Genomic DNA, 53,111 nt, shown 5'->3' with positions numbered 1-53,111 from the left:
CTCGAAACTTCCTATAAAAAACAAATTGTATTTCAGCAGGAAATGAAAGGAAGCGCCGAAATTGTAACCGAAGATTTACGATTGATAGAGAGAATTTTGTATCAGTTTAAGAATATTTTTGAACAAGTCTAGTGTTTTTATTTTCAATACTCTGGGATTTCAACAAATATATTATTAAAAAAGTAGCCCTAACGAGACAATTCTCGAACCATTGTCAAGATGATTTGAAGAAATTGAATCTAATACATTAACTAGTGAAATTAAAAAATTAGCTTAACCTTTAATGCACTTTTAGTTTGCATATCCAGAGTATAAAAGATTTTTTTACCTAAATTTATGGTATGGGAATAATTGACAAGAATATAGATAACTTAAAAAAGCTTTGCATAATATACAATGTGGAGAAAATGTATCTATTTGGTTCGGCAGTAAATTCTAATTTTAATGACAAAAGTGATATTGATTTACTAGTTAAATTCAAACCAATTGAATTATCACTCTATTTTGACAATTATATAAATTTTAAAGAGAAACTCAAATCTTTGTTTGGTCGTGAAGTAGATTTACTGGAAGAACAAACTTTGAAAAATCCAATCTTGATTAAATCAATCGATAACTCAAAAGAACTAATTTATGGATGAAAGAATTTTCAAATGGTTATTTGATATAAAAATGTCCATTGATGAAATAAATGAATTCTTCCACAACGAAGAAAAAGATTTTTTTAAATATAAAAATAACATAATGCTCAAAAGAGCTGTTGAAAGAAATCTTGAAATTATTGGTGAAGCAATTAACCCAATAGTTACTCGTGAGAACGCTTACAATGATAAAATCACAAACGCAAAATCCATAATTGGCCTCAGAAATCACGTAATTCATGCTTATGATAATATTTCTGATGAAAACATTTGGTACATTTTGACTAATCATTTGCCAAAATTGAAAATCGAAATTGAAAATTTAATTCAAGAAGCTGAATAAGTACTGCTAACAACTACAATAGATTTTGACAATTGGCGTAATGGGAAGTTGGTTTTATATTTGAAATGATTTGCTTCGCCTTTCGCTATCGCTTGGGTGACAATTTGAAAATAGGACTATTTTTTTTACACCCGCTTTAGTATCAGAAACTTAGTCTGCACAATCGCACTACAAAAAAACTTAACGGGACTCGAACTAATTTTCCTTGAAAAACACTGATAGTTTGTGTTCTTTTTAAAATTAAACAAAATTTATCGAACCAAAAAAAGTCTGAAAAATCTAGATTTCTCAGGTTTTAGTTTTTTATAGTAGCCTAACAGGACAATTTTCGAATCATTTTGTGGATGACTTAAAAAAAAATAAATATTATTTTATATTGATTTCCATGTTTAAATTTGATCTTAGTCATTTATAATATTGAATCAATAGAATAAAAGTCTGCTTATTTAGTTCTTATTTTATTCTCAGAAAGTAGAACTAATTAGAGTTTAAACAAGAATTAGCTTGACATAAAGTTTTATACTATTGAAATTGCACTCATATATGTACTAAAGGATTCAACAAATATAAGTTCGTTTGAATATTGTTAAGTAAATATCCTATTTTTGAAAACAAATAAACACTGACATTTGTCAGACATAGCAACCCACTTTAGGGTAGATAAGTCGGATTTTATCAGACATATATACAAGTTAGCAGACATTAACAACAACTATGGGATTTCAATCAATTGTACACGGAAGAATCATCATCAATAATAATCTTATAGATGCCAGAAAAGTGATTCAGTCATTAGGAAATGACGAATGGATGTTTAGAACTGAAATGTTTGGACAAGGCATTTCGAAGGCTACTTATTATGAGGATCCAGTAATATCATTTGGTGCGACTTACAAACAAATTGAATATCATTATAAAGTTTGAAGATATATTAAGACAACTAGATTTTGAAACCGCAAAAATTCAATTAGAAACTGAAATTATGGGGACTTACAATTTCTTTTGGAAGTCAAAAAAATCAGCGAAAGATAGCTTTGAAGATAACGATAAGCTGATTGAAGTTGATGAATGGTTTTTTGGATTTGGAAATAGAAGTAGATGGGGGACTTTAGAAACCGATTTACTTGAAGAAGATATTTTCAGTTTAGAAGATTTTAAATATCCTGTAAATAAGTAAATAACGTCTGCTAACAGCTACTACAACGGATTTGGGCAATTGTCTTAATGTAAAGTTAGTTTTGTATTTGGAAGATTTGGCAAATCCGAAGATAAGGCTTAATTTAATTCCAAACCCGTTGTAGTGCCAGAACGTTATGCGATATTTTACCACAAAACACAATTTATTTAAACTTAAAATTAAATGATAGAAATTATTAGTGGGAATTTTTACAAAAAAATAAGCGATAAACTCTCAACTGAGATAGATATATCTAAGCTTCCTTTATACGGAGAAAAAGAGATTTTTAAACCAAACTCGGATCGATATGGCAAAATTAAAATAAAGCTAGAAATTGAAAACGATTTAGAAACGTTAAATTCAATAGAAAGTTTTAATGTTGCACTTAACCCAATAAATACAAACTATCATACCTATAAATGGGATGTTGATGAAAAGAAATTGCCAAAAGGATTCGAACAATATGTCAAACCAGAAATAATAAAATTTATTGAAATTTTTACAATTTTCAACAAAAACAATAATGATATATTTAGATTTTCAGTTATTGATGGAAGTTATAGAGATACCGAAAGACCAGCACATATGTTAGCCGTAAAATATGCTTTAATAGAAATATTCAACCAAATATAAAAACACCGTATAACAGCTACTCCTATGTAAAGCATCATAAAGTTATTCACAACTTTTGAGAGGGTTATTATAGTATTATTGAATGCGCATCTTAAATTTAATTTTGAAATAATCCGATAATTTTTTTTAAAGAATAATAAGAAGCCCCTCTATTTGAAATAAAACTATTGAATTTTTAAAAAAACACACACTAATTACAAAAATGTAATTTATCTTTTTCCTTTTTTGTTTGCATATCTACATTCATGTAAATGTCAAAAACATCTATCATAATAAGAGTCCTCTTGATGATTTATAATGAAAAACTTTTATTTTTGAAAATAAATAATGTATAATACTTATCGTACATGTCTACTTCAATTTGGGTTGCTTTGTGTAGTTTTGTCACATATTTAAATAAGTTGGCAGTAATTGTAAAACCAATATGAATCTATTTTTAAGACAAGCGGAACTAAAGGATGTTGAATTTATAACGGAACTATCTAATCAATTAGGTTATAAAACAACAATTGAAAAAATTCAGAATCGGATTTCTGAAATTTTAAACAATATCGATAATTGCGTTTATGTAATTATCGATAATGAAAATATTGTAGGTTGGATTCATGGCTTTTATTCCCTTAGAGTTGAGTCCGATTCTTTTGTGGAGATTGGAGGTCTAGTAGTAGATGAAAACTACCGAAGAAAAGGGGTTGGAAAAATATTAGTTACGAAAGTAATCGAATGGGCTCGTTCAAAAAAGAGCAATAAAATTAGAGTAAGATGTAATACACTTCGCAAAGAAACTCATGTGTTTTATGATAGAATTGGTTTTATTGAAACAAAAGAACAAAAAATATTTGACATGGAATTAGCTTGACAAAACAACTACCGCTAACAGCTAAAATGTAATAAGCATAATGAAATGCTGGTTTTGCGGTTGAAATGATCAAATCCTTAACAGGACTCGAACCAAGTTCCCTTGCAAATGCAGGAGTTTAAATTTTTAAGAAATTCAAACAAGACATTTCGAACCACAAAAAAAGCCGAGAAATCTATATTTCTCGGCTTTTAATTTTTTCCTAGTAGCGGGAAACATTCAAATATCTAACCAATTTATTAAAGACTATTATCTTCTAATTGCATCTTAAATTATTAATAATTATTTGTTTTTTATCATAGAATTAGCAGCTTTTCATGAGAAGACATCGGAGGGGGGGGAGTATAAGCTCCATAAGTATAATTTTCAACTCTTGTTTCCTGCACACCTTGCAAATATATCTTTAATTACCAGCCTTTGTCTTTCCATATTTTATCATGTTTTGAATGTTACAACCACATCTGCAACACTTAGTCTGGTTTGACCCCATTTTTTTCGATTTAAGACAATTTAAAATAAAAAAACAACCCGAAGGTTGTTTTAATTTTTACGTGATTTTACCATTATTGTACCGTCATAATAAATAGAAATCTCAACATTTATTGCATGAGTCTTCGTAATCCGTCAAAATAGACTACATTTTACGTAGTCTGTACAGCTGTTGTATTCACTATCTTTACCGTTGCAGAAATTTTACAAGTAGTGCACTTTATGTAATTCTCGATTTGCATTTGGCTAATTGCCTTAAGTGGAATAAAACCAAGATAATGGTTAATTATTTTTCATGTTCCTTTTGGCTTTATGGTTTATAGTTGTATTGGTTCTCCGAAAGGATTTTGCCTGCATTGTCTTTTACAAATTCAAGCCTTCCAAAAGAATCATAGGTATAGGTTGTTTTATCTCCTTTAGGATCAGTAATAGTACTAATGCCGATAAGGGGTTGATAGGTGATGGTTGTAACCATAATGTTATTAGTAAATCTAGGATCATTCCGCATGGTATTTAATGCTGTAATTAAATTGGCTTCATTTCCTGAGTCCGAAGCTGTTTGCACTATATCAATAGAAGGAATATTATCGTAGGTGGTATTCTCAAATTTAGCGATCGGCAACGTTTTGTTATATCCCCATAGATAAGCAATATGAGTGCCGTCAGTTTTATAAAGCTCAATAGGATTACCTTTATCATCATAAAGTAGAAAGGTGACGCGATCTTCTAGAGCGCCATTTCCTTTTGAGGTTTGGATTTTGGCAGGCAAATAGCGTGTGCCAAAATCACTATAAATTGTTTTTTTTGTTGATAACAATGTAGTGTTATTATAAGTAGATGTTGTGGCTATTTCAGAGAGTTGGTGTCTACTAACATGTCCTAAAGCAGTTGAATATTGATTTTCTGTTTTTAGAACATCCCCGGTACTAGAAGTAGTTTTTATAATAACAGGTAATCCAACCAGGCCTGTCTGATACGAATAATCAGTGGTAGTACTTACTTGTTTATAGGAAGCAGCATTGGCCAAATTGGTTACAGGCACAGCGTCTATATAATCAATATTTACTTGACTTTGCAATTGTTTTTTATTGACAAAAGTTTTATACAAACCAAAATATAAATGATAAATTCGTTGAAGAGCTTCTGTAGGTGTTTGAGAAGTAAGACCAACTACATTGTCGAATATTTTTTTTATATTTAAATTCATTATAAAATCCGGGCTTTCTTCAAGAAAAGAAGAAGAAGATTTTTTATTCATTTTTAATACGCCGTTGTCTTTCACAAAAGTCAATTCTTCTACTACTTCCCCATTGTACATATCCTTGTTTTCTGTACTGCTGCCAGAAAACTTAATTACATTATTTTGCTGATCGGGTGGATAGAAGTTGAAGGCATTGGTAGGGTTTTGGGCAGATATTGATCGATACGTTTTTTGTAAACCGCCATTTTCAAAATTATCTCCTCCAAAACTGGTAGTTACATATTGATACGTTTTTTGATTGTCAGGTAAAATATCCCTAACGGATTCAGAAAACAAAGTATACTCTCTAGTAAGAATAGGGTATGGCCATGCTCCAACACCTCCAGGGCTTCTCACTTCATACTTTGTGTATTCTAAAGATTCTATATTAGGACCGTAAAAATCATTTATAAATGGAATATCATCTGTTTTGTTAATATCATTTACTTTATTATAATAATATCTTTTGATCATACCTGGGCCTGTAATAGGGTCGTTTTTAATTCTCTTCACACGAACCCCTACACCCTCCACAACTTTAATATCAGATATGTATTTATAGTCAACATCCACATCTACAGGTGCAGAAGTTGACCCGTACGGAACCACTAATTCAACTTTAATATTATAAGTACCGTACTTTAAAAAATTAAAGGTAAATTCTTTGTCATAACTATAGACCTGGTATGCTAAATCGAAAGACTGGGTCTGCTCAGGAGCCATATCCTCAGCTTCTTTTACTGTAATACGTACCTTATATTGATTATTTAAAGAACCCTGAGCTGTTGCGTGTATTTTAAAAACCACATTCTGATCTAAATTTATTGTTTCATTGGCTCCGGATCCTGCGTAATGCGAAGCTATTAATTGTGTATCGGGAACAGGGTAAGCACTGGGATATAAAGTAGAAAGATCATTGTAAACACTTATAGATTTAACAGTATAATTATATTCTTTGGCCGGAATCCCCTCATAATCAAAAGTAGTAGTACCACTTGTTGGATATTTAATTTTAGCTAAGGAACCAGTGACAGCCTTTAAAAAGTTGGGGCTTCTATCCGCTAAATTTATACCGCCCACATTCTGAAAGGTTTCATGATTTGTTATTGGCAAACCAGAACTATTTGATTTACCATTAAAATAACCTAAATTGTCTTTTGAAAAAGACAAACGATCTGGCATATCATTAGGGTTGTTGTATTCAAAAGAATGCTGTTGGTCTTTTATATTATTACCATTTAAAGAAGTTAAGGTCTGCAGAAAAAAACGGGTTGAGTTTGCTGCTCCATTTTTAAAAAGGTATTGCAGAGAGTAATTTTTAAAATCAGCATAAACGTTATTACCTTTATTTTGGGTAATTTTAATATTATTTAAAATACGATGATAGTCCTCATTTCCATATTCTGTAGATAAAAAATGAATTTCTTCATTAGATCGATTACAGGTAATTTTTGATAAATATTTTCCGTTGTATGTTTTAGTTCTTGAAGTAGATAATCCAGAGTAAAATTCTAAAAAAGTAGGATATCCAGGAAGGTCGTCTTTATATATTTTTTTATAGGATTCATTGGTACCAATCTTGACATTATAATCACTAGTCTCTTGCAGGTATGTCAAATTTATTTCGTCCAACAAGGGATTGACTATTTTTACTAAATAATAAGCTGTAATTGGATTTTGCAAAGTATTAAAGCTTGTACCGCTTAAATCTAATCGGGTTCTTTCTGTACCTGCAGTACCTCCAAAATAATATTTGACTCCATTGGGATCTGTAATTAAAATTTGCTGACTGTCAACATCTTGAATAGGACTTGTGATAAATTCTATTTTTAACTCCTGATTATAGTTAGCCAGCTTAGGCAGTAAATTTTGATCTAAATAAAAACTTCCTGAATAACCAGCAAAATTAAAACTAAAAATATCAACCTCTGTGTCATAACCATCATTAGGCATAGTAGTTAAATTTTCTATTCCGGCTGTGGTAGTTGATAAATTAACTAGCTGTGCTTGAGTATAAAACCTACGAGTAGAAGACTCATCAGTTCTATCTCTCACTGTCCTTGAAATAACACCGCCCGCTCTTAGGTTCCAATTAATACCTGTCCAACTGCAGAGTTGATCTACTTTTACACCAGCTCCCGCATAACTCATGCTAATAGGCAATGTAAGTCGTCCTGCTTTGTAATTGTACAAATCAATAGAAGCAGCTATTTCTCCGCTCGACTCATTCAGTTCAATATTTCCGTACTTTGTAAGCTCAAATGGTGTTGGAGATGGAGGGATTACATTGGGTAATTGAACTTCATTAGCGGATTGTGAAAAAACATTTAAACTCAATAATCCACATAACGTTAAAATATATAATCTCATCTATTTTAGTATTTATATTTATTTCCTTTTTTTACTATTAACCAAATCTGTATGCACAATTGTAATGTATACAAACTGCGTCACGTGTTTGAAAGTTACATAACAATACATCCCGATCATTGCTTTGAAGATTTATTATGTTTTTTTTACTTTTCATATTTCATTTTTATTAATTGTTTGATATCTAGTTACTTGATAAATACAGGAACTCCAATTAGATAAATGCAAACCTATCATTTCTTCATTCCTATTTTATCAGATACAGTGCTTCCGGCAAGAACAAGTCCATATTGTATTGCGGAGTTACAGAAAGATCGTAAGCAGGAATACTCGATATAATTTTCGTAAAGCCTCTCTTTCAGGCTAAATAAACATTGAGCAGAAGAGAGTAAATAATAGGTCAAATTCTTGATAAGTAATATTTGATTAGTGTCTGGTATAATTTATTTACGTGCAAATCTAAGTCAGACATTTGTTTAAAGTTTACGGCTTTCCACATTTTTACTTTAACTTTTTAAAAATACCAAAAACATGTGTTTTGGGGCTAGAAATAATTTTAATAGCTGGCTTAACCAGGGAGAGCTTTAAATCTTGGCATAATCCATAATCCCCTTATTCTTCACTATTTCTTCTACGTCACAGTAATTACTACTTCTGAATCCTAATTTAAAATACACTACCTGAAGAATTATGTAACTTGATAATAACCTTAAGTATCATATCCCCTGCTCCGAAAAGTGTTTCCTAATTCACACTGCAAATGTCTCTGCCTTTGCTCATTTTTTTACGTATTAGAAATTGCAAACCTGATAAAAGTCTCCCGACTTTTCACGTTTTTAACTTAAAACACAAAAGCTTCAGAGAAATCTGAAGCTTTTGTCTTAATATCCTAACGGGACAATTCTTGAACCATTTAATAAATGATATGAAAATTTTGAGTGTATAAATAGTATCTGAATTTCACTTTTAACAACTAAAAAACCCATCAATATCATTTAGATTTTGATGGTTATATTTCTATAGATTTCTATCAATTTTTAGCATATTTATTGGTAAAAATTCGAATGTTAATACCTAAATGTGGTTTTACGTAAATTTTTAACAAATGTCTGGCTTAGATTTGCGTACAAATTATATTTTACCAAATCATAACCAAAATTTCGCATGAAAAAACTTTACTTACTATTTCCCTTTTTCTTACCACTATTTACTTATCCCCAAGACATCCTTTGGGAAAAATCATATGGCGGAATACATGCAGATTATCTTTATGATGCCCTACCTACAGCCGATTATGGATTTATTCTGGCTGGAAGTTCCGTATCTGATAAAACCGGAAATAAAGAAGATGATAATCATGGAGATTTGGATTATTGGATTTGGAAAATGAATGAAAAAGGAGAACTCGACTGGCAAAAAAGCATTGGTGGAAATGGGTTTGATTTACTCCAAAGTATTAAAGGAACTAAAGATGGCGGATTTATTTTGGCGGGTACTTCAAGTTCTGGAAATGGTTTTCAAAAAGGCGAAGCCTGTAAAGGAATTACTGATTTTTGGGTCATAAAATTAGATGCCGCTGGAGAGGAGCAGTGGCAACGAACTATTGGAGGGAATGGTCAGGATGAATTATTATGTGCTTTTCAAACCAAAGACGGAGGTTATATATTAGGAGGTTCTTCAAATTCCAACCCTCCACCGATTTCAAACACAAAACCAGAAGGGAAATCAACTACCACTACTAAGGCTGATTTATTCAATAAATCAGAAAAAAGTAGAGGAAACATGGATTATTGGGTTGTAAAGCTCAGTAAGGAAGGAAGTATTGAATGGCAAAAAACATATGGAGGAGAATATGCCGACTTGTTAAGAAGCATGGAACAGACTATTGATAATGGATATATTTTGGCAGGATATTCAAACTCTCCAATTTCAGGCGATAAAACAGATAATGATACAGGTGCCGGAGACTATTGGATTATTAAAATAAATAATCTTGGTGAAATTCAATGGCAGAATACTTATGGCGCAGATGGAGACGATCAGCCTTATGTAATTCATCAAACTTTTGATGGAGGCTATATTGTAGGAGGAAATTCTAGTAGTACCAATGCACTTACTCCGCAAGGTGGTATAGTTGCAAATGGAACTGATTTCTGGATTTTAAAATTAGATAACGAAGGAAGCGTGGACTGGAGTAAAACCTATGATTTTGGTAACGTAGATATTTTAACTTCATTGGTAGAAAATACAGACCATACGTATTTAATAGGCGGTTATGCGAAATCAGAAACCACACAATCTTTAGTTGGTAATCTGGCTAAAAAAGCTGGCGTTGCCAAAGAGAAGGATGGTATTAATGATTACATAGCACTTAAAATAGACGAAAAAGGAGAACAGCTTTGGAATAAAACAGTTGGCAGCAGTGGAGAGGATATTCTAAGAAAGTTAATCGAAACCCGAGATGGTGGTTACTTAATGGCTGGTACTTCAAACTCAGGCTCTTCAAAAGATAAAAACTCCAATATAGGCAGTAATGATTTTTGGGTGGTTAAATTAAAAGACAAAACAAAAGTTGAGAAAGTTAAATCTAGTATTGAAGCTGTTCCTAACCCGGTATCGACATATACCAATGTCATTATTGGCTATGATTTTACTGAAGGAACCGCCACTTTGGTTGATATGACTGGTCGTGTCTTGCAAGAATTTGCGATTTCTAACAGAACGGTGCCTGTAGATTTAAGCCGTTATTCAGATGGAATTTACATTGTTAATATCAAAACAAATGTAAAAAAGGAATCAGTAAAAGTGATAAAGAGAAATACAAGTAAATAAGCAAAAATAGCAATAGAAAATGTATAAAAAAACTATAAAAAATTTCGCTCATATCTTTTGTTTGTCAATACTATTTGTTCTAGTACCAGTTTTCATGACAGCTCAGACCCAAACCGAAAATTACATTAAAACAGTTACTTACAAAGTACCAAGTGCGACAAAAATAACAGCGCCAACAATTTCTCAGGCAGCTCAAAATACCACTTATTTTGACGGTCTTGGAAGACCAAAACAACAAGTAAGTTATCAGCAGTCTGCCTCAGGTAAAGACCTTGTAACACCAATTGAGTACGATGGTTTCGGCAGACAGACCAAAGAGTATCTCCCATATGCTTCGAGTCAGACTAGCGGTGCTTACATTGACCCGACAACATTGCTTACAAACGTAATAGCACAATATCAAACTAAGTATGGGGCTGTAAATACAAATCCGTTTAGTGAGAAAAATATAGAATCCTCCCCGCTCAATAGAGTATTGCAGCAGGGAGCACCAGGCAACGACTGGACATTAGCAAGTGGTCATACGATAAAATTAGGCTATAATACAAATGTTGCCAGCGAAGTAAAATTGTATTATGTGACTACGACCTGGACAGTGGCATCGGGGCAATATGAAATTGCACTTGGTAATGGCGCAGGAACTACTTTCTATACTGCAGGGCAACTGTATAAAAACATAACTTATGATGAAAATACAGCTGCTAGTCCTACAGAGACGGCTGGTTCAACTGTAGAATTCAAGAACAAAGAAGGACAAGTCGTTTTAAAAAGAACCTACGATGCAGGAGTAAAACATGATACCTATTATGTATATGATAATTACGGAAACCTCACCTATGTAATTCCGCCAAAAGCTGATGCAGCAATTGATGTAAATGTTCTGAACAGTTTATGTTACCAATACAAATACGATAACCGTAATCGACTAGTTGAGAAAAAATTGCCCGGTAAACAATGGGAGTTTATAGTCTACGATAAATTAGACCGCCCAGTGGCGACTGGCCCCGCATTCTCACCATTTAAAGATGATGCCGCAATAGGCTGGCTGATTACAAAATACGATGCTTTGGGCCGTCCCATTTACACAGGCTGGAATAATCAGGCTGCGAGTTCTGCATCACGAAAAACGCTGCAGGATGCTCAAAATTTGGCCACGGTTTTATATGAAACTAAAATCGCAAAGACTATTGATGGTATTGCTACTAATTATAATAATAGTATTGCACCAACCAGTTTTAAACTCTTAACGGTTAATTATTATGATGATTATGTTTTTCCGGGTGCTCAGCCTACTCCGACAACGATAGAAGGACAAACAGTTTTAACAAACGTTAAAACTTTAGCCACAGGCAGCTGGACCAGAGCAGTTTCTACAGCAGCTTCAATAGCAGGAGAAACAAGTACAACCTTCTATGGTGATAATGCAAGGCCAGTTCGAACCTATACCCAAAATCATTTGGGGGGCTATACTTTTACAGACAGTAAACTTGACTTTACGGGTAAGGCTTTATACACTATTTCTAAACATAAACGAACCTCAGGGAGCACAGAGATGACGATAAGGGAAGATTTTACCTATTCGCCTCAGGATCGTTTATTGACCCATACCCATCAAATTAACGGGGGAGCTATACAACTAATGGCTGCTAACACTTATGATGAATTAGGACAATTGATAAGCAAAAATGTAGGTAATACTACAGGAGCTCCCCTGCAGAAAGTAGATTTTAATTATAATATAAGAGGCTGGTTAACTGAAATTAATAAAACAGCCAATCTGCAGCAGGGTTCTGAAATAAAAGATTTATTTGCTTTCAAGATCAATTATAATACGATTCAGGCAGGAATTACGGGAGTTACTGCGCTTTATAACGGTAATATTTCTGAAACATTCTGGAGAACCGGAGCAGACAATATTGAGAGGGCTTATGGATACAAATACGACAACCTAAACCGATTAAAAAATGCTATTTACGAAAAGAGTGGGTTAACTACAAATGCCTATGACGAAAACCTGACCTATGACAAAAACGGTAATATCATGTCTTTGGTCAGAAAAGGAGATACTGATCCTCAGGTAGGAATCATAGAAATAGATAATCTCGCTTATACTTATCCCGCCAATTCAAACCAATTAGGAAAAGTAACAGACAATACCAATAATACGAGCGGTTTTAACGACTTCAATAAAACAGGCGACGATTATACTTATGATGCCAATGGTAATATGATTACCGATAAAAACAAAAACATTACCGCCATTACCTATAACCAGTTGAATTTACCAAAGAAAATTACATTTGGAACAACAGGAAGCATTGAGTATATTTACAACGCAGCAGGGCAGAAATTAGAGAAAATTGTAACTGAAGGAACCGTTACAACTAATACTAATTATCTAGATGGATTTCAGTATAAGAATACCGTATTGGAGTTTTTCCCGACAGCAGAAGGTTATGTTAAAAATACAGCCGGCGCGCTTTCATACGTGTTTCAGTACAAAGATCATTTGGGTAACATACGTTTGAGTTATGCCAAAAACCCAACGACACAAGTTCTTGAAATTATTGAAGAGAATAATTATTATCCTTTTGGTTTAAAACACAAAGGGTATAATGATAATGTACCGACAGGTAATAAGTATAAGTACAATGGTAAAGAGCTTCAGGATGAGCTGTCACTGAACCTTTACGACTATGGGGCAAGGAATTATGACCCTGCCATTGGCAGGTGGATGAATATTGACCCGCTGGCGGAGAATTATTTTGAAAAAACACCTTATATGTATGCGGGAAATAATCCTTTGATGTTTGTTGATTATGATGGTATGGATTTTGGGATTTATATTAATCATGATACAAAAACTATATCAATAAAGTCGCACTATATTGTTAATAGTAATGATAGCAATTTGATGAATGATATAGCAAGCTACTGGAATGAACAAAGTGGTAATTTTGCTTACGCTATTGGAGAAGGAGTTGATGCAGAATCTTATTCGATTAATTTTGATGTAACCGTTGAGGTAGATGATAGTGCTGTTGCAACTGAAGGTTCAGACTTTTTAACAGCTGGTTACCAAAGAGCACAAGAAGGAAGAGATAAAAATCCCAATAATAATGAAATTAATTCACTTGTAACAAGTAGTGATCATATCTCTCTAAAAAGAGATGATAAAAAGCAAGGTTTGACAGGTGGTAATGATGCAGTTGTTAGGAGTGATGCCGAAAGAAAGACTGATACTGGAAAGCATGAAGTAGGACATAATTTTGGAATGTCACATGCTTCTGGTTTAATGAGTAGAACAGGAGGTAGCAGTGCTACCACAAGAAGTGTTGGAGAGACTTTGAGTAGAGTTGGTTTAGGGGCATCTCAGTATGGTGATAATACAGGAAATGGTGCAATAGGGTCTATAAATGGTATTTCAGGTACAGCTCCTGCGAATTTTACAGCTGGAAGTGTAGTGACTCAAAAAAGTTTTGATAGAAAGAAAAATGAAGCAATTAAAAGAGCTAAATAACAATTACATGAAAAGTACATATTTAATATTGACATTTTTTTTCACAATAAGTGTTAATGCACAGATTGAAATAATACCATACGAGCAAATAGCGGTAAATTATTTTGCTGAAGAATTATCTGAATCATATAATCAATTGAAGTACTTGGTTTTTGATGGTAATTTAGAAATGACTTCACCTCTGCCTTATAGTTTTTGTATGGTTTTAAAAAAGGTTGATAATTATGAAGAAACGGAAAATGTAAAAGTAAATATTCCTTATCCTATTTTAAAAAAAATAGGATTCTTAAAAAAATTATTTATTTCAAATAGAAAAATAGGTAATGTATATGTTTTTAAACATTATCCAAAAGAGGATGATATAGTGGTAGTGATAAATGTGACAAATAAAAATATAGATGATTATTATAGTATTTTAATAGATAAGAAAACTAAAAAAGCTATTAATTCTTGCAAGAAAACGTATTATCAGTAGATAGGGGAATGTATCAATAGTGTATTTTTTGGTAGTGTTGCAGATTAGGTGTTTTTATAATGTAACCACCTAACTAACTGAAAAAGAACATATAATTTTAATTAGTGAATAGAGAAAAGAGACGACCGACAGGTCGTCTCTTTCTTTTTTGTCTTTTAATAAGCCTTAAAATGCTTTTGCCTTACCTTAGTGTTTCAAATTAGGTCATGAAAATAAAATGTAATTTTTGCAATGGTAAATGCATAAAAAATGGATTTCAATCTAACGGAAATCAGCGTTATAAATGTTGTGTTTGTCAAAAAAGACAACAGATTGACTATAGGTATAATGCTTACAAAAGGGATGTCAATCAGGAGATAGTGTTGTTTACAAAAGAAGGGTTAGGAATAAGAAGCACAGCAAGAATATTAAAAATATCAGCCACAACATTATTGAAAAGAATTGTTTCAATTGCCGGAAGTATTATCAAACCCATTATCAGCAAAGGCAAGACTTATGAAGTCGATGAACTGTGCACTTATATCAGACACAAGAAAAATTATATCTGGCTGGTTTATGCATTGGAAAGGAATACTAAAACAGTTGTCAGTTTTAATGTTGGGAAACGAACCAATAAAACGCTGAGTCGTGTTTTGGAAACTCTAAAATTATCAGAAGCTAAAGAGATATTTACGGACAGATTGAAAAACTATCGATATTTGATCGAAGAGAAACTACATTCAGTAAAACGTTTCGGGACAAACCATATTGAAAGAAAGAATTTGACACTCAGAACTCATCTGAAAAGACTTAACCGCAGAACAATCTGCTTCAGTAAAAGTTTAGTGATTTTTACTGCTGTTTTGAAAATTTATTTTTGGACTTGATTTTTTAAATAGATAAATATCTTGTTGAATAATTAGCGGGAAGCATTCAATTATCTAACCAGTTTTTTGAAGATTATTACAATATTTTAGAGTGCGCATCATAATTTTTTCTTCTTTTGTTTTTATAGAAGGTAATATTGATGCCAAAGCATCAATCAAATAAAAGGTGTTTAATAATTTATAGTGAAAAAAAAAGATATATTTGAAAAGATATAATGTGAAATTTATCACACATATCTACCCAATTTGGATGGCTTTGTGTGGTTTTGTCAGATATATAAATGAATTGGTAGTAATTATCGGGCAGAACAGAAATAAGGTACTCAAAATGGAAAATGTTAAAAATAAATTTTAAATTTACAATCAACTATTTCCGAGTAAGTTTAAATGAAAATTTATTCGGAGATGGCAGAGTGGTTTATTGCGCTTGTCTGAAACACAAGTGAACGTTTATTCTTTCCACGGGTTCGAATCCCGTTCTCTCCGCTAATTTTAGTTATGGCTCCTTCGGGAGCCATTTGGGATTATAAAACATCATAATTTAATTTTTAAAACAATATTATGGGAATTTGCAAACTTTGTAAGAAAGATAAAAAGTTAATTGAGGCACATATAATCCCAAAATTTATGTACAAAAAAATGAAAGACGAAAATCACTCTTTTTTTGACATAACTTATAATTTGAATACAAAAGAAACTAAAAGTAAAAAAATTCAAAAAGAAGATTACGATAAAAACATTCTTTGCGGTGATTGTGATAACGGAATTTTAGGAGGGATTTACGAAGACTATGCAAAAGATACTCTGTATGGAGAAAACTTAAATCCAGAGATTGCACCAAAATGCGAAAACTTCATAAATCCAGATGATGGTGCAGAATATTCAATTTGTAACAACATTGATTATACAAAAATGAAATTATTTTTCCTTTCACTATTATGGAGAGCAAGTATAACTGATAGACCAACTTTTAATGAAGTTAGTATTGGAAGTAAACACGAAGAAATTATTAGAAAAATGATTTATGAAAAGATAACACCTTTAGAAGAGGAATATCCAATAGTCATAACTTCATTTATGAGAACCGAAAATAAATTTGAGAACTTAATAGCTCAACCTAAAAGAATAAGAACAAAAGGTGGTTTAAATGGATATATCTTTTTAATTGATAGTTTACAATTTATGTTTTTTGTAAATTCTAATGATCATAAAATTCCAGAATATATATTAAAAAGTACCATAAAAGAATCTGGGGAATTAACAACTTTACATTTACCAAATGGAAGTGAATTAGAATTTTTTAAACAGATATTAGGAAAATAATTACTGCCAACACACGCTACACGCAGTTTGGCGATTTGGCTTAATTTAAATATTGATTTGTATTTGGAAGATTAGGCAAATTCGAATAATGAGCTTAATTTAGTCCCAAACTGCGTGTAGCACGGCAATGTTACAAGGAATGTTAAAAAACCAGAAGAGAATTCAATAACTAGTCGCAACAAATGACAACGAAAATTATTTCTAAAATTACTCAAAAGCAAATCAATCAAATTATAAATCTTGTTGAAAAAGATGCTGACTTAATAAGCATAAATGTTTTTGAAAAACAAAGTCCAATCTACGAATATCTGAAAGTTAGAGAAAGTGAAAAATGTAAAATATATTTATCACGAGTTGGCACTTTTGACTCCAAATCAACTAATTTAATAATTACAGAAGATTTGAATGGAGATTTGCTAGGATTTATATTATTTCAGAATGTAATAAATCAGCAGAAAGATATTGCAATTATTTCTACAATAGTTTCTAGTTCTCACCGTAACAAAGGTATTTTAAAAAACATGATGAATAACCTAAAACAGTCTTATGACAGTATATCTTTAAGTTGTTTTACAGATATTGTACATGTTTACAGTAAGCTAGGTTTTAAGCCAGCTGGTCAATGGCAAACTCAAATAGGTTTGTACTTTGGGTATATGGATGATGGACAAATTATATCTGTAGACGATAATGATTTAAATAATCTTCCTGCTATCAAGTATGCGTTTCAGAATTTTAAAAATAAGAATATTAATACATGGCAAAATCTAATTGACAAATTAAATGAAGACAATAATAAAGAACAATTAAAGGCTTCACAGTTTATAAAACACTGCTTTTAGCAAGACGATAAGCAATTTGGGTATTAGGCTTAATTTAAATTGGTTTTATATTTGGAAGATTTTACAAATCCGAATTATGGGCTTAATTTAGTCGCAAAAAGCTTGTAGCGTAAGAACGTTAGGTGCAATTCTAATTAAAAGATGAACATAAATAAATTTTCAAATATAATAAAAGATAATAATTTAAATGAAGAAGAAAAACTTCAAGCATTTGGTGATTTTTATATTTATTATTCAAACTTGCTTAAAAAAGTATTAAAAAATAGAACTTTCACTGAAAGACAACTTTCAGTAGATATTTTTCTTAAAAAGTGGCCAGATAAAAAATCTGAAACTGTATTTAAAAAACAATTTTATTCATCTTTCAAAACATTAGAAAGAATAAAAATAGGAATAGAAACAGGTATAGTTAATAAATTTAATATAGGAATTAGTAAGAGTTCGATAAATAACTTTGCTGACATATTATTTATTTTTTCATATGATGTTTATGAATTGGTTAAATATGCTGAATCAAAATATAATAATCATATATTGAATTATAGAATGGGTTCAGCGATTGGCTCTTCTTCAAGAGATATATTTGAGAACGGAACAATAATACTTCACATTAAACATTTTGGAACCAACTCAATTCATTACAGAGACTTCTTTTCGTATACAGTATTTACCATTAGACTAATGATTGAAGTCGCTGGAAAGAAAATAATGGGATTTAATTCTATCACGGACGATAAAGGAGAAAGATTAAAGAAGATAAAGACGCAAATAGCTTGGGAATTTATTAAAAACGATCAACTAAATAATAAAAGAATTCAACTTCCAATGGAAATAGATACAATATTAGAGATAGAAAAATGGACGAATCAGTTTGTTCACACTGGATACATTCAACCAATATTTTTAGTAGAAAATGCATTGGTGTTTTTAGATAAATTAATTATTCCTAAATCCACGAAAATTTCTAATTATAACGATTTGAAATTAGAATTTGAAAATTATGTAAAAAGTAAAGTAAACGAAGGACAAATTATACAAGTTAATTGGATGAATGAAAAACATCTCGAATCAGAGATAATTTCAAAATAAAAAGACTTGCGACTAAGTTCAAGGACGGATTTAGGCAATACGCTTAATGGAAAGATGGTTTTGTATTTGGGATGATTTGCAAATCAAAGAATGGATTGAATTTAGTCGAAAACCAGCTGTAGCACCAAAACGTTAGCAGTAAGCTATCCCTACTTCTTTTAATGACACCTAATTTAAAGCATGAATATTTGTTTCTGTGGCTAATGTTATTAAATTTACTACAAACAATTAACTTATGAGCGAGTCGAACCGACAACTAAATATTAAATTTTACGACGAGCTAAATCGTATTTTTAAAATTAAGAAATATAAGACATGGCAAGAATTAGCTAAAGAAGTAACAATTGAAAAAATAGCCGAAACCTATAATGTATTTGGGCAAATCTTTTCTACAAATTTAAATAGATACGAATTGTTGCCAAAAAACAATCCTTCTCAGAAGCTTACTTCAATTTTTCATGGCTATTCAGACGGCAATTCGATTATTAATAATGTTGCACGGTATTCATTATACTCAGATGAAATTTTGATATTTCATCCGCTTCAAAATCCAAATATTACTTCCCCTGATTATAATCCAATCTATAAACCACACTTGTGGAGGCTTGAGTTCGTAGATGCTTTATATTTTTATATAGTTCTCCAAAAATGGGTTCGCTCTGGGATCGTTCATTTAATTGAGAACCCCTTCAATTTTGATTCTGAAGCTTACTCGACTTTAAAAGAGGAGGCTCGCAGACGTGTTGAATTAAATCCAGAAATTATGACGGATCCTGAGTTTAAAATGGATATAAATAAAATGAACGATGAAAAATTGCGCCGGTCATTTTTTGGATTACCTCTAAAAGCTATAGAGGTAACAATTTCCAAAGCATTTCCCAGCTACTCAACTAACGAAGTTACCAACTTAGCTTTATCATTTAAAAGAAGGGAAAAGGAACATCCGATGTATGTAGATTTTGGCGAAGATCAAATGGAATCCGTTTCTTTAAATGACAGTGGAGGAAGCATTGAAATGATTGACGCCATTTGCAAATTAACAGGAGCAATTTCCTATACAAGCCAAGTTAGTATAAAACGTCAACTTGAATTTAGGGGGACAAATCCATTTTGGACTAAGTTTGGCTCACTATACTCGGGGCTTGACCTAACTTATTTAGATAATGTTGATACTTCCTTTGCCTTACATATTAGAGAAGAAAACAGAATTTCAGGAATGAGAAAAGCATTGAGAGAAGTCAGTTCTTTCATAGAGCAAACAGAACTTGACAAATTATCAGATGATAAAATTCTTCATTTTAATGACAAAATAAAAGAAGAGGTGAAACGATCGGAAGTTGAGTGGATGAAAATAATTGATGATGCAAAGAAGTTTAATATAACGACAATTGCTAGCGCAAGTACGATAGGTGCACTTTTAGATCCAACAAAAATAATTGTTCCCGCAGTAGGAATTCCTTCAGGAATTATTATAAGTGAATATTTTAAAAATCGAGGATTAAAAAGCTATCGAAATAAAGACGCATATTCCGTATTTGTCGACCTCAAAAATAAGAGACCTTCTTTTTATACTGAATTTAAGAACTGTATATTTTAAGGTCTACTGATAATTGCTACTACAACGGATTTAGGAAATAGGCTTAATGTAAAGATGGTTTGTATTTGGAATGATTTGGCAAATTTAAAATAGGGTCAAATTTGATTCCCAAACGTTATATTTTCAGAACATTAGTGTAATTTAAAGAAACAGAATGGATATAATACTTGATTCAAATATTTTTAGGAGCGATATAACTTTAAGATCAAAAGAATTTGATGTTATTTTAGATTATTTAGATAAAACTCATTCATCAATCGTAATTCCACAAATTATTTTAGATGAAATTAAAGGACTTTATGGAAGGACTTTACAAGAGAGAAAAAGTGAAGTTGCGAAAAACATTAACAATCTTAATTTATTAATTATTGATAATAATAAGCATATAAAAAGTGAAAGCTTTAATGTTGTAAATGAGACTGACAACTATGAAAAATATATAATTGAAAAACTCAAAATTAGGGGGCGAAATATTATTCCTTATAATAATGACTTTTTACCGTTAATATCTGAAAGAGCTATAAAAAGAATAAAACCTGCTGGAGAAAAAGGCCAAGGTTTTCGCGATACATTAATTTGGCTCACAATGAAAGATTATTGTCAATCATGTCACGAAAAACAAATAACATTTATTAGTAATAATACGGATGATTTTGCTTCAGCCGACAAAACAAACCTAAACGAATCTTTAAAAGAAGAGTGTGATATTTTAGGCATAAAAATAAATTATTTTAAAACTGTAAAAGAGTTTATAGAAAATCATTCTACTAAAATTGACCTTATAAGTTATGACTGGATTGCAGACAATTTGGACTATGATTACTTACGTGATTTAGTTGTTGATTACTTAAACAGTAATCAAAAAAGAATTTTTATTTCTACAATTCAGAATAAAATTGGCGAAGAATGTGAAAGTTACAAAGCATTGAGATTTGACCCGGACAATGATGATGATTTATCCGTTTATGAAATGTTGGATAATCAATTAATTGTAAATTTCTTAGTAAGCGGATATGTTGATTTAGAACTAAACATCGTAACTTATGAGAGTTGGGGTGATAATCCCAGATATTATATTAATACAATTAATCGTTATGAAAGAGTGAAAGCTTCTGTCACGTTGACACTTATAGAAAATGAAATAATTGAAACCGAAATTAACGATGTTTATATCTAAATTTATCATTAATTCTTAATAAAATAGGTACTATTTTCTATAATAAATATGGGTATTTTTCTTAATAAAAATTAATATTGAGCACTAGTATAAATGTCTTTTTAAAGACCATTATTGTTTGAATGAATTAATATCCTGTTTATGAAGGCACTTATAAAGCGCCTTCATCAGCAAAGGAATAGTAAGATTCGTTAGTTATAATAAGTGAGTCTAGTAATGAAATATCAAGAAGTTTTCCGGCTTCTTTTACTCTTCTAGTTATATGTTTATCGGCTTCGGAGGCGGTAAGGTTTCCTGAAGGATGATTGTGAATCATCATAAGTGATGTAGCATTTGCCTTGAGAGCTGCGGAGAATATCAATCTAATGTCTACAACAGTGCCTGCAATTCCTCCAGAAGAGATTTCATAAATTCCAAGTGCTTTATGAGCGTTATTCATTAGCAATACCTTAAATTGCTCAAAAAATTCTATTTTATTACAATCCCAGGCTGAGAGAGCAAGTTGGTATGCATCTCTGGAAGATTTGATTTGTGGTCTTTCAGAGGATCTTACTTTTGTTCTGTAGATCAGTTCAATTTCAGATACATTCTGCCAGTTTTGATTTAAAGTCTCCATAATTTCTATATTTTAAATTAATTATGGAACATCTACCGGGAATCGCTTAGCAAGCGCAAAAAGCAACGCAATAAAGCAGGAATTTTTTCCTGCATTTATGGGGGAATTTTTTGCCAGCGCCCGCAAGCGATTCCTGAACTTTGTGACGAAATTAAATAATATATTTAAGGACTTGTTGATTAAGTTCAACTTTCCATAAAGCGTATTGCAAATCTATTATGATATTAATAAATCAGTGACTATTCTTCGCATAGATTATCAAATTTTCTAATAAACGCTTCTTTTCTTTCGGTTGAGGAGAGCAGTTCAGATTTGTAATCAACGTTAATAAGTTTAAGTAAAGCTTCAAGAAAGTCGTCTCTATAAATAATTGTTACTGTGGATGTTTTCTTTATTAAGATACTATTACCTGAATTACCCCATATTGTCCAATTACCATTTGTCCTTGCTTCGTGTAATAATCCACATCTTATATTTTTATAAAAATCATCAGCATTTTGTCTATTAAACTGCATATTAAATGGAGTTCTATTAATCAGAAAATCAATAAAAATTTGAGTACTTGCTCCATATTCATATTGTCCTAGAGGTGGGTCTCCAGTACGCCTATATCTATAATTTTTTCCTTGATATGTTGTTTCTAAAAATTCAATAAGTGAGCAGATAATTGTCATTATGGAAAATCCCTCACCTGTATAACATCCATCTTGTTTTATTGATCTGATCGGGCTTAAATAACGGTCATCAAGCCTTCTAATAAAATAGTCATTGTAGACAGTTGTCCACAAACTTATATTATTGAAGTCAGTCAGAGATGCTCTTATCGTATTCCAATCAGCTACTGTTTTCCGCCCTGAAATATATGTTGATAATGGTAGTTGCATATTATTAAATGAAGAGATTAATTCTTGTTTTGAAAAAAAATAAATTATATAAACGAAAAATTCTGCTTTAAATCGTTTGATGTTTAATTACAAAATATTAAAGTGGTAATTCATTCAAAATTTTCTTCTGTGTGCGCCAGTTAGGCAAATATTTGTCCATCATTAAAATAAAATTTTTGTTGTGATTTCTCTCAAGAATATGAACCATTTCATGTACAACAATGTATTCAATACAATCTATAGGTTTCTTAGCTAGCTCAATATTAAACCACAATTTTTTATTTTCAGTAATACAGCTTCCCCATTTGGTTTTCATAGTACGTATTCCGAATTCAGGAGTATTTAAATTCATTATTGATGCATATAGATCAATAAGAGTCGAGAGTTGAAGTCTTAACTCTTTTCGGTACCAGTTGTATAGTATTTTCTTTTTAGCATCAGTAGTTGCAACTTGTTTTGTATATAAATCAATTACACTATGTCTTAAAACAATTTTATTTTTTTCAGACTCTTTTATTTTCAGCAAATAACGTTTGCCTAAAAACTGATGGCTTTCCCTTGTAATGAATAATTTTTCAGCTTCTCTTTCTTGGCTTGAAATTTTCCTTTGTTCTTGTTTTATCCAACCTATTTTTGTTGTAAGATAGACTCTAACTTTTTCCAATTCAAAAAAATCAGGAGAAGACACAGTTACTTTTCCATACGGCGGATGAACACTTAAATGCAAATTTTTGATTGGTTTGAATTTCACCTCAATCTCTAAAGTTCCTATTTTCAAAATCTGTGTATTCAACTTAATAATCCTCTTTATGTTGTTCAATAATTTTGTATACTTTTTCAGCTAAAGTATCATCTTCAACAACACGTTTTATTGCATTTTTGACTTTACGCTGTTTCATTACATTATCTCGAAACCCTTCCTGTTTAGCATTTTGTACAGCGTCTTCACAAGCTAAGGCTAATCGTTCATTCCCATCTAAAGTATGGTACAATGCTACTTTTCCTTTAGTGTTAAGGGACTTTGGAGCATCATCTTTCTTGCCTCTATTAACCATTCGAACCAAACTGGCCATTTTCCCTAAATATTCCTGATACATAATAGACGCACGTTTTCTAGCTTCAATTAACTCAGTCAAAAGTATGGACATTTCGTCAAAATATTTAGGATCCAATAAATGTTCTTCAACAATTTTGCTTCGAACATTATTTTCAATCACTTCGGCAACAGCTTCTTGATTACCTTTTATGGATGCAGGCAAATTATCAATAGCCTTAGTCATTTCAGTTTCCATCAAATCCAACAAGGAAATATCCTCAAACGGAGAAATTAGTATAGATTCTTCTGCGCGGATATAAGTATCCAACAAAAAACGCATATCGGCTTCATAAACTTTTAAATCGATTGTTTCATTACTTGCTATACGAATAACTTCACGCACATTTAAATAGAAATCCAAACGGTCTTTAAAGTGTTTGATAGATTTTTCATTGTATCCTGCCAGCTCAAAATCGGTGGTCATATTAGTATAAGCCCTAATGTATTCTACAATGGCTTTGTACAAAGCCATTCTTTTATATTCGTTGGCTTTTAAATCTTGCTCTTTTTCGGTATTACCGCAGAAATATTGAATAAAGTTTAAATCTCCTTTCGGTGATGGAACATTTTCGCACAATGCTTCAAGTGTTTCCAAGGCAATTTCTAAGCGGTGAGATGCTACCTTCAAGCGGTCTTTTAATTGTATAGAAACATCTTCGTTTGTAAATCCTTCGCTTTCTAACTCAGATGTATAAACATCAATAGCATCGGTGACATTACCAAATAATTCCATGTAATCTACAATGTAACCGTAATCTTTATCATCTGTATCTAAGCGATTAACCCTACAAATAGCTTGGAACAAGGTATGATCCTGCATTTTTTTGTCAATGTAAATATAACTGCAAGGCGGGGCATCAAAACCGGTCAACAATTTTGAGACTACAATAAGCAGTTTCATTCTTGCGGGTTGCTTGCGAAATAATTCTTTAACATCACTTTCGTATGTTTCTGTTTTAGATTTATTGCCTTTAGGGCTTACATCTTTTAGCAGTTCAATATAAACCTTGTAGATGAATTCTTTATCAGTATCTGTTTGCGCACCTGTATCTTCCAGCGACATTTCACTTATATTCGGATTGTATGAAGTTACAATGGCGCATTTTCCTTTAAATTCATTATTCTGAAAAAGAGAATAATATTTCGTGGCTTCGTAAATGCTTCCCGCTACTAAAATAGCATTTCCTGACTGACTTGCCAAACGAGGTTTGGTACTAAAATCAACCACAATATCGGCAACTATTTTTTCCATTCGTCCTTTAGAACTCAATACATTTTGCATTGTGCCCCATTTTTTTTTCAGCTCATTACGCTGAAAATCATTTAGGCCTCTTGTTTTAGCATCAAACCATTGATCTACTTTTGTTTGTGAGGTCAAATTTTGCTCAATGCTTCTTCCTTCATACATTAAATCTTTTACCACGCCATCATCTACAGCCTCATTAAATTTATAGGTGTGGATATACCGTCCAAAAACATCCATCGTAGTTTTTTTATCTACTTTCAATAATGGCGTTCCAGTAAAACCAATGAATACTGCAGTGTTTAAAATAGCTTTCATTGCATCATTTAGCTTACCGCTTTGTGTTCGGTGACATTCGTCTACAAATACAAATATTTCGCCTTGTGTTTGTATAGGATTTTCTCTTAATTCTTTAATAAATGAATCAAAATCTCCATCACCTCTGTTACCAAATTTGTGTATTAAAGAACAAATTAAACGCGGTTTAGGAGCCTGTAAATATTGCATCAGTTCCTTGCCTGATTTAGTTTTGGCTATATCGCTTTCACCTACATCATTAAAAACTCGTTCTATCTGATCATCTAGTTCTGTGCGGTCGGTTAAAATGACAATACGCGAATTTGGTATATTTTCCAAAATCCATTTACCCAGCATTACCATCATAAGCGATTTGCCTGAACCTTGTGTATGCCATATAATACCGCCTTCTCTTCGTTTCACAAAATCCTGTGCTTCTTTCAAAGCAAAATATTGATGAGGCCGAGGTAATTTTTTTACACCGGCATCGTAGATGACTCCATTGTAAAGTAAATCTATGACACGGGATTTTTCACAAAGCTTTAATATATATTTGTCCAGTTTATATCCTTCATTATCATGCTCATCCTCTTTCCAACTTAAATAGTATTTTTCGGGTGTTTCAATTGTTCCGTACCGAAGACCTTGTGTGTTGTTTCCAGCCAAAATAACTTGAATAGTAGTGAAGAATCCCTGCGAAAAAATTTCCCTCTGATTGGATATATTCTGGCGAATACTTTCAGCCAAATCTACTGTTCCTCGCTTTAGTTCTAAAATACCGATAGCAATACCGTTGATGTACAAAACAATGTCAGGTCGGCGGTTGTGCTGTTTGTTATTCAACGTAACTTCTTCGGCAATGGCAAATTCATTTTGTTGCCAGTTTTTCCAATCGATTACGAAAAGGGTTTCAAATTGCTCGCCTAATTCGGGCCTTGCTTTCACGCCATATCGTAGTAGATTATACATTTTTTGATTACGATCGTACAAATTGCCTGCATTTGAACTTGCCAAATGATACACCTCGTTAATTGCTTTTTCAACGAGTATTTCTGTGTAACCTTGCTTCCGTAAAAAGCGATGTAAATATTGAGTTTCGACATTGCTGTTATTGGTTCTGTCTTCCCAATTGCCGTAATATTCATAACTCAATTGATTTTGAAACAATTGGACTATACGATTCTGTGTTATTCGTTCAATAGGGTTAATCATACAAGTTCTTCTTTAGCAATTAATTACACTTTGTTTGTTTTCTTATCTTTTACTATATCATTTATCCTATTTCAATACCTTCATTAATTTTATACTATTATTTGAATTAAGATAATGTTCTTTTTTGGCGTGAGGCAAGTAGTCATTTAAATAGATTTATCACCATATGATATAAATATATATTACAATGTAATTTTAAAATTTTCATCAGCAATTCTACCTCGTTATAAGATTTGGCTATAGTTCATGTGCTTAAGAGAATTCTATCTTTGGTCTTATCTTCTATAACAGTCTTACTCTTCCAGTCAGTAATTCTTGCATCATTCCTTGTTTAATTTGACGTGCTTTGTTTAATTTTTTTTCTAAGGCATCGATTTCTGCATCCATATCCGATAAAATTGTGGCTATGCGGGTTTGTTCGGTGGGCAACGGAAATTCAAAATTTAAATTAGACAGTTCACTTCCGTATAGATGATAAACCGTAGAGCCACTAACAAATTTTAAAACCTCTTCTTTATTATTACTGATGAAATATGAAAAATATAATCCATCGATTTCCATAAAGAATCTTATAATTAAAATATCCCCCCCTAAAATAACTCCATCTTTTTTAATACAGCTTGCTGTTGCAAGTCCTCTTGGTGTAACATCAGATGTAGGCATTAAAACATCATTATGTTTTGACATAATAGCATTAATATTCGAATTAGTTCGACTAAAAACATCTCCGATCAATTCTTTGTATCTTGTAAACAACTCTCCATAATGAATACAATCATACTCAAAACTGCTATCTAACTCTGATTTTGGCAAACCTTTTCCTTTGAGAAATTGCGCAACCTCACCTAACTTCTTTACTTCCCAATTTTCTTTAGGCGTTAGCAATTCCTGCATTGCGCCTTGTTTAATAAGACGTTTTTTTGAAATTATTTTTTCTAAACTTTCTACCCATGCATCACAATCACTTAATACTTCAGCTATTGCTTCTTGCTCGGGAAGTGGTGGACATACAAAATTAAAGTTGACAAAATCTTTCTGATAAAGATGTATTATCGTAGAACCAGCTGTAATTTTTAATAGAAAATCATCAAAATAAAATGACATTAATATATAATAGAAAAATCTATTATTGATATTATTAGATTTGGGTCTGACTACAAAGACTCCACTATTTAAAGTTGTTGGTTTAGGCAGAAAATCTATGAAAGCTATTTTTCCGATTGTACCATCTTTTGTAACAAGTACATCATTTTTTTTTAACTGAATATTTCTATCTTGGTCAAATCGCATTTTTTCTACAAAAACACAATTGTCCCAATCTATATATCCGTTCTTAAAATCAGTTCCTGTTACTAATCCATAATCTCCATCATTAAGATACTCAGCTGTTGTAAGTCCTTGCCAGCCTATTCTCGCTTTTAAAGTGAAGTTTGCCTCTAAGTTTAACAACTCCCAATCTTCTGGAAGTAATCTCATCTCCGTTTGCTTTTTTAAATCTTCCTTTACCATACTAATCCCATTTTTTGTAGGTGCTCTAGTACCTTGGCTTCAGATTGTGTCAATTCAATTTGTGAGGTCGCTAATGTGTTTTCATACCGTTCTGCCAAACTATTGATACGTTGGGTTAATCCTTGGCTAATCTTATTTTGTTCCTGTCGCATAGTACCCAATAAATACGTTTTCCATTTGTGATGAATCACAGTGTTTTTAATTTCGTTTTCAGTCAGGGCTGGATATTTTTCGATGACTTTATCTTCTAAATTGTCTTTTGCAATTTTAATTAGTTTTCCAATTCCGGCTAAAGCCTCCTGCGATTCTATATAATTCTTAATGTAGTTTAGTTCTTCTTTTGGTGCGTGGATAGCTTTTCGTTCTTTGTAAAGATTTTTTACATTTTTTAGGTTAATTTTATCCAGTTCTCCAAAGATGCTATCTTCTTCCATATTCTCTTCTTCAATTTCATTCAAAGCTTCCTGCGTTAGGGTGTATTGGTTTTCTAGATCAGCAAGTGAGTTATTTAGTTCTTTAAAATAAACTTCAATTATTAATTCTGGTGAAATCAACCTGCCTTCTATACCACTCAATCCTGTTATTTCTTTATCTTTTCCCGGTTTTCCGTCTTTATCTTTTTTACCTTTTATTACACGACGTGTCCATTCATTTCCGGCTTTCCAACCGTCCATGGATACAGAATACACATCATCCTGCATAGTTTCTTGCCAATATACCATAAGGTATTGGTACAAATCGTAAGCTTGTACCAGAGCATTGCTTTCAAAAGCCTGCAACAAACTTTCGCTCATTTTGCCAATCAGCTCTTTACCAATACAATGTTTGTCTAATTTTTCCCACGCTTTAATTTGGTGATTTAGCCAGTTATTATAAGTTATATCTAAAGTGGTATTAAATGCCTTAAATTCTTCATGACCAAAAATGGTTGTTTTAATATTTGCTGTTGCCACGTTGAGCCGTACATAGCCATCACGTAAATGGGAAAATAATATGTTTTTCAAATTCGGATAAGCTTTCCAATAGGTTTGCATTGCTTCCAAATCCCGCACTGGAATTCCACCCTTTAAATGTGCCAGTAAATCCTGAATGTCTTCATTTTCCTGCGTATCAATATATCGCGGAATATTGAGGTTGTAATCGTTTTTTTTATCTGCAATTTCACTCATAGGTACCATACGGCTGTACTTTGGTACTTCTATCATTTGAGTAAATACATCTGTAATTTTTCGCAAATCCTGCTCACGCAGTCTGTTTTTGTTGCCGTCTTTGATCAATCCTTTGCTCGCATCCATCATAAAAATACCTTTACGATGTGTGGAGTTTTCTTTATCCAACACAATAATACAAGCGGGAATACCGGTGCCGTAAAATAAGTTGGCAGGAAGACCTATGATACCTTTAATAAAACCTTTCTTTAAGATATTCTTACGAATTTCACCTTCGGCATTTCCTCGAAACAAGACACCGTGTGGTAAAACCACAGCTGCTTTTCCATTAGCTTTCAAGGATTGTACTATGTGTAATAAAAAAGCATAATCACCATTCTTTTCGGGAGGTACACCGAGCTCGAAACGATTGTATTCATCACTTTCAATATTTACACCATTGCTCCAACTTTTCAAGGAAAACGGAGGATTAGCTACGACGTAGTCGAAACGCTTTAAACTGCCATCCGCTTCTTTGTAGGCAGGTCTGCTTAGTGTATTGTCAGCAACTATTTCGGCGGTTTCAGCGCCGTGAAGTATCATATTCATCGTCGCCAGATTGGCAGTAGTCGTTTCCTTTTCTTGTCCATATAAAGTAATCGATTTCCCCGCTTCATTAGCAACTTTCAATAACAATGAACCCGATCCGCATGTTGGATCATATGCAGTAGTTTGAGTAGTAGCATTTTTAAAGTTAATACCAATGACTTTCGCTAAAATACGGGAAACTTCGGCAGGGGTGTAAAATTGTCCTTTACTTTTACCACTTTCCGTAGCAAAATGACGCATCAGATATTCATAAGCATCTCCTAGAATATCGTCTCCTTCAGCAGAATTTTTGGAAAAATCTAAACTATTGTCGTTAAAAATACGAACTAAGTTTGAAACAGTTTCTACCAAATCTTTTCCTTTGCCTAGTTTGGTTTCATCGTTAAAATCGGGAAAATCATTTAAGCCATTAGATTCTTTTATTTTATTTAGGACTTCTTTGTTGATGCGGTCTCCAATTTCAGGATTCCCAATTAAATTAACCATATCATCAAAAGATGCACCTTGTGGTATTTCAATTGCAAAATCATGATCTTTCTTTGATTTATCTGAAATATATTTCACAAATAACATTGTGAGTACATAATCTTTATATTGGGATGCATCCATCCCTCCACGTAATTCATCACAACTCGCCCATAATGAACGATATAATTCGGTTTTTTTGATTGCCATTAAGTCTCTTATAATTTGCTGAAAAGTATTGAATTTATTTGATTTTTCAATAAAAAGCTAGCTAAAAACAATGTTCTTTTTAATTATCTCTTCTTATTTTTGTTTTCTTACTTCGTTTAAACTGTTTAAGTAATAATCAATGAATTTTCCAGGGCGCAATAAGATTAGAGTTTAATTTGTATTTTACTTTTCTGCTAAAGGGCAATTTTGATTATTCTGAAAAGAAATCAATAATATTTTTGGAAAGTTTTGCAAAATACTGTTGTTCTAGATTCCTTTTATGATTTATTTATTTAATACGTTCAGCTATGAAATCTTCAGCGATTACATATGGCTGTTTCAGATAAAAATCGTTTGGACTTACATCTTCGTTTCCAAATATTAAAATTTTACTTTTTTGCTTGTGTGCGTAGCGTTTGTCTTCTCCAGTTACTTCATAGGTAACTTTAAATGTAAGGTTGTGTTTTACGCAAACTTCTTTGATAGGCTTGCCTATCGATTTGGGTATACTTATATTTCTTTTGTTGAAAAGCTTATAATGCTCTTCACTATTCCATAAGATGTCTGTGACAGTAATCCAATTTCCGGTTTTTCTTTCAAGTATCATTGAAATATCAGCAATAAATTGATTAATATCTTTAGGTACTCCAATTATTTCGCATTCCAATTCATTATGATTGTAGAGGAGTAATGCTGGATGTTTATCTAAAATTTTTAATTTAGTATATGGCAGGAGAATATTCCAAAAGAAACCATAATATTTTTCAGTGTTTCTGCAAGTTATTTTCCACTCTTCATGTTCGATTGGAATATCATAACTGGTTTGATTAATTGAAAAAATCATCTCCACAGTATTATCCGATGTTTTGAAGTTGAATGATTCAAGTTTAAAATCGCAGTTTTGATAAAAATCATCTGTATGTGTTCTTTTAATTAAATCTTCTATCATTGAGCCTTTATTTATAATTATTATATCAAGATTGCTATATGTAAATTAATTAGTAATAAGTCAAAAAAAATTTCATTTCTATCTCTATCAATTGAAGTTTTAAAAAAAAAAACACTATTTAACAGTGCTGAGTAATGTAATAATATCATTTACATTATGAGAAGAAATATAATCTAATATATAATTTTCTGCTTCTTTTTTTAGGTCTGTAGAAGTTGAAAAAGTGTGCACATAGAAATCTTCATTTTCATCTTCAATATGAATAATTTCTGTATAACCTTTAGTAATTAATGCCCCTTTTAGTTTTAATACTTTAAGCTCACTTTCCCTGTCAATTTCTTTCTTTACTCTAAGCTTTATAGTTTTATTCATGGTGTTTTATTTTATAATGTATGCAAATATTTGACAACAAAAAAGAGACTCGAAAGTCTCTTTTTGGAATTAATATATCTTTTATAAAAGCTTATTTCGCTTTTAGTAGTTTTTCCAAATATTCAACTTTATCTTGCTCGGCTTTCAATAATCTTTCGTAAAGTTTTTTATTTTCGTCTACGGACTCCATTAATTTATCTAATGGATTAAAATTACATGTATTGTTGCTTCCAAAATTAGCACCTTGGCTATTATCGTAAAAATTATTAAAGTAATTAAATACCCCTTCTTCTGAAAAATTCTTTATTGCTTCCACACTCACTCCTAGCGCCTTAGCTACTTCAATAAGTTTTTCTTCTTCTATTGTTTCGCTGTTTTCCATTATAGAAATAGCCTGCTGATTTGTTCCCATAGCCTGGGCTAAAGCTTCTTGTTTCATGTCTTTTAGTTCACGAATACGGCTGATTTTTCGCCCTATGTGATTTGGTTTTGTTACTGTACTCATAGCTCAAAGATAATAATTAAGAATAAAAAAGTAAGTCTCCTGTATGATATAGGAATAGCCTTGTACGGTACAATACAAATTGATACGGTACAGTACGACTAATCACTTACTTGCCTGTGTGTTAAACAAAAATACAATTTTTCACACAAGTATTAATTAAAAAAATTAAAATTATGAGTAGTGCAATTCAATTTCAAGATCAGAAAGAATTGGAGAATGCCGTTAGAGAGCTCCAATCATTTATGGACATTACAGCGGTCACCCTGCATGAGGCAGAGACCGCAGGTAAAAGAGGTTATATACTTACTATAATCTTAAGGGAAGATTCACAGCAGATTGCATCGGAAATGTATGAATGGGCAGATAAGGTTTTGAAAAAATATCCATCCATTCCTTATGTGATTATAAATCTCTGGGATGTACTGCATCGCTTAAAGAATGGGAGCCTGTATTATTTAAAGTGGTATTTATCAAACATAAGTCTGTTTAAAAACGAGGAGTTTGATTTTAAGATTAAAAATGATATTCCGGCCGTATCTGTTCTGCTTAAAAAAGCAGTAAAGAAAAACATCGGGCTTTTAGCCAAAGCAGAATCATTAAGAAGAGGTTCCCAGCATTATGAAGGAACAAATAACCATTATATGGCACTCTATACAATCCATCAGGCGGTAAACCTTCTTTTTGGCATCATAGGAGAACTGGTCATGGGAAAATCTCATTCGAATCATTATACACTAGAGCACTTAAATACGATAAAGGAGTATGCACCGGTTTTGAAGCAGGTGTTCAATATTGATCTTGATAAGGATAAAGAAATTGCTGATTTGCTTGATAGAGCAAGGATTGAATTTCCTTATGGAGGCAAAACAAAGATTAAGAAAGAAAGGGTTAAAGAAACACAGAAGAAACTTTACCGCATCTTGAAAGAAACTAAAAAGATCTTCCAAGACCAGCTTTCTTACTGCGAGGAAAAATCCATTTTTTTTATTGAACCAAAACTGAATAAAGATACTTTAAACGATGGAGTAATCGACTATGAAAAGATTGTCAGTGATACCGTTACGTCTTATCTTAAGACTGAGGCGGTTTATTGTTTTGGAACAGCGGAAAAAAGGGTTAAACACCTTTATCTATTAGTATTGGTTAAAGAAAGTAAAGTAAATGCAGTGCATGATCTGGCTGATATTATTAAAAGCAGAGCCAAAGAGCAGTGCACCGCAACACTTTTGATTCACCATATTTCAGAGCTTAAGAGTGCAACAGGCGATCAGAAGTATTTCTTTTTGAATGTTGTAAAAAATGGAAAGGCTTTGTTTAAAAAAGAATCTGCTGTTCTTGAATCTGCTGATCTTCCAGTTCGCAGTATAACATCAGCAAAAGAATACCTGTGCTACAGAAATATTGTGGTAAACAATATGGAAAAATGGCAGGAAGATTATGAATGGGCATGTTACGCTCCCCTTAAAGGCTTGATGCTCCATACTATGACAGAACAGATCTGTCTTGGAATGATCCGTTTGTTTATGGGGTATTCTCCAAATCATTTTTCCCTTTCTTATCTATTGGAAATCTGCGATCATTTTAATCCTAAAATAAGCAGTTACTTTCCGAGGGTTACAGAGCAGGACAGAAACCTGTTTACGATATTAAGCAGATCATATGCTCAGCTAAGATACAGCGGTGCAGATACTTTTTCTGAACTGGATATGAATCTTTTGCAGGATCGATACAATGATTTTGCGGGTTTCTGCACAGGTGTTGTACAAGATGAATTAAGACGTACTGAGAAGCTGATGTCGGCTGAACTTTAAACAGACAGATCATGTATTATAATATTTTAACACAGAAAGACCATCCCAAATATCGGACAGTCAAGAAAATATTGAAACTCTTAGTAGAGTTTGTAGAAGCTGATTGTATTTACTTTTCGGATTCTGCTGTAGAATCAAAAACAGGGATTCTGACAATTGTTGTGAGCAAAAAAAGCCCCCATTACTATGACGATGTTGTCTTCCATTTATGGAAAGTAATTGAAAACTACAATACTTTTTCATTCTGTTTTTTTGACAGGGAGTGTATAAAGAGAGAAGTCGGAAAAGGAAATTTATTTTTTATTTTCAATTGTAAAGAAATAGATCTTGTGTATAGAAACACTGTAGGAAAACCTGTTCTGGATATAAAAAAAATAAATATGAAACGGCTTTTGAAAAAGACTGTTGCAAATTATCAAATGTGGATATCAGAGGCCAATACTATTGGCAGGGACTTAAAATACCACCGTGGAAACGAGAATCATTTAATGGCATTGTATGTTATACATGAGCAGTTTCGATATGTTTTTATTAATGCTTCATGGGTTCTAACGGGTGAATGGGTGATAGATGGAAAAATTTCAGACCAGCAGGAGCGTATTGCGAAGTTTAATAGTGTCTTAGGTGGAACTTTTGATTTAGATAACATAGAAGATAAAGAAGTTTTAAGAAAGCTTGATCTTGCCCGAAAAGCTGTTCAGTGGGGAGAAGAAATTGAACCGTTAACTGCAGAAATTGTTGAATCAGCATATGAAAAAATGCAGTGGCTTATGAGTGAAGTAAAAACAATGTATCAGCAGTATGCTGAGCAAACAAAACAAATATTTAAAGAATATGGAAACCAATGAAAATAAAAAGGCGGATGATTTTATCAAAGAACTGAAAAGCAGTTTTTATTTTAGAACATTGACCCCGCAGAGAGAGAAAGAAGGTATTTATCATGCAGATATAAAATTTACGAGCTACATAAAACTCATTTATACAGTACAGGATCTGCTCAAGATAGCACTTCACACGCTGGAGAATTCAGATCTTGAGAATTCCAGCCAGATCGAAGATCCCGCTTTTCATCTTACGAGTATTTTGGAAATTGCAATACAGCTACTGCCGTGCAGTGAAGCGGAAGGGCTTGATAAACTGCACAAGCTTTATTTAGAGATTAATAGCGAAAATAAAAATGAACAAAAGGATAACTAATTTTTTAAATCATGAAAAAGAAGAAAAAAAACTTTGAGACCAAGTTCTGGGCTGGATTTGAGGCAGGAAATCCATTTGAAGCATCTGATGCCCTTTTTGATTTTGCACATCTTGACTACTATAAACGAAATTTAACACAAGCAGTACTGTACAGCTTTAAAGAAGAAATCTGCAGTAATGATAGACCAAGCGAGATTTTTATATTCTATAAAGCAATATGCTCATTTTTGAAAACATACTACTGCCTGTATAAAAAAAGCAGTAATTGGAGAGTGAAAGAGTCAATCCGCACAGAAAATGTATTTCATCTCACTTCACTGACAAAGCAGGAATATGACAATCCTTTCACCGTATTTCGAAAGGCATTTGCAGAGAAAAGCCTTAAGGAGTTTGAATTTTTCCTTTCTGAAATAGTGAGCGTTTCGTTGTCTCCGTACAAAGGAGACGGTAATATTGATCTTACAACTCCGTATATCCATTTAATAAAAATGCTTGATGCGGGAGAGCTTATGCGTGAAAGAGGGCTTGAAAGGATAAAAAAAGTTAATGAATCTAAAGAGAATGCCGAATGCTGAAATTACTGCATCAATGCATATATACTTGATTTAACTAATAAAATATATAGATATGAAAAAAAATAAAATCAAATTAAATGATCTGGTTGAAAATCCGGAGCATTACTTTATAATGCTTAAACCTGCATCAAAAATGCGAAATGATATACATAATCTAGAGATAAATGTTCAGGGATATTCCGATCTGTTTTGTATGATTATGGATTTACTCAAAGCAGGAATGCTGGCATTAGACGGAATGGAAGTCAGTACCAATAATAGTCCGAGGCATGTTGAAAGATACGTTTACAGCCTGTTGAGAATAATAGAAATGCTGATTCCATTGGAAGAAGGTGACTTACTGGATATGCTCCACAAGAAATATTTAAAAGAAAATAAAAAGAGCACAACGAACTAATCTATGTCCATTTATAATTTTAATAAAACGGCGACTTTGGAGACGTTTTCTAGCCCCGCAGGGCAAGTTGTTTTGAGATGCTGAATTCATTTCAAGCATCTCAAAACACAACTTGCCGTTGTCCCGTGACAACTTATTCAGGAATGGATTTAATTGAAAGGGCTTGATGCCCTTTTTTTATTGTAATGGTTATAAGTTATTATTGCGATGCAAACAATGCAATGCCGGATTATTAATATTCAATGTGATTATATGAAATGTAATCTATCAAATTCTTCGATTGTTTTATGGTCTAAAAATGAATGCCTTCTTTTTTTATTATACCAATTTTCAATATATTCATATACATCGGCTCTCATCTGTTTCCTGGTTAGGAGTTTATTCCCGTTAATTAATTCTCTTTTAAAAGAGCTGAAAAAACTTTCACAAACGGCATTGTCATTATGATTTTGCCTTCGACTCATACTACGTATTACACACTTGTAAGAGTCTAAAGTACTAGCGAAAATTTTATTAGCATATTGAACACCTCTATCAGAATGGAAGATTAAATCTTTAGTAATTTTCCTGTTCTTAACTGCCATTTTCCAAGCAGGTAAAATTGTTGCTTTGGTGCTCATTTTGGTGCTTATAATCCATCCTACTATTTTTCTATCAAATAAATCCATAACGATGGTTAGATATAAAAAGCCTTTTGTTGTTTGTATATATGTTATGTCTGAAACCCAAGCTTTAGCAGGCTCACTGACTGTAAATTCTCTATTTAAAACATTTGGAACAACATATAAATTATGATGCGAATCAGTGGTTAACTTAAACTTTCTTTTAACTTTTCTACGCAAGCCCAACATTCTCATGTACTTTTTTACCGATGAGTTTTTTATTTTAAACCCTCTGCTTTGTAGTTCCTTTGTAATTTTAAAACATCCATATGTTCTCTTGAATTCATAATAAATGTTCATGATTTCTTGTTTTAATAGAATTATTCGAGCTTCTGAATTAGTAAGTTCTTGTTTTTTTGTTCGATAATATGTGGTTTCTGAGACGTTTAATACAGTTAACATTTTTGCAATTGAAAATTTATATTTATTTTCTTCGATAAAGTTTTTAGTCATTATTTTCCCTTGAGAAACATATTTGGTTCCTTTACTTAAAATCTCGAGTGTAATTTTTGAATTTTTAATTTTCTTTTCAAGGTCAGTGATTATGGCTTTTTCAGGAGTCAATTTAGGGTGACCCGATCCACAAAAACTTCCTGTTCCAAACTTTTCAAAGTCTTTTCGCCATTGGTATAAGTAACTTGGAGCTATTCCCAACTCTCTTGCAAGGCTTGCAGTTTGCCTCTTTCCTCGCTTATAACTTAATTTAACTGCATTTTCTTTGAAAGTACGTTCGTATTTTTTCATAGTCAGAAGTTTGATAATTTACAGCAGAATATCCTTTAATGAAGATTTTCAATATATTCAGATATTTTTTCTTCCATTTGTTGTTTAGTCAGAAGCATATTTAAATTAACTAGTTCAGATTTAAGGGAAATAAAAAAGTTTTTAGCCACAGCATTATCTAAATGATTCTGTGTCCTGCTCATACTTCGTGTAATATTTTTATATGTGTTTAATTTACGGGTAAATATCTTATTAGCGTATTGAGGGGATCTATCGGAATGAAATACTAATTCCTTTTTTGTTTTACGATTTTGAATAGCCATTTCCCAAGTAGGCAAAGAAGTTTCCTTTATTGTCAACCCTTCACTCAAATTCCATCCAACAATTTTTCTGTCAAATAAATCCATAATAATAGTTAGGAATAAGAGTCCCTCCACTGTTTCTAAGCTTGTTATGTCCGATATCCAAATCTGAGAAGGCTCGTCAGCTTTAAACTGTCGATTTAGAACATTAGGAAAGATACAAGGATTATGGGGAATAAATGATGAGCCAGATGTTTTATGTCTGCTACTAAGCTTACTTACAAGACCGAGTTTTTTCATATGAAGTGATACCGAACACTCTTTTAATTTAAAACCTCGACTTTGTAATTCTGCAGTAATTTTTCCACTGCCATACAGCCCTTTATATTCATAAAATATAGAAGTTATTTCTTTCTCTATTAAAGTTGTTTGAAGTTGTTTGGGAGAAAATAATTTATCTCTCCATCTATAATATGTAAATTCTTTTATGCCTAAAACTTTACACATTTTCCAAAGCGGATATTTATTTAAATTGTCTTTAATAAAATGAAAAATCATTGGTTTCCCTTCAGGGATATATTTGCTTGCGCTCTTAAAAATTTCAATTTGAAGTTCTAATTCTTTAAGCTTTCTTTTAAGTTCAGAAGATTTTTTTTGTTCGGGGGTTCTAAAATATCCACGCCCGCAGAAACTTTCTGTTCCGTATTTTTGAAGTTCAGCTTGCCATCTGTAGATGTTTGTGGTAGCTATGCCCAGTTCTTTAGCCACCTTAATAGGATTTGTTTCAAGTGCCATTTGTACTGCATTTAGTATGAAATCGCGATCGTAAATTTTACGTTTTTCCATTTCTTAAATTTCAAATTCTATACTTATGTGAATTTAAGAAATATAATGGCATTGAGTTATAAATAATAAAAGATAATATTAGCTAAGTGTTTCATTATATGTGTATTAATAATTAACTCGATTAGACTTAAAACTTAAAGTGGCTACCTTGTGCATATTATTATTTACTCATGCAGGTAGGCAAGTCTTAAGGTATTCAAGTAATCAAGCAATGAAGCAATCATGTGCACAGGTAAGCATGTATGCAGGTTGGCATTCCTGCCTGCAAGCCGGCAAGCAGTCACGCAATCAAGCGTGCATGTATACATAAAGGTCAGCAGGTGCTCAGCCAGTCCAGCAGTGCCTTAAAAAAAATATTTTTCCAAAAGAAAACAGAAAAAATGAAAAAAGAAAAAGAAAGCAATCTCAAAGGACGGGATTCAGACAGGCCAAAAGGAATCGGAATAAGTCCCGAAGGGTGTCTTGAGAGGAACGAGCATGGCATTATGCCGAAGTCTTTTTGCCAGACTGAAAAGCCCGTCATACCTTCGGTTTCTTTTTATTATTTTTTGGATAAAATATAGATAAAAAAAATTCCAATATTATAGGTTTAAGACTAAGCTAGGAACAAATAAGACAAATGCTTCCACCTGCTTTCAAACACTTCCAAATTGAATTGTAACTCTGAGTATATATTATATTGGTTTTTAAGAAATTGAAATAAGAAGTTATGGAGAGTGAAGAAAAAAAGAAATGGAACATAGGAGGAAGACCTCCAAAAACAGATCCCGCCGTCCACCGCTATTCCATCAGTCTTACTGCAGAAGAAAATGCCCGCTTTCTGACTCTTTTTGAAACATCAGGGATGCATGTAATGGCACACTTTATTACAGCGTGTGTTTTTCAAAAAGGAATAAAAACAGTTAAGATCGATAAAGCGACAATGGATTATTATATGCGCCTGACCTCCTTTTACAGCCAGTTTAGGGCTGTCGGGGTAAATTACAATCAGGTTGTAAAGATATTATATCAAAAATTTTCCGAAAAGAAAGCTTCGGCATATCTATACAGACTCGAAAAGCAGACAATAGAATTAGCTGTTTTATCCAAAAAGATAATACAGCTCACAGAGGAATTTGAAGAAAAGCACATTAAAAAACCTTGACATAACAGCGAAATTTCAAGAAATATAAGTCTACAGACGTGTTTAATTCGCGTCCAATGTATGAAACATGATTTTCACTGTGCCATATATAAAGAATTGATAAGATACATCGGTAAGATTTTATTAATTGCTGTTTATCGAAAAATACCTTTCGGTTATGTTCTAGCCAAGCTTTAATTATTGAAATTGCTGTAAGCCTGCAATTTCCGTTTTCGATACTATGCCTTTAAAAGACAAAGAGTACCAGTGGCACTATAAACGTCATAGCTTCAAACATGCATAATTATATTTATTAAAATAAATATAATTAGGTGTAATTAGGAAGGATCGTGAAAGCGGTCTTTTACAGTTTAGAGCAGGAGGTGCACGATGAGAAATGAAAGAACGGATAAAAGAAAAACCATTATAGGCAGGGAGTTAGTAGAGCCACATGCTGAGAGCACAAATATAATGATCGAACAAAGAGAGAGCGTTTCTGGTAATGAGAAAGGAAAAACCGTAAAGAATCAGCAAAAATTAACTATTGAAGAATTAAGAAGTTGTAAAGGTTTTGAAACAATATCCGAAGCGGAAGGACAGGAGATAATTGAAAGCCTGTTTCAATTGGCAGTAATAGTTTATAATTTTTAAAACTAAGAATATGAGTATTGAAAATTTCAAAAAATTTCAAAAAGAAAAACTAGCTCAAAAAGATGAGGTAAAAGAAATTTGGGGTTACACTAGGGTAAGCTCAAAACTACAGTTAGTAAATAATAGTCTGGAGGAACAGCGCAGTGAAATAGTTCAGTTCGCATCTAGGAATGGCTATACACTTAAGAACATACTTGGAGGTACTTATGAAAGCGCCTCGGGAGATTTCACAAGAAAAGAGTTTACAAAACTATTGGAAGAAGTTAAAAGCTCAAAGCAGAAACCTTTCGCAATTGCCATTAAATTTATCAGTAGGTTCTCCAGAACAGGAGGCAACGCTATAACTATTGTGCACGAACTAATTGATAAGCTGGGTGTTCATCTAATCGAGACATCATCAGGGCTATGCACCAATGATGAATACAGTAAACTGGATATTTACAGCAAGCTCTTGGATGCCAGAAGGGAAAACATGGACAGGTTAGAAAAAACAATTCCTGGCATGAAAGCACTGCTAAGGTCAGGGAACTGGCTTGGCAAAGCTCCCAGAGGCTATACAATGCGGGGGAGAAAAGTAGGTGACTATGCCTTAATGCAGGACACGCAGTCTATTACAATCAATCAGGAAGGAGAGATTTTAAAAAAGGCATGGAAATGGAAACTTTCAGGGGAAAGAGATTATGTGATCAGACAGAAACTTGAAAAACTGGATTTTATTATTTCAAAGCAGGGGATTAGCTCTATGTGGCGCAACCCTTTTTATTGCGGGATCTTAGTTAATGCATTAATTGAAGAACCAGTGAAAGGAAACTGGGCTGGGTTAGTTAGTGAAGAAGATTTCCTGAAAGTTGATAATATGCTTTCGGAAAACCACGTAATTACAGTTAAAGAATATTGTAAAACTAAAGTCAATGAGTTTAGACCCCTTACAGGATTTTTAAGATGTGAGTGTGGTTGCCTACTTACAAGTTATGAGGTTCGAAAAAAGAAAACACACTATTATAAATGCCAAAAATGTAAAAATGCCAGTTTTAATGCTCTGACCACTCAAAAATCAAAAATGGAAGGTTTAAATGATTCTTTCGAACGATTATTGTCAAAGTATACATTAAACTCAAAATTTGTAGAGCCTTTTAAAATACAGTTAAATAAATTCTTTGATGCTGTGAACGCAGAGGCTAAAGAGGAAACGAAAAGCTTACTTCTAAAGAAAAAAGATATTGAAATTAAAATTGAGAATTTGGATAAACGCTATTTTGAGAATACAAATTTTGGAGATGATAAATACAATAGATATGCGCTTCAGTTTGAAACCGAATTAAAGATGATTGAAAGCCAGATATACTCTAATGCCAAAAAAATATCTAACCACAACAGACATATCGATAAGGTAGTAGAAAAAGTCTCGAACATCAGTAAATACTGGAGAGAGGGAGATATTGAGAGTAAAATCAGGATTCAAAACTTGGTATTTCCTGAGGGATTGTCAATTAGGGCTGAAAACAGGCAATATCTAACCAATAAAGTAAACCTTGTTTTTGGGTTAGTCTCAACATTTACAAGGCTTGAGGTAAATAGTAAAAAACAAAAAACCCATCAAAATTTTGATGGGTTATTCTCTGTAGCGGGAACAGGACTCGAACCTGTTAATGAAAAAAATATCTTAGTTTTTGTGCCAAATTAGAAAGAAGCTATAATCAATTGAAGATGTATAGTGGCCTATTACTATTTGTCCTGAAAAGAATCAAAAATAGATTTATCTCTGATTAGTTTGAAAATAGTATAGGCTTTAATATTGTAGAAAAAGTAATAAGTTCCAGTTTAGAGATCTTAAAAAGATTAATAAATTATTATAGTAAATGGATTGTTAATATTAATGTACGGTAATTTTAAAAATGCCATAACTTATGCCTAAATATTATATTGTTTTTTTGATATAAAAATTTTTTTATGGAAAATAACAATGATTTAAGCAGGAGAAGGTTTCTTAGAAATTCTTTATTGGTCGCTGGAGGAGTTTTCATCGCCCCACTTATTGAAAGCTGTAGTGAGGATGATAAAACCGATAACAGCGGTGCGCCAGACGGAATGAAAAATGAAGGGTTTGAGACCGGAGTAGCCAGTTTTGACCCGACTGAAACAGGAGTGATTATCTGGACAAGATATTCAGCAGGTTCAGACGCTGAAATAACCTGGGAGCTAAGTCGGGATGCCGGATTTTCTGAGGTAACAAGAAAAGGGCAGGCAGGGGCATCATCGATAAATGATTTTACAATAGCGGTAGATGTTCAGAATATTACCTCCAATACAAAATATTATTATAGATTTTATAATGCCAAAACCAAACAAGTAACTCTTACCGGAGAAACACGCACACTGCCCTCTAAAACAGATATGGTAAATGATGTAAAGATGGCTGTTGTTTCGTGTTCTAATTTTCCAGCAGGACTTTTCAATGTGTATGGAGCAATTGCCTCTTCAGATGCTGATGTAGTGGTTCATCTTGGAGATTATATTTACGAATATGCGCCGGGGCAGTATGGAACAAATCCATTTACCAACTCCCTGGGCAGAGAACATAAACCAGCCAGGGAGATTACAAGCCTCAGCGATTACAGAGAGCGCTACAGACAATATAGAACAGATAAAAATCTTCAGCTTCTTCATCAGAAAAAACCTTTTATATGTGTCTGGGATGACCATGAGTTTGCTAACGATACCTATAAATCCGGCGCAGAAAATCATCAGGCTACCGAAGGAGATTTTCAGATGAGAAAAATGGCGGCTTTTCAGGCCTACAGCGAATATATTCCGCTTAAAACAGGAAAAGATCTTAGAATTTACAGAAGTTTTAATTTCGGTAATATTCTTTCGCTTTATATGATGGATACCAGAGTTATAGCAAGAGATAAGCAGATGAGTTATTCGGATTATATTGATAATGGCGGAAATTTTGACCAGACAAAATTCAGAACGGATCTGTTAAGCACAAACAGAAAATTAATTGGAAGCGAACAAATGACATGGCTGGGATCACAGATTAGTGCAGATACTACTAAATGGAAAGTATTGGGCCAGCAGATTCTGATGACAAAAATGTTGATTCCCGCAGAGCTGCTGCTGCTTTTAAACCAAGTTCTGGCAGAAGTGAATCATTTCGGAAGCGCACAACCGGCCACCATGCAGGCTCTTATTGGTGCAATCTCTGAGCTTGTTGTTATTAAAATCAGACATAAACAAAGTGATCCTTCTTTAACTGCTCAGGAAATTGCAAGAGTTACCACGACTCTGCCGTATAATCTGGATGCCTGGGATGGTTATTTTGCGGAAAGAGAACAATTGTATGGCTTGCTTTCTGGAAAAAATGTTGTGGTTTTGGCCGGAGATACTCATAATGCGTGGATGGGTAAACTTACCGATATGCAAGGAAATCATATTGGAACTGAAATAGCCTGCAGTTCTGTTTCATCACCAGGACTGGAAGCTTATCTTGGAATTACATCTGACCCTGCAAAAGCGATAGAATTAGCACAAGCGTTTACAGTACTGATAGATGATTTAGAATATGCAAATTTATATAAGCGAGGGTATACCTATCTTAAATTTACACTATCTGGTTGTGAAGCTCAGTGGCGATTTGTAGATAGTGTAACAACTGAAACTACCAGTACTGTGACAGAAAAAAAATATACTATAGCATAGAAATCTCATTTGGCACTGCTTGATTTTTTTTTTAAGTGTCAAAAAAATGCTTGAATTTAATCGGGACAGGAGTAATCGTGTTCCGATTTTTTTATCCTATAGATTTGAATATTTCTAAACTAAGCATTGATTATCGATGTGTTAATACAGGTAAGGCAAAATCAATGCAAGAGTTTTTATATGCATAAGTTTCTATCAAAATTTATTGATGATAAATCGTAATGATAGAGAGCCTTAACTTTTTGTGGCAAAATAGGTATCCCCTCCAATATCCATGTGCCAGTATTTTGCCGCAAAAACTCCAATCTTTTTCAGACAGTATTATAACTACCTATCGATAGTTTATTTTAAAGAATGAATTCATTTTAGATTAATCTGGCTGTTTTTCCTGATTTTTTAAATAAGTAAGAATAGGTGTAATTAACTTGTTAAAAATTTGTTATATTTATACGAATTTTTAAATTTTATAGAATTGAAAGAAGTAACGAATCCATTTTTTAAAATTGGTATTATTATCGTACTAGTTTTTTTCCTGTGTAATTGTAGTAATCAGAATGATGAGAACAATGATTCTATTCAAGGACAAGATCCCGAATTTGGAGTCTTTAAAACAGTATCATTAAAGAATTCCATTGACTTTTTTACAAAATTAAACAGTGATCGACTAACGAGAAGATATAGTGATGATATTGGTTTAGATATTAACTTAGAATCATTGCAACAAGTTGATATAGAAGGTACTGATGCTAAAGTTAATTTAGCTCTTGCTGCTACAAAGTTTGAAGGTGTTGATACTGAAGTCTTACAAGTAGAAATAGACGGAGAGTTGCAAACAGTTTTATTTCATCAAGTGCCAGAAATAGATATAACCGATGGCGGGGGAGGCGGATTAAATCCCATTGATCCTATTGATCCAAATGATTTTACAGGGTCTGTTTATACTACAGATTTAGATGGTCGGGTGCTTAGTGGTTTTAAAATTGTTGAAGGGGTCGTTTCGGTTGGGTATGATTTTACGCAACTCAATTCCATTGATCCACCAATAAAATTGAATGAAGTTATTATACCAGGCTATGTTAAGCCCATTCTTCCTCCAACAAATGACGCTGTTACCAGAATGGATTATCAATTTGTGAGATCTCAGAATAATGGTTCCGCAATGGGAATTGCTTATTTTGCTGCTATAAATAAAAAGGTTTCCAAAGAAATTGATGATGAGATCGATGATAGCAAATTGCCACCTTGTTTAAAAAATATACTAAGTGATTTAAAAAAGACTAGTTCTAGTCCAGGTAATTTGATTACAAAATTTACTGGAAATTTATCGTCTGATTATAATTGGACCATGGAGTCAGGACCAACAAAGCCAGATGTTCCCGCACATACACTACCTGGGTCTTATAATGCAACAACAGGCATTAAGACAGTGTTTGATGTTGCATCTTATCCTGAGGCAACTGAGTTATCTTGGGCAAGAACAATGATGCACGAGTCGATTCATGCTTATTTGACAACATATTACATACGTAATCCACGTGGTCTCGTTGCTGATTATCCTGTAATGTTTCAAGAATGGATATCCGAGACCAATAGAGGTTTAAATGCGACACAACATGAAGAAATTGCAAGAAGTTTTGTGAAATCTTTTGCAGATGCTTTTGAGGCTTACGGTGTTAGTAAAGGTTATAAATTGGATAAACAATTTTATCAAGATATGGCTTGGGGTGGTCTAATAGAAACTGATGCATTTATGAAATTGCCTGAAGCGGATAGAAAAAGAATATCAAATACGATCGAAATTGAGTTAAGAGGTAAAGATGATTTGGATAATGTTAAACCTCAAAAAGGTAAAAAAGCAGGATGTTAATTTATGCATTATGAAAAAATATAAATTTATCGTTTTAGTATTTGTTTGTTTGTTTTTTATCACCGGATGTTCTCTTGGGCAAACAAAATTGATTCCGACTAATAATAAAGGAGGATATACTGTGAGCATAGGTAAAGGTCAATTGAATAATAAACCAGAAACTGTTGAGGTTCTGATAAAGGATGGAACAAGTGTAACTATTCATGGGCACGTTTTTGATGTAAAAACAGGCAAACCCCTTAGCAAGGTACAATTGACTGATGGTTGTTTTAAATTTTTTACCACAGAAGAAGGGGAATATTCTTTTAGAACCCGAAATCTAGAGGGAAATTCATTTTATCTGCAAGCGGTGGTCTATCCATATTTGGCAGTTGAGACAGATTATATTGATATATATAATAAAAAGGAAGTAATAGTAGATTTTTATTTAATGATGGATGAAAGACCTTTGTTTGATTGTTCTGGAATAGGGAGTGATAGGCATAAACGAATACAAAATGAGCTTAATAATTTAAAATAAAACTATTTATATTAATCTAATTAATATAAAATGTACAAACTATTTAATCTATTGGTTTTCTATCAAGAACAAACACTATAATATACTCGAACCTAACTATTGTATCCCTTATCATTACTGCAATTTTAATTCTAAAAAAAAGCTTGTGCCACTATGTTGCCACAAACTTAAAATATGCCTTTTTTAAACTGTTTAATGATTAAGAGCCTTAACTTTTGTGGCATAAAAAGATAGCCAATCCAAGTGCGTTTTGAATGAAAATGGAATCAAATTTTTAATTGTTTAAAATTTTATGATTTTACCAAATCATGCTATTTTGATTTTTAGTATTTTTAAGGATGTAAAATAATGTTAGAGGAGAAGCCTATTTTGGGAAGTTCACTTATCGCAAATCTTAAGATAAGCAGTGGGTGAGAAATAGGAACATAATAAAAAGCAGATAAGTTGTAAGAGTTAGCTTTTTTTTAAGTATATTATTTTACGCGATAACACAAGAAGAAATACCACCATGGAGAAAACTATAAAACTTAGAGTAAGGAAAGAAATTGATAATAGTCGTGAGCTCAAGGTATTAAAACTAAAAGGGAGTTTAATTTCCAAAGGCTACACAGAGATCATCCATATTGCCGATGAGAATGAGGATTTTTACCTGAATTCCTTTTCGACTTCTTCTGATTGTAAAAAACAGGCGGAAGATTTTGTACTGGATTATATTTCCAGTCATGACCTTACCGATACCATTACTCTTGTAGGGTCAGTGCGATAATTATTTTGTGAGGTCTTTTAAAAAGGACATCAAACCATTTTTTTTAAACAATTATTGAATCTCCTTTTAGTTTAGGATGATTTAAAAAGAAATATTTTAGCTCACTGCTTTTATGGGATCAGAAAAATATATCAAACTCTCAGAGCTCAACGGTAAAATTAACGATGCCTTGACCGATCGTTTTAAAGGGCAGACTTTTTGGGTGGTGGCCGATATTACCAATCATTCCTATAAAGCCGATAAAAAAATCCATTATTTTGAACTGGTGGAAAAAGGCACTACCTCCAATAGTATTGTTGCCAAAATTATAGGCAAAGCCTGGGGCACAGGATCGATGCATCTTTCTGATTTTGAGAAAAACACAGGACAGAGCTTTACCAATAATATCAATGTACTGGTTCTAGTTAGTGTGGACTACCATCCCTTGTTTGGACTCTCACTCAATGTCCTGGATATAGATACCAATTTCACCCTTGGAATCTTAGAACAGCAACGCAATGCCACCCTTAAAAGGCTCGTGGAAGAGAACACTTTTATCGTTAAAGAAGGGGAGCAGTATATTACGCGGAACAATCAGTTAAAACTAAGGGCAGTTATTCAAAGAGTAGCAGTGCTATCGGGGAGTAACTCCGCCGGTCATGAAGATTTCAGGCATACGCTCGAGAATAATGATTTTGGTTATGTTTTTCAGATCGATGATTATCCCACCATTGTTCAGGGAGATAATAATGCTAAAGTGTTTCTAGAGAAACTAATTGAGGTGTATCGCTCTAGCAAAATCTATGATGTCGTTGTCATTACAAGAGGAGGAGGAGCGCAGTCTGATTTTCTGATCTTTGACAATTATAACATCGGACGTGCTGTGGCCAAGTTTCCCATTCCGGTGATCACAGGAATAGGGCATCAAAAAAATGTAAGTATAACCGATCTCATGGCCCATACCCAGACCAAGACACCAACCAAGGCAGCCGAGTTTATTATCGCGCATAACCGCAGTTTTGAGCAGAGTATATTATCGCTGCAAAAAAACATCGTCATTAAATCGCAGCAGCTTTTTCTGCTGAATTACCAAAACCTTTCGAGTATTAAAAGCAACCTTTCCAACAGTGCAAGGAAGCTCCTATCGGGACATAAAGATGCCTTAAGCTCAATTAATCAAAGCACAATCAACAGCTCCAAATCAATTCTGTATCAAGAGCACCGCCAGTTGGTGAATCTCTCACATCAGATCTCAGGCAAGCCCCGGATTATTCTCTACAACAGAATTAATGATATTGGAAATACCATCAGTAATTTAAAAACATTCACAAATCAGTATCTTCGCAATCAAAAAGGATATCTGGGACATTACAGCTCGAGTATCAGGATGATGTCTCCGGAGAACATCCTTAAAAAGGGCTACGCTATAGTGAGAGTAAATGATAAAATTACCAGTAATGCCGATACTATAGCTGTGGGAGACACAATGGATGTGATACTCTCTGATGCTATTTTTAAAACTACCGTCAAAGAAAAAACAAAATACAATGGAAGAGACACTGACTTATGAGATGGCCTATGCTGAGCTTGCAGCAATTGCAAAGGAAATAGAAAATGAAACGATTTCAGTTGATGTACTGGCCACAAAGGTCAAAAGAGCCTCTGAGCTTATTACTTTTTGCCAGGCCAAACTCAAATCAACAGAGAGTGAAGTCAATAAGATTATCAGTCAAATGGAAAATCCTGCAAGCTAAGACAATGTGTACCGGTAATAATTTGAGTTGCCTGGTGCGTTAGTTTATATATCATCCGATATAAACTAAATATGAAGTTCTAAAACTCAGTATTTGTCTATAAGCCTATAAAGGAATAAAGCCCATTGAGTAATTTGCTTAATGGGCTTTCTTTATAATATAAAAACAAGTACATTATTTTTGAATGATATGCATTTAAAGAAACTAGTTTGTTTTATCACCATCAGCAATGGTTTCTTTTTTTGACTCTTGTAAGTCATATCTGTACTGCTTTATTGCGGCTATTCTTCTATATTCTCGGGAGCGCTGCGTTTAATGTGCTGGTAAAAGTCCTTAAGGTGCCACCAGGCAGGACACATCTCCAAAGGGCCATTAAAAGTGCGTATGCCTATGTAGCAACTGTTTAAGAAAAGCTGCGTATCGCTAATTTTAGCCCATTGTTTCCATTGCACCTCAGGAGGCGGAGGTGTGCTTTCAAAATAGCGTTTTATTTCTTCATGATTCATAAGACAAAAGTAAGCAAAATGTGAATGTTTGTCAAGGCTGCAGCTACTTTATAGCATTAGAATTTTAAGGGTTTCTCCTGTACTTTTCAGTAGGTTGGATACGAACGAATTGCTATGAAATGAAAAATTTATCTGGTGGTTTGTAAGATTGAATTTTCTGAAAAAATGCCAATTAAAATAGATGTATGTATAAAGCCTTTTTTTAGTATAAGATAAGAATTTTGAAAATTGCCTGTTTTAGAAACCTTTTGGCTTGTTTTTGATAGCAGCTGTAAAATAGAACTCCTCTAAATTTACTTCGTTTGAATATCAAACAAAATGATTTGGTGCAATGATGTAAAAAACTTTGATTATGAAATTAAAGAACAGTTTTAAAAGTATTTTTATAGAAGCGGTCTCTCTTTTATATGTATTGTTATTTGTCTACGCAGCCAGCAGCAAACTCATGGATTTTGAGAATTTTCAGGTCCAGATAGGACAATCGCCCCTTTTGAGTGTATTTGCATCTTGGGTATCCTGGCTGGTTCCTCTAATTGAATTGCTGTTATCGGCTGCTCTGATCATACCCAGATTTCGTTATTTTGGTCTTTTGGGCGCCCTGAGCCTGATGAGTATGTTTATAGCCTATATTTTTATTATCCTGCACTTCAGCTCTTTTGTTCCCTGTTCGTGTGGCGGTATATTAGAGAAAATGAGCTGGAATACCCATCTTATTTTCAATATTGTTTTTCTGCTGCTGGCAATCTTGGCCATACTATGGGAAGATAAGAATATTACCGGTAAGAAAGTCTTGCCAAAATTCTTTACCCCAATAAAAACAATCTTATTTTTAATGGGTTGCAGTATCTTCACCATGGTGCTTTTGTTTTTGTTCTCAGAGCGGATCATGCATCATGAGAATCCGTTTATCAGGCGTTATCCCCAGCACCCTGTTATGCTCCAAAAAGCAATAAACCTACAATTTAATTCCTATTATTTTGCCGGAAATACCAACAACCGGATCTATCTGGCCAACTATACCGATCCTCTTCATATTACGGTATTCGATACAACCCTAAGGCGCAAAGAGGTTTTCAAAATCACTTTTGATCCCAAGGATATCCCCTTTAAAAGGATAAAAATTATAGTCAGAGGATCTTATTTTTATTTGATGGATGGTACGGTTCCCTGTATTTTTTGGGGTAGGACAACCAATTGGAAAATTACAAACCAAATAAAGGGCTGCCACTACTTTACAATAGCCGAACCAGTGGATAGCTCCGCTGTACTTTTCAGGTCCAATAACGGGAAAAATGCAGCGCATATCTTCAGCTCGTATAAAGCACTTAGGACTCCCAAGATCATTTATAACGCCTCCCTTTTGCAGCAACAGTTAGACGGCGTTTTTGATACGGATGGCATGCTTGCCTATAACGAGAAGATGAAACAGATGGTTTATCTCTACTATTACAGAAATGAATATACAGTGGCAGACGCTAATGCAAAATTAATAGCTCGGGGACACACCATCGATACCATATCACATGCCCAGATTAAGGTGGTGTATCTCAAAGACAAAACAGAGCGTAAAATGGCCGCGCCGCCTTTGATTGTTAATGCAAATCTTACTGTTTACAAAAACCTGTTGTTTGTAAACTCCAAAATTCAGGGGCGTTTTGAGGATCAAAAATTATGGAAACAAGCCCAGATAATAGATGTTTATGACCTGAGCAAAAACACCTATGTATTGAGTTTTGCTCTTTACAACATTGAAAATAAAAAACTGCAGTCCTTTAAGGTAACCGATACCCATTTGTATGCTTTGATAGGGGATGAACTGGCTGTTTACGAGCTCAGAGATATAATAAAAAAAGAAATAAAAATGCGACAATAACAAACAGCATTTAAAGTATATCGGCCGATGTCAGGAAATAGATCGAACACCTGTAGAAAAAAGTAGATCAAGATTTTAATTTAATATTTAATAGTATGAAAACCTTATTAAAAAATGTAATGCCGGTGGCTGTTATTGCCATGGGCATTGCCGGAGCATTTGCTACCATGTCAATGCAGAGCAGCGCTAGTAGTATTACCCCTAAGATGGGATTTACTCTTGACGCGCAAGGCGCTTGTAACATTCCCGTAAGTTGTGATACTCAGGGAACACAAATTTGCCGTCTTAACGGCGATAGTGGCCCTCAGGCATTTGGTAAAACTACTCAGGGTAATTGCAATCAAGTGTTGTTTCGCCCTGTAAATTAAATAGTTTGGGGTGAATAAATGGCAATGCAGTTCCAAATCGGAACTGCATTGCTTTTTAAACTTATTTTTAATTATTTCACACCATCGCTTATCCATTGGGCCGATAAATCATCTTTAAGATAATAGGCAAACCACTGCTGAACCCGCTCTCCCATATCTTTTTGATTTTCCGGTTTTAAAATTGCGTGTCCCTCCTCAGGATAGAGTAACATGATACATTTCTTGCCCAGTCTGCGAAGTGCAAAATAAAACTCCATACTCTGATGTGGATCTACGTTAAAATCTTCTTTTCCGCTCCACATTAAAAGCGGTGTATTAACTTTATCGGCATAGGTTATGGGAGAATTCCGGTAATAGAGTTCAGGGGTATCAAAGGGAGTCTGACTTATTTTCCATTGGCCGTCAGTGAATCGATACATATTGGGGAAGTAAAAATTTTTAGCCAGGGTAAAATAAAAACTAGTAAGGTCAGTACTTCCAGCGCTTGAAATGGCTGCTGCAAAAAGATTAGTCTGGGTAATGATGAAATTAGACTCATAGCCTCCAAAAGAATGTCCCATAAGGCCGGGCCGAATATGTGAAGTATCTTTTTAAGACTGTACGGAAATTCTTCGGAGAGGCCATAGTGGTGACCCAGGAAGTGGAGGATATTATCTCCTCTCCGGTGGTCAAACAAGCCATTATCAACAACAGCGACTGCAAGATTCTACTGGATCAAAGCAAATATCAAAATAAGTTTGATCAGATCCAGGAGCTCTTAGGGCTCACTGAAAAAGAAAAAGCGCTGGTGCTTTCAGTGAATAAGGCCAATGATCCCGATAAGAAATACAAAGAGGTTTTTATTTCCCTAGGGGGAATGCTCTCCAGGGTATACCGAACAGAAGTTTCTCTAGAGGAGTAC

General features: G+C 33.1%; 45 protein-coding genes, 1 tRNA gene and 2 pseudogenes. 35 read left to right on the top strand and 13 right to left on the bottom strand.

Annotation, left to right across the window (positions count from 1 at the left end):
• From LPB88_RS22820 to LPB88_RS22790, 7 genes and pseudogenes are all read left to right on the top strand, one after another.
• A pseudogene (locus tag LPB88_RS22820) lies at positions 1-132 on the top strand (HlyD family secretion protein); the annotation flags it as partial.
• Between the two features lie 209 nt (positions 133-341).
• Positions 342-641 carry a nucleotidyltransferase family protein gene (locus tag LPB88_RS22815; RefSeq protein ID WP_230717969.1) on the top strand — a complete coding sequence of 100 codons (300 nt, stop codon included), beginning with the start codon at positions 342-344 and terminating at the stop codon, positions 639-641.
• A complete protein-coding gene (locus LPB88_RS22810) occupies positions 634-984 on the top strand; it encodes a DUF86 domain-containing protein (protein WP_230717968.1) in 351 nt (116 codons plus the stop codon). The genes LPB88_RS22815 and LPB88_RS22810 overlap by 8 nt, the downstream gene beginning before the upstream one ends.
• Before the next feature lie 714 nt (positions 985-1,698).
• A complete protein-coding gene (locus LPB88_RS22805) occupies positions 1,699-1,908 on the top strand; it encodes a hypothetical protein (protein WP_230717967.1) in 210 nt (69 codons plus the stop codon).
• Complete coding sequence (locus LPB88_RS22800) at positions 1,886-2,161, top strand: hypothetical protein (RefSeq protein WP_230717966.1); 276 nt, start codon at positions 1,886-1,888, stop codon at positions 2,159-2,161. Before LPB88_RS22805 ends, LPB88_RS22800 begins: the two co-directional genes overlap by 23 nt.
• Before the next feature lie 183 nt (positions 2,162-2,344).
• On the top strand, positions 2,345-2,794 hold the full coding sequence (locus tag LPB88_RS22795; RefSeq protein ID WP_230717965.1) for a hypothetical protein: 450 nt from the start codon (positions 2,345-2,347) through the stop codon (positions 2,792-2,794).
• 424 nt (positions 2,795-3,218) lie between these two features.
• Positions 3,219-3,653 (top strand): GNAT family N-acetyltransferase, encoded by a 435-nt coding sequence (locus tag LPB88_RS22790; RefSeq protein ID WP_230717964.1) that lies wholly within the window; start codon positions 3,219-3,221, stop codon positions 3,651-3,653.
• Between the two features lie 799 nt (positions 3,654-4,452).
• Here LPB88_RS22790 and LPB88_RS22785 read toward each other — a convergent pair.
• Positions 4,453-7,752, bottom strand: coding sequence for an RHS repeat domain-containing protein (locus LPB88_RS22785; RefSeq protein ID WP_230717963.1), 3,300 nt, complete (start codon positions 7,750-7,752; stop codon positions 4,453-4,455).
• A gap of 1,164 nt (positions 7,753-8,916) precedes the next feature.
• Between LPB88_RS22785 and LPB88_RS22780 the strand changes: the two genes are divergently transcribed.
• From LPB88_RS22780 to LPB88_RS22735, 10 genes are all read left to right on the top strand, one after another.
• A complete protein-coding gene (locus LPB88_RS22780) occupies positions 8,917-10,584 on the top strand; it encodes a T9SS type A sorting domain-containing protein (RefSeq protein WP_230717962.1) in 1,668 nt (555 codons plus the stop codon).
• A gap of 94 nt (positions 10,585-10,678) precedes the next feature.
• The gene (locus LPB88_RS22775; protein ID WP_230717961.1) at positions 10,679-14,104 is read left to right on the top strand and encodes a DUF6443 domain-containing protein; all 3,426 of its coding nucleotides are present in this window, start codon (positions 10,679-10,681) and stop codon (positions 14,102-14,104) included.
• A gap of 7 nt (positions 14,105-14,111) precedes the next feature.
• Positions 14,112-14,579, top strand: a complete 468-nt coding sequence (locus tag LPB88_RS22770) for a hypothetical protein (RefSeq protein ID WP_230717960.1) — start codon at positions 14,112-14,114, stop codon at positions 14,577-14,579.
• A 206-nt stretch (positions 14,580-14,785) separates the two neighbouring features.
• Positions 14,786-15,445 (top strand): IS1 family transposase, encoded by a 660-nt coding sequence (locus LPB88_RS22765; protein ID WP_230717959.1) that lies wholly within the window; start codon positions 14,786-14,788, stop codon positions 15,443-15,445.
• A gap of 401 nt (positions 15,446-15,846) precedes the next feature.
• Positions 15,847-15,931, top strand: a tRNA-Phe gene (locus tag LPB88_RS22760).
• A 153-nt stretch (positions 15,932-16,084) separates the two neighbouring features.
• Positions 16,085-16,768, top strand: coding sequence for a hypothetical protein (locus LPB88_RS22755; RefSeq protein WP_230717958.1), 684 nt, complete (start codon positions 16,085-16,087; stop codon positions 16,766-16,768).
• Between the two features lie 182 nt (positions 16,769-16,950).
• On the top strand, positions 16,951-17,610 hold the full coding sequence (locus LPB88_RS22750) for a GNAT family N-acetyltransferase (protein ID WP_230717957.1): 660 nt from the start codon (positions 16,951-16,953) through the stop codon (positions 17,608-17,610).
• A gap of 141 nt (positions 17,611-17,751) precedes the next feature.
• Positions 17,752-18,699, top strand: a complete 948-nt coding sequence (locus tag LPB88_RS22745) for a hypothetical protein (protein ID WP_230717956.1) — start codon at positions 17,752-17,754, stop codon at positions 18,697-18,699.
• Between the two features lie 235 nt (positions 18,700-18,934).
• Entirely contained in the window at positions 18,935-20,296 is a 1,362-nt protein-coding gene (locus tag LPB88_RS22740; RefSeq protein WP_230717955.1) for a hypothetical protein, read from the top strand.
• A 154-nt stretch (positions 20,297-20,450) separates the two neighbouring features.
• Entirely contained in the window at positions 20,451-21,473 is a 1,023-nt protein-coding gene (locus LPB88_RS22735; protein ID WP_230717954.1) for a PIN domain-containing protein, read from the top strand.
• 151 nt (positions 21,474-21,624) lie between these two features.
• Here LPB88_RS22735 and LPB88_RS22730 read toward each other — a convergent pair whose 3' ends face one another.
• The 9 genes from LPB88_RS22730 to LPB88_RS22690 all read right to left on the bottom strand — a co-directional run bounded on the left by LPB88_RS22730 (position 21,625) and on the right by LPB88_RS22690 (position 32,588).
• Positions 21,625-22,089 carry a JAB domain-containing protein gene (locus LPB88_RS22730; RefSeq protein WP_230717953.1) on the bottom strand — a complete coding sequence of 155 codons (465 nt, stop codon included), beginning with the start codon at positions 22,087-22,089 and terminating at the stop codon, positions 21,625-21,627.
• A gap of 239 nt (positions 22,090-22,328) precedes the next feature.
• The gene (locus LPB88_RS22725) at positions 22,329-22,973 is read right to left on the bottom strand and encodes a hypothetical protein (RefSeq protein WP_230717952.1); all 645 of its coding nucleotides are present in this window, start codon (positions 22,971-22,973) and stop codon (positions 22,329-22,331) included.
• Positions 22,974-23,070: 97 nt separating this feature from the next.
• Positions 23,071-23,751 (bottom strand): M48 family metallopeptidase, encoded by a 681-nt coding sequence (locus LPB88_RS22720; protein ID WP_230717951.1) that lies wholly within the window; start codon positions 23,749-23,751, stop codon positions 23,071-23,073.
• A 16-nt stretch (positions 23,752-23,767) separates the two neighbouring features.
• Positions 23,768-26,821: a type I restriction endonuclease subunit R gene (locus LPB88_RS22715; RefSeq protein ID WP_230717950.1), complete on the bottom strand. Its 3,054-nt coding sequence runs from the start codon at positions 26,819-26,821 to the stop codon at positions 23,768-23,770.
• Between the two features lie 282 nt (positions 26,822-27,103).
• Positions 27,104-28,330 carry a restriction endonuclease subunit S gene (locus tag LPB88_RS22710; RefSeq protein WP_230717949.1) on the bottom strand — a complete coding sequence of 409 codons (1,227 nt, stop codon included), beginning with the start codon at positions 28,328-28,330 and terminating at the stop codon, positions 27,104-27,106.
• A complete protein-coding gene (locus LPB88_RS22705; protein WP_230717948.1) occupies positions 28,324-30,762 on the bottom strand; it encodes a type I restriction-modification system subunit M in 2,439 nt (812 codons plus the stop codon). The genes LPB88_RS22710 and LPB88_RS22705 overlap by 7 nt, the downstream gene beginning before the upstream one ends.
• A 289-nt stretch (positions 30,763-31,051) precedes the next feature.
• Complete coding sequence (locus LPB88_RS22700) at positions 31,052-31,711, bottom strand: hypothetical protein (protein ID WP_230717947.1); 660 nt, start codon at positions 31,709-31,711, stop codon at positions 31,052-31,054.
• A 114-nt stretch (positions 31,712-31,825) separates the two neighbouring features.
• A complete protein-coding gene (locus tag LPB88_RS22695) occupies positions 31,826-32,083 on the bottom strand; it encodes a hypothetical protein (RefSeq protein ID WP_230717946.1) in 258 nt (85 codons plus the stop codon).
• Positions 32,084-32,174: 91 nt separating this feature from the next.
• On the bottom strand, positions 32,175-32,588 hold the full coding sequence (locus tag LPB88_RS22690; protein WP_230717945.1) for a helix-turn-helix domain-containing protein: 414 nt from the start codon (positions 32,586-32,588) through the stop codon (positions 32,175-32,177).
• 173 nt (positions 32,589-32,761) lie between these two features.
• Here LPB88_RS22690 and LPB88_RS22685 point away from each other — a divergent pair, with 173 nt between their 5' ends.
• Genes LPB88_RS22685 through LPB88_RS22665 form a run of 5 tightly spaced genes read left to right on the top strand, consistent with a single transcriptional unit; the run spans position 32,762 to position 36,568 of the window.
• On the top strand, positions 32,762-34,399 hold the full coding sequence (locus LPB88_RS22685) for a hypothetical protein (protein WP_230717944.1): 1,638 nt from the start codon (positions 32,762-32,764) through the stop codon (positions 34,397-34,399).
• 11 nt (positions 34,400-34,410) lie between these two features.
• Complete coding sequence (locus LPB88_RS22680; protein ID WP_230717943.1) at positions 34,411-35,247, top strand: hypothetical protein; 837 nt, start codon at positions 34,411-34,413, stop codon at positions 35,245-35,247.
• Positions 35,234-35,596 carry a hypothetical protein gene (locus LPB88_RS22675; RefSeq protein WP_163401323.1) on the top strand — a complete coding sequence of 121 codons (363 nt, stop codon included), beginning with the start codon at positions 35,234-35,236 and terminating at the stop codon, positions 35,594-35,596. Before LPB88_RS22680 ends, LPB88_RS22675 begins: the two co-directional genes overlap by 14 nt.
• Positions 35,597-35,607: 11 nt before the next feature.
• On the top strand, positions 35,608-36,171 hold the full coding sequence (locus LPB88_RS22670) for a hypothetical protein (protein WP_230717942.1): 564 nt from the start codon (positions 35,608-35,610) through the stop codon (positions 36,169-36,171).
• Between the two features lie 52 nt (positions 36,172-36,223).
• Positions 36,224-36,568, top strand: coding sequence for a hypothetical protein (locus LPB88_RS22665; protein WP_110348627.1), 345 nt, complete (start codon positions 36,224-36,226; stop codon positions 36,566-36,568).
• 248 nt (positions 36,569-36,816) lie between these two features.
• Here LPB88_RS22665 and LPB88_RS22660 read toward each other — a convergent pair whose 3' ends face one another.
• Positions 36,817-37,974 carry an IS3 family transposase gene (locus LPB88_RS22660; RefSeq protein ID WP_230717941.1) on the bottom strand — a complete coding sequence of 386 codons (1,158 nt, stop codon included), beginning with the start codon at positions 37,972-37,974 and terminating at the stop codon, positions 36,817-36,819.
• Positions 37,975-38,009: 35 nt separating this feature from the next.
• On the bottom strand, positions 38,010-39,101 hold the full coding sequence (locus LPB88_RS22655; RefSeq protein ID WP_230717940.1) for an IS3 family transposase: 1,092 nt from the start codon (positions 39,099-39,101) through the stop codon (positions 38,010-38,012).
• 242 nt (positions 39,102-39,343) lie between these two features.
• Between LPB88_RS22655 and LPB88_RS22650 the strand changes: the two genes are divergently transcribed.
• The 12 genes from LPB88_RS22650 to LPB88_RS22595 all read left to right on the top strand — a co-directional run bounded on the left by LPB88_RS22650 (position 39,344) and on the right by LPB88_RS22595 (position 52,210).
• Positions 39,344-39,664, top strand: a complete 321-nt coding sequence (locus LPB88_RS22650) for a hypothetical protein (RefSeq protein ID WP_230717939.1) — start codon at positions 39,344-39,346, stop codon at positions 39,662-39,664.
• Between the two features lie 146 nt (positions 39,665-39,810).
• Positions 39,811-40,245 (top strand): conjugal transfer protein MobA, encoded by a 435-nt coding sequence (mobA, locus tag LPB88_RS22645; protein ID WP_230717938.1) that lies wholly within the window; start codon positions 39,811-39,813, stop codon positions 40,243-40,245.
• Between the two features lie 369 nt (positions 40,246-40,614).
• Positions 40,615-40,875 (top strand): hypothetical protein, encoded by a 261-nt coding sequence (locus LPB88_RS22640; RefSeq protein ID WP_230717937.1) that lies wholly within the window; start codon positions 40,615-40,617, stop codon positions 40,873-40,875.
• A 10-nt stretch (positions 40,876-40,885) separates the two neighbouring features.
• Positions 40,886-42,559: a recombinase family protein gene (locus LPB88_RS22635; RefSeq protein WP_230717936.1), complete on the top strand. Its 1,674-nt coding sequence runs from the start codon at positions 40,886-40,888 to the stop codon at positions 42,557-42,559.
• A 266-nt stretch (positions 42,560-42,825) separates the two neighbouring features.
• Positions 42,826-44,577 carry an alkaline phosphatase gene (locus tag LPB88_RS22630; protein WP_230717935.1) on the top strand — a complete coding sequence of 584 codons (1,752 nt, stop codon included), beginning with the start codon at positions 42,826-42,828 and terminating at the stop codon, positions 44,575-44,577.
• Positions 44,578-45,049: 472 nt separating this feature from the next.
• Positions 45,050-46,444: a hypothetical protein gene (locus LPB88_RS22625; RefSeq protein ID WP_230717934.1), complete on the top strand. Its 1,395-nt coding sequence runs from the start codon at positions 45,050-45,052 to the stop codon at positions 46,442-46,444.
• Between the two features lie 10 nt (positions 46,445-46,454).
• Positions 46,455-46,964, top strand: coding sequence for a hypothetical protein (locus tag LPB88_RS22620; RefSeq protein WP_230717933.1), 510 nt, complete (start codon positions 46,455-46,457; stop codon positions 46,962-46,964).
• Positions 46,965-47,472: 508 nt separating this feature from the next.
• Complete coding sequence (locus LPB88_RS22615) at positions 47,473-47,730, top strand: hypothetical protein (RefSeq protein ID WP_230717932.1); 258 nt, start codon at positions 47,473-47,475, stop codon at positions 47,728-47,730.
• Positions 47,731-47,842: 112 nt separating this feature from the next.
• A complete protein-coding gene (gene xseA / locus LPB88_RS22610; RefSeq protein WP_230717931.1) occupies positions 47,843-49,279 on the top strand; it encodes an exodeoxyribonuclease VII large subunit in 1,437 nt (478 codons plus the stop codon).
• Positions 49,257-49,463 carry an exodeoxyribonuclease VII small subunit gene (gene xseB, locus LPB88_RS22605; RefSeq protein ID WP_230717930.1) on the top strand — a complete coding sequence of 69 codons (207 nt, stop codon included), beginning with the start codon at positions 49,257-49,259 and terminating at the stop codon, positions 49,461-49,463. The genes xseA and xseB overlap by 23 nt, the downstream gene beginning before the upstream one ends.
• A gap of 858 nt (positions 49,464-50,321) precedes the next feature.
• Positions 50,322-51,842 carry a MauE/DoxX family redox-associated membrane protein gene (locus LPB88_RS22600; RefSeq protein ID WP_230717929.1) on the top strand — a complete coding sequence of 507 codons (1,521 nt, stop codon included), beginning with the start codon at positions 50,322-50,324 and terminating at the stop codon, positions 51,840-51,842.
• Between the two features lie 95 nt (positions 51,843-51,937).
• Positions 51,938-52,210, top strand: a complete 273-nt coding sequence (locus LPB88_RS22595; protein WP_255673734.1) for a DUF6520 family protein — start codon at positions 51,938-51,940, stop codon at positions 52,208-52,210.
• A 71-nt stretch (positions 52,211-52,281) separates the two neighbouring features.
• Here the strand turns inward: LPB88_RS22595 and LPB88_RS22590 are convergent, their stop codons facing one another.
• Positions 52,282-52,770, bottom strand: coding sequence for a S9 family peptidase (locus LPB88_RS22590; protein WP_230717927.1), 489 nt, complete (start codon positions 52,768-52,770; stop codon positions 52,282-52,284).
• 2 nt (positions 52,771-52,772) lie between these two features.
• Here LPB88_RS22590 and LPB88_RS22585 point away from each other — a divergent pair.
• Positions 52,773-53,111, top strand: a pseudogene (locus LPB88_RS22585) (conjugal transfer protein TraG); the annotation flags it as partial.

Origin of the sequence: Flavobacterium sp. JAS (genome assembly GCF_020991455.1) — a bacterium.
Taxonomy (GTDB): Bacteria; Bacteroidota; Bacteroidia; order Flavobacteriales; family Flavobacteriaceae; genus Flavobacterium.
This window is presented reverse-complemented; position numbering and strand designations above follow the sequence as displayed.

Excerpts from the sequence above, each read along its gene's own strand:
- LPB88_RS22780 (WP_230717962.1), top strand. The coding sequence starts at position 8,917 with ATGAAAAAACTTTACTTACTATTTCCCTTTTTCTTACCACTATTTACT.
- LPB88_RS22620 (WP_230717933.1), top strand. The coding sequence starts at position 46,455 with ATGAAAAAATATAAATTTATCGTTTTAGTATTTGTTTGTTTGTTTTTT.
- LPB88_RS22740 (WP_230717955.1), top strand. The coding sequence starts at position 18,935 with ATGAGCGAGTCGAACCGACAACTAAATATTAAATTTTACGACGAGCTA.
- LPB88_RS22700 (WP_230717947.1), bottom strand. The coding sequence starts at position 31,711 with ATGATAGAAGATTTAATTAAAAGAACACATACAGATGATTTTTATCAA.
- mobA (WP_230717938.1), top strand. The coding sequence starts at position 39,811 with ATGGAGAGTGAAGAAAAAAAGAAATGGAACATAGGAGGAAGACCTCCA.
- LPB88_RS22705 (WP_230717948.1), bottom strand. The coding sequence starts at position 30,762 with ATGGCAATCAAAAAAACCGAATTATATCGTTCATTATGGGCGAGTTGT.
- LPB88_RS22690 (WP_230717945.1), bottom strand. The coding sequence starts at position 32,588 with ATGAGTACAGTAACAAAACCAAATCACATAGGGCGAAAAATCAGCCGT.
- LPB88_RS22765 (WP_230717959.1), top strand. The coding sequence starts at position 14,786 with ATGAAAATAAAATGTAATTTTTGCAATGGTAAATGCATAAAAAATGGA.
- LPB88_RS22670 (WP_230717942.1), top strand. The coding sequence starts at position 35,608 with ATGAAAAAGAAGAAAAAAAACTTTGAGACCAAGTTCTGGGCTGGATTT.
- LPB88_RS22815 (WP_230717969.1), top strand. The coding sequence starts at position 342 with ATGGGAATAATTGACAAGAATATAGATAACTTAAAAAAGCTTTGCATA.
- LPB88_RS22675 (WP_163401323.1), top strand. The coding sequence starts at position 35,234 with ATGGAAACCAATGAAAATAAAAAGGCGGATGATTTTATCAAAGAACTG.
- LPB88_RS22660 (WP_230717941.1), bottom strand. The coding sequence starts at position 37,974 with ATGAAAAAATACGAACGTACTTTCAAAGAAAATGCAGTTAAATTAAGT.
- LPB88_RS22805 (WP_230717967.1), top strand. The coding sequence starts at position 1,699 with ATGGGATTTCAATCAATTGTACACGGAAGAATCATCATCAATAATAAT.
- LPB88_RS22735 (WP_230717954.1), top strand. The coding sequence starts at position 20,451 with ATGGATATAATACTTGATTCAAATATTTTTAGGAGCGATATAACTTTA.
- LPB88_RS22665 (WP_110348627.1), top strand. The coding sequence starts at position 36,224 with ATGAAAAAAAATAAAATCAAATTAAATGATCTGGTTGAAAATCCGGAG.
- LPB88_RS22755 (WP_230717958.1), top strand. The coding sequence starts at position 16,085 with ATGAAAGACGAAAATCACTCTTTTTTTGACATAACTTATAATTTGAAT.
- LPB88_RS22600 (WP_230717929.1), top strand. The coding sequence starts at position 50,322 with ATGAAATTAAAGAACAGTTTTAAAAGTATTTTTATAGAAGCGGTCTCT.
- LPB88_RS22630 (WP_230717935.1), top strand. The coding sequence starts at position 42,826 with ATGGAAAATAACAATGATTTAAGCAGGAGAAGGTTTCTTAGAAATTCT.
- xseB (WP_230717930.1), top strand. The coding sequence starts at position 49,257 with ATGGAAGAGACACTGACTTATGAGATGGCCTATGCTGAGCTTGCAGCA.
- LPB88_RS22770 (WP_230717960.1), top strand. The coding sequence starts at position 14,112 with ATGAAAAGTACATATTTAATATTGACATTTTTTTTCACAATAAGTGTT.
- LPB88_RS22635 (WP_230717936.1), top strand. The coding sequence starts at position 40,886 with ATGAGTATTGAAAATTTCAAAAAATTTCAAAAAGAAAAACTAGCTCAA.
- LPB88_RS22790 (WP_230717964.1), top strand. The coding sequence starts at position 3,219 with ATGAATCTATTTTTAAGACAAGCGGAACTAAAGGATGTTGAATTTATA.
- LPB88_RS22650 (WP_230717939.1), top strand. The coding sequence starts at position 39,344 with ATGCAGGTTGGCATTCCTGCCTGCAAGCCGGCAAGCAGTCACGCAATC.
- LPB88_RS22785 (WP_230717963.1), bottom strand. The coding sequence starts at position 7,752 with ATGAGATTATATATTTTAACGTTATGTGGATTATTGAGTTTAAATGTT.
- LPB88_RS22590 (WP_230717927.1), bottom strand. The coding sequence starts at position 52,770 with ATGGGACATTCTTTTGGAGGCTATGAGTCTAATTTCATCATTACCCAG.
- LPB88_RS22725 (WP_230717952.1), bottom strand. The coding sequence starts at position 22,973 with ATGCAACTACCATTATCAACATATATTTCAGGGCGGAAAACAGTAGCT.
- LPB88_RS22795 (WP_230717965.1), top strand. The coding sequence starts at position 2,345 with ATGATAGAAATTATTAGTGGGAATTTTTACAAAAAAATAAGCGATAAA.
- LPB88_RS22715 (WP_230717950.1), bottom strand. The coding sequence starts at position 26,821 with ATGATTAACCCTATTGAACGAATAACACAGAATCGTATAGTCCAATTG.
- LPB88_RS22640 (WP_230717937.1), top strand. The coding sequence starts at position 40,615 with ATGAGAAATGAAAGAACGGATAAAAGAAAAACCATTATAGGCAGGGAG.
- LPB88_RS22680 (WP_230717943.1), top strand. The coding sequence starts at position 34,411 with ATGTATTATAATATTTTAACACAGAAAGACCATCCCAAATATCGGACA.
- LPB88_RS22695 (WP_230717946.1), bottom strand. The coding sequence starts at position 32,083 with ATGAATAAAACTATAAAGCTTAGAGTAAAGAAAGAAATTGACAGGGAA.
- LPB88_RS22730 (WP_230717953.1), bottom strand. The coding sequence starts at position 22,089 with ATGGAGACTTTAAATCAAAACTGGCAGAATGTATCTGAAATTGAACTG.
- LPB88_RS22615 (WP_230717932.1), top strand. The coding sequence starts at position 47,473 with ATGGAGAAAACTATAAAACTTAGAGTAAGGAAAGAAATTGATAATAGT.
- LPB88_RS22710 (WP_230717949.1), bottom strand. The coding sequence starts at position 28,330 with ATGGTAAAGGAAGATTTAAAAAAGCAAACGGAGATGAGATTACTTCCA.
- LPB88_RS22685 (WP_230717944.1), top strand. The coding sequence starts at position 32,762 with ATGAGTAGTGCAATTCAATTTCAAGATCAGAAAGAATTGGAGAATGCC.
- LPB88_RS22595 (WP_255673734.1), top strand. The coding sequence starts at position 51,938 with ATGAAAACCTTATTAAAAAATGTAATGCCGGTGGCTGTTATTGCCATG.
- LPB88_RS22810 (WP_230717968.1), top strand. The coding sequence starts at position 634 with ATGGATGAAAGAATTTTCAAATGGTTATTTGATATAAAAATGTCCATT.
- LPB88_RS22750 (WP_230717957.1), top strand. The coding sequence starts at position 16,951 with ATGACAACGAAAATTATTTCTAAAATTACTCAAAAGCAAATCAATCAA.
- LPB88_RS22655 (WP_230717940.1), bottom strand. The coding sequence starts at position 39,101 with ATGGAAAAACGTAAAATTTACGATCGCGATTTCATACTAAATGCAGTA.
- LPB88_RS22745 (WP_230717956.1), top strand. The coding sequence starts at position 17,752 with ATGAACATAAATAAATTTTCAAATATAATAAAAGATAATAATTTAAAT.
- xseA (WP_230717931.1), top strand. The coding sequence starts at position 47,843 with ATGGGATCAGAAAAATATATCAAACTCTCAGAGCTCAACGGTAAAATT.
- LPB88_RS22775 (WP_230717961.1), top strand. The coding sequence starts at position 10,679 with ATGACAGCTCAGACCCAAACCGAAAATTACATTAAAACAGTTACTTAC.